This window comes from Sphingobium sp. PAMC28499 (assembly GCF_004795815.1).
Taxonomy (GTDB): domain Bacteria; phylum Pseudomonadota; class Alphaproteobacteria; order Sphingomonadales; family Sphingomonadaceae; genus Sphingobium; species Sphingobium yanoikuyae.
Genome location: NZ_CP039248.1, coordinates 2,438,334 through 2,495,226 on the forward strand (window position 1 = coordinate 2,438,334; position 56,893 = coordinate 2,495,226).

At 59.7% G+C, this 56,893-nt stretch carries 55 protein-coding genes and 1 tRNA gene (2 of these 56 only partly in view); 25 read left to right on the plus strand and 31 right to left on the minus strand.

The window, feature by feature from the left end; all coding sequences use genetic code 11:
• From trpB to E5554_RS11865, 3 genes are all read right to left on the minus strand, one after another.
• Nucleotides 1-3, minus strand: partial view of a tryptophan synthase subunit beta gene (gene trpB / locus E5554_RS11855; RefSeq protein WP_004207656.1) — the beginning only. Its footprint begins 1,239 nt before the window's first position; the window shows 3 of its 1,242 coding nt (coding positions 1-3); the start codon lies at nt 1-3; its stop codon lies off the left edge, out of view.
• A gap of 96 nt (nt 4-99) precedes the next feature.
• On the minus strand, nt 100-744 hold the full coding sequence (locus E5554_RS11860; protein ID WP_136186893.1) for a phosphoribosylanthranilate isomerase: 645 nt from the start codon (nt 742-744) through the stop codon (nt 100-102).
• 32 nt (nt 745-776) lie between these two features.
• On the minus strand, nt 777-1,652 hold the full coding sequence (locus E5554_RS11865) for a lauroyl acyltransferase (RefSeq protein WP_136186894.1): 876 nt from the start codon (nt 1,650-1,652) through the stop codon (nt 777-779).
• A 65-nt stretch (nt 1,653-1,717) separates the two neighbouring features.
• On the opposite strand from E5554_RS11865, the gene E5554_RS11870 reads away from it, so the two are divergent.
• On the plus strand, nt 1,718-2,833 hold the full coding sequence (locus tag E5554_RS11870) for a glycosyltransferase (protein WP_136188328.1): 1,116 nt from the start codon (nt 1,718-1,720) through the stop codon (nt 2,831-2,833).
• Between the two features lie 44 nt (nt 2,834-2,877).
• On the opposite strand, the gene E5554_RS11875 is transcribed toward E5554_RS11870, so the two are convergent.
• Together E5554_RS11875 and gyrA are read right to left on the minus strand one after the other, a co-directional pair.
• Nucleotides 2,878-3,225, minus strand: coding sequence for a DUF952 domain-containing protein (locus tag E5554_RS11875; protein WP_136186895.1), 348 nt, complete (start codon nt 3,223-3,225; stop codon nt 2,878-2,880).
• Complete coding sequence (gyrA, locus tag E5554_RS11880; protein ID WP_136186896.1) at nt 3,222-5,957, minus strand: DNA gyrase subunit A; 2,736 nt, start codon at nt 5,955-5,957, stop codon at nt 3,222-3,224. Before gyrA ends, E5554_RS11875 begins: the two co-directional genes overlap by 4 nt.
• Nucleotides 5,958-6,233: 276 nt before the next feature.
• Between gyrA and E5554_RS11885 the strand changes: the two genes are divergently transcribed.
• Nucleotides 6,234-7,505, plus strand: coding sequence for a hypothetical protein (locus E5554_RS11885; RefSeq protein ID WP_004207650.1), 1,272 nt, complete (start codon nt 6,234-6,236; stop codon nt 7,503-7,505).
• Nucleotides 7,506-7,611: 106 nt separating this feature from the next.
• Nucleotides 7,612-8,889, plus strand: coding sequence for a hypothetical protein (locus tag E5554_RS11890; protein WP_099231559.1), 1,278 nt, complete (start codon nt 7,612-7,614; stop codon nt 8,887-8,889).
• A 94-nt stretch (nt 8,890-8,983) separates the two neighbouring features.
• On the opposite strand, the gene E5554_RS11895 is transcribed toward E5554_RS11890, so the two are convergent.
• Nucleotides 8,984-9,457, minus strand: coding sequence for an Lrp/AsnC family transcriptional regulator (locus E5554_RS11895; protein WP_004207648.1), 474 nt, complete (start codon nt 9,455-9,457; stop codon nt 8,984-8,986).
• Nucleotides 9,458-9,657: 200 nt separating this feature from the next.
• On the opposite strand from E5554_RS11895, the gene E5554_RS11900 reads away from it, so the two are divergent.
• From E5554_RS11900 to E5554_RS11925, 6 genes are all read left to right on the plus strand, one after another.
• Entirely contained in the window at nt 9,658-11,391 is a 1,734-nt protein-coding gene (locus E5554_RS11900) for a HAMP domain-containing sensor histidine kinase (protein ID WP_122129521.1), read from the plus strand.
• Nucleotides 11,392-11,464: 73 nt separating this feature from the next.
• The gene (locus tag E5554_RS11905; RefSeq protein ID WP_136186897.1) at nt 11,465-12,505 is read left to right on the plus strand and encodes a polysaccharide deacetylase family protein; all 1,041 of its coding nucleotides are present in this window, start codon (nt 11,465-11,467) and stop codon (nt 12,503-12,505) included.
• A gap of 26 nt (nt 12,506-12,531) precedes the next feature.
• A tRNA-Ile gene (locus tag E5554_RS11910) sits at nt 12,532-12,607 on the plus strand.
• A 155-nt stretch (nt 12,608-12,762) separates the two neighbouring features.
• Nucleotides 12,763-14,121, plus strand: a complete 1,359-nt coding sequence (locus tag E5554_RS11915) for an integrase arm-type DNA-binding domain-containing protein (RefSeq protein ID WP_136186898.1) — start codon at nt 12,763-12,765, stop codon at nt 14,119-14,121.
• A 256-nt stretch (nt 14,122-14,377) separates the two neighbouring features.
• A complete protein-coding gene (locus tag E5554_RS23340; protein ID WP_247594240.1) occupies nt 14,378-14,518 on the plus strand; it encodes a hypothetical protein in 141 nt (46 codons plus the stop codon).
• 200 nt (nt 14,519-14,718) lie between these two features.
• Complete coding sequence (locus E5554_RS11925) at nt 14,719-15,015, plus strand: GNAT family N-acetyltransferase (RefSeq protein ID WP_136186900.1); 297 nt, start codon at nt 14,719-14,721, stop codon at nt 15,013-15,015.
• A gap of 203 nt (nt 15,016-15,218) precedes the next feature.
• On the opposite strand, the gene E5554_RS11930 is transcribed toward E5554_RS11925, so the two are convergent.
• The 4 genes from E5554_RS11930 to E5554_RS11945 form a co-directional block, all read right to left on the minus strand.
• A complete protein-coding gene (locus E5554_RS11930) occupies nt 15,219-16,631 on the minus strand; it encodes a dihydrolipoyl dehydrogenase (RefSeq protein WP_136186901.1) in 1,413 nt (470 codons plus the stop codon).
• Nucleotides 16,628-18,016, minus strand: a complete 1,389-nt coding sequence (locus E5554_RS11935; protein WP_136186902.1) for an NAD-dependent succinate-semialdehyde dehydrogenase — start codon at nt 18,014-18,016, stop codon at nt 16,628-16,630. Before E5554_RS11935 ends, E5554_RS11930 begins: the two co-directional genes overlap by 4 nt.
• A 39-nt stretch (nt 18,017-18,055) precedes the next feature.
• Nucleotides 18,056-18,814: a hypothetical protein gene (locus tag E5554_RS11940; RefSeq protein WP_136186903.1), complete on the minus strand. Its 759-nt coding sequence runs from the start codon at nt 18,812-18,814 to the stop codon at nt 18,056-18,058.
• Nucleotides 18,815-19,663: 849 nt separating this feature from the next.
• Nucleotides 19,664-20,200: a DUF882 domain-containing protein gene (locus tag E5554_RS11945; protein ID WP_136186904.1), complete on the minus strand. Its 537-nt coding sequence runs from the start codon at nt 20,198-20,200 to the stop codon at nt 19,664-19,666.
• Between the two features lie 91 nt (nt 20,201-20,291).
• Here E5554_RS11945 and E5554_RS11950 point away from each other — a divergent pair, with 91 nt between their 5' ends.
• Complete coding sequence (locus tag E5554_RS11950; protein WP_136186905.1) at nt 20,292-21,329, plus strand: L,D-transpeptidase family protein; 1,038 nt, start codon at nt 20,292-20,294, stop codon at nt 21,327-21,329.
• A 108-nt stretch (nt 21,330-21,437) separates the two neighbouring features.
• A complete protein-coding gene (locus tag E5554_RS11955) occupies nt 21,438-22,883 on the plus strand; it encodes a L,D-transpeptidase family protein (protein WP_247594241.1) in 1,446 nt (481 codons plus the stop codon).
• A 185-nt stretch (nt 22,884-23,068) separates the two neighbouring features.
• Here the strand turns inward: E5554_RS11955 and E5554_RS11960 are convergent, their stop codons facing one another.
• The 4 genes from E5554_RS11960 to E5554_RS11975 all read right to left on the minus strand — a co-directional run bounded on the left by E5554_RS11960 (nt 23,069) and on the right by E5554_RS11975 (nt 26,769).
• Nucleotides 23,069-23,347: a hypothetical protein gene (locus E5554_RS11960; RefSeq protein WP_136186906.1), complete on the minus strand. Its 279-nt coding sequence runs from the start codon at nt 23,345-23,347 to the stop codon at nt 23,069-23,071.
• Between the two features lie 184 nt (nt 23,348-23,531).
• Nucleotides 23,532-24,359, minus strand: coding sequence for a ThuA domain-containing protein (locus tag E5554_RS11965; RefSeq protein WP_247594242.1), 828 nt, complete (start codon nt 24,357-24,359; stop codon nt 23,532-23,534).
• A gap of 113 nt (nt 24,360-24,472) precedes the next feature.
• Nucleotides 24,473-26,149: a GMC family oxidoreductase gene (locus tag E5554_RS11970; protein WP_136186907.1), complete on the minus strand. Its 1,677-nt coding sequence runs from the start codon at nt 26,147-26,149 to the stop codon at nt 24,473-24,475.
• Between the two features lie 65 nt (nt 26,150-26,214).
• Complete coding sequence (locus E5554_RS11975; RefSeq protein ID WP_136186908.1) at nt 26,215-26,769, minus strand: gluconate 2-dehydrogenase subunit 3 family protein; 555 nt, start codon at nt 26,767-26,769, stop codon at nt 26,215-26,217.
• A 416-nt stretch (nt 26,770-27,185) separates the two neighbouring features.
• On the opposite strand from E5554_RS11975, the gene E5554_RS11980 reads away from it, so the two are divergent.
• Entirely contained in the window at nt 27,186-27,980 is a 795-nt protein-coding gene (locus E5554_RS11980) for a DUF1206 domain-containing protein (protein ID WP_168708704.1), read from the plus strand.
• A 301-nt stretch (nt 27,981-28,281) separates the two neighbouring features.
• On the opposite strand, the gene E5554_RS11985 is transcribed toward E5554_RS11980, so the two are convergent.
• The gene (locus E5554_RS11985) at nt 28,282-28,479 is read right to left on the minus strand and encodes a hypothetical protein (RefSeq protein WP_136186910.1); all 198 of its coding nucleotides are present in this window, start codon (nt 28,477-28,479) and stop codon (nt 28,282-28,284) included.
• A gap of 74 nt (nt 28,480-28,553) precedes the next feature.
• Between E5554_RS11985 and E5554_RS11990 the strand changes: the two genes are divergently transcribed.
• Nucleotides 28,554-29,708 (plus strand): acyltransferase, encoded by a 1,155-nt coding sequence (locus E5554_RS11990; protein WP_168708705.1) that lies wholly within the window; start codon nt 28,554-28,556, stop codon nt 29,706-29,708.
• 371 nt (nt 29,709-30,079) lie between these two features.
• On the opposite strand, the gene E5554_RS11995 is transcribed toward E5554_RS11990, so the two are convergent.
• Nucleotides 30,080-30,814: an SDR family oxidoreductase gene (locus tag E5554_RS11995; RefSeq protein WP_048939473.1), complete on the minus strand. Its 735-nt coding sequence runs from the start codon at nt 30,812-30,814 to the stop codon at nt 30,080-30,082.
• A gap of 83 nt (nt 30,815-30,897) precedes the next feature.
• Here E5554_RS11995 and E5554_RS12000 point away from each other — a divergent pair, with 83 nt between their 5' ends.
• The 9 genes from E5554_RS12000 (at nt 30,898) to E5554_RS12040 (ending at nt 37,196) form a co-directional block, all read left to right on the plus strand.
• Nucleotides 30,898-31,317 carry a helix-turn-helix domain-containing protein gene (locus E5554_RS12000; protein WP_346427721.1) on the plus strand — a complete coding sequence of 140 codons (420 nt, stop codon included), beginning with the start codon at nt 30,898-30,900 and terminating at the stop codon, nt 31,315-31,317.
• 55 nt (nt 31,318-31,372) lie between these two features.
• Entirely contained in the window at nt 31,373-32,149 is a 777-nt protein-coding gene (locus E5554_RS12005) for an SDR family NAD(P)-dependent oxidoreductase (protein WP_048939471.1), read from the plus strand.
• 263 nt (nt 32,150-32,412) lie between these two features.
• On the plus strand, nt 32,413-34,299 hold the full coding sequence (gene htpG, locus E5554_RS12010) for a molecular chaperone HtpG (RefSeq protein WP_048939470.1): 1,887 nt from the start codon (nt 32,413-32,415) through the stop codon (nt 34,297-34,299).
• Between the two features lie 242 nt (nt 34,300-34,541).
• On the plus strand, nt 34,542-35,018 hold the full coding sequence (locus E5554_RS23200) for an excalibur calcium-binding domain-containing protein (protein ID WP_210729732.1): 477 nt from the start codon (nt 34,542-34,544) through the stop codon (nt 35,016-35,018).
• A gap of 148 nt (nt 35,019-35,166) precedes the next feature.
• The gene (locus E5554_RS12020; RefSeq protein ID WP_136186912.1) at nt 35,167-35,655 is read left to right on the plus strand and encodes a MucR family transcriptional regulator; all 489 of its coding nucleotides are present in this window, start codon (nt 35,167-35,169) and stop codon (nt 35,653-35,655) included.
• A 57-nt stretch (nt 35,656-35,712) separates the two neighbouring features.
• The gene (locus tag E5554_RS23045; protein WP_168708706.1) at nt 35,713-35,877 is read left to right on the plus strand and encodes a hypothetical protein; all 165 of its coding nucleotides are present in this window, start codon (nt 35,713-35,715) and stop codon (nt 35,875-35,877) included.
• A gap of 281 nt (nt 35,878-36,158) precedes the next feature.
• On the plus strand, nt 36,159-36,362 hold the full coding sequence (locus E5554_RS12025; protein ID WP_136186913.1) for a hypothetical protein: 204 nt from the start codon (nt 36,159-36,161) through the stop codon (nt 36,360-36,362).
• An 80-nt stretch (nt 36,363-36,442) separates the two neighbouring features.
• A complete protein-coding gene (locus E5554_RS12030) occupies nt 36,443-36,700 on the plus strand; it encodes a hypothetical protein (protein ID WP_136186914.1) in 258 nt (85 codons plus the stop codon).
• Between the two features lie 202 nt (nt 36,701-36,902).
• Nucleotides 36,903-37,196, plus strand: coding sequence for a DUF3253 domain-containing protein (locus tag E5554_RS12040; protein ID WP_122927979.1), 294 nt, complete (start codon nt 36,903-36,905; stop codon nt 37,194-37,196).
• A gap of 7 nt (nt 37,197-37,203) precedes the next feature.
• On the opposite strand, the gene E5554_RS12045 is transcribed toward E5554_RS12040, so the two are convergent.
• The 11 genes from E5554_RS12045 to E5554_RS12095 all read right to left on the minus strand — a co-directional run bounded on the left by E5554_RS12045 (nt 37,204) and on the right by E5554_RS12095 (nt 47,461).
• A complete protein-coding gene (locus tag E5554_RS12045) occupies nt 37,204-38,352 on the minus strand; it encodes a PHB depolymerase family esterase (RefSeq protein ID WP_210729733.1) in 1,149 nt (382 codons plus the stop codon).
• Between the two features lie 188 nt (nt 38,353-38,540).
• A complete protein-coding gene (locus tag E5554_RS12050) occupies nt 38,541-40,064 on the minus strand; it encodes an IS66 family transposase (protein WP_136185812.1) in 1,524 nt (507 codons plus the stop codon).
• 31 nt (nt 40,065-40,095) lie between these two features.
• Nucleotides 40,096-40,452 carry an IS66 family insertion sequence element accessory protein TnpB gene (gene tnpB, locus E5554_RS12055; RefSeq protein WP_136185813.1) on the minus strand — a complete coding sequence of 119 codons (357 nt, stop codon included), beginning with the start codon at nt 40,450-40,452 and terminating at the stop codon, nt 40,096-40,098.
• On the minus strand, nt 40,449-40,883 hold the full coding sequence (locus tag E5554_RS12060) for a transposase (protein WP_136185814.1): 435 nt from the start codon (nt 40,881-40,883) through the stop codon (nt 40,449-40,451). The genes tnpB and E5554_RS12060 overlap by 4 nt, the downstream gene beginning before the upstream one ends.
• Nucleotides 40,884-41,188: 305 nt before the next feature.
• Nucleotides 41,189-42,049, minus strand: coding sequence for a glycosyltransferase (locus E5554_RS12065; RefSeq protein ID WP_136186916.1), 861 nt, complete (start codon nt 42,047-42,049; stop codon nt 41,189-41,191).
• Nucleotides 42,049-42,630 (minus strand): SAM-dependent methyltransferase, encoded by a 582-nt coding sequence (locus E5554_RS12070; RefSeq protein ID WP_136186917.1) that lies wholly within the window; start codon nt 42,628-42,630, stop codon nt 42,049-42,051. Before E5554_RS12070 ends, E5554_RS12065 begins: the two co-directional genes overlap by 1 nt.
• Entirely contained in the window at nt 42,627-43,292 is a 666-nt protein-coding gene (locus E5554_RS12075) for a PIG-L deacetylase family protein (protein WP_136186918.1), read from the minus strand. The genes E5554_RS12070 and E5554_RS12075 overlap by 4 nt, the downstream gene beginning before the upstream one ends.
• Nucleotides 43,289-44,395 carry an acyl-CoA dehydrogenase family protein gene (locus E5554_RS12080; RefSeq protein WP_136186919.1) on the minus strand — a complete coding sequence of 369 codons (1,107 nt, stop codon included), beginning with the start codon at nt 44,393-44,395 and terminating at the stop codon, nt 43,289-43,291. The genes E5554_RS12075 and E5554_RS12080 overlap by 4 nt, the downstream gene beginning before the upstream one ends.
• The gene (locus E5554_RS12085) at nt 44,392-45,441 is read right to left on the minus strand and encodes a glycosyltransferase (protein WP_136186920.1); all 1,050 of its coding nucleotides are present in this window, start codon (nt 45,439-45,441) and stop codon (nt 44,392-44,394) included. The genes E5554_RS12080 and E5554_RS12085 overlap by 4 nt, the downstream gene beginning before the upstream one ends.
• On the minus strand, nt 45,438-46,358 hold the full coding sequence (locus tag E5554_RS12090; RefSeq protein WP_136186921.1) for a glycosyltransferase: 921 nt from the start codon (nt 46,356-46,358) through the stop codon (nt 45,438-45,440). Before E5554_RS12090 ends, E5554_RS12085 begins: the two co-directional genes overlap by 4 nt.
• Nucleotides 46,355-47,461 carry a glycosyltransferase family 4 protein gene (locus E5554_RS12095; RefSeq protein WP_136186922.1) on the minus strand — a complete coding sequence of 369 codons (1,107 nt, stop codon included), beginning with the start codon at nt 47,459-47,461 and terminating at the stop codon, nt 46,355-46,357. Before E5554_RS12095 ends, E5554_RS12090 begins: the two co-directional genes overlap by 4 nt.
• A gap of 1,699 nt (nt 47,462-49,160) precedes the next feature.
• On the opposite strand from E5554_RS12095, the gene xth reads away from it, so the two are divergent.
• A complete protein-coding gene (xth, locus tag E5554_RS12110; protein ID WP_168708707.1) occupies nt 49,161-49,931 on the plus strand; it encodes an exodeoxyribonuclease III in 771 nt (256 codons plus the stop codon).
• A 356-nt stretch (nt 49,932-50,287) separates the two neighbouring features.
• Here the strand turns inward: xth and E5554_RS12120 are convergent, their stop codons facing one another.
• Entirely contained in the window at nt 50,288-50,839 is a 552-nt protein-coding gene (locus E5554_RS12120) for an alpha-ketoglutarate-dependent dioxygenase AlkB (protein ID WP_348769751.1), read from the minus strand.
• A gap of 17 nt (nt 50,840-50,856) precedes the next feature.
• Here E5554_RS12120 and E5554_RS12125 point away from each other — a divergent pair, with 17 nt between their 5' ends.
• Nucleotides 50,857-51,669, plus strand: a complete 813-nt coding sequence (locus E5554_RS12125) for an IS5 family transposase (protein WP_099234313.1) — start codon at nt 50,857-50,859, stop codon at nt 51,667-51,669.
• 974 nt (nt 51,670-52,643) lie between these two features.
• Entirely contained in the window at nt 52,644-54,836 is a 2,193-nt protein-coding gene (locus tag E5554_RS12135; RefSeq protein ID WP_168708708.1) for an EAL domain-containing protein, read from the plus strand.
• Nucleotides 54,837-55,108: 272 nt separating this feature from the next.
• On the opposite strand, the gene E5554_RS12140 is transcribed toward E5554_RS12135, so the two are convergent.
• From E5554_RS12140 to E5554_RS12150, 3 genes are all read right to left on the minus strand, one after another.
• Nucleotides 55,109-55,300, minus strand: a complete 192-nt coding sequence (locus E5554_RS12140) for a hypothetical protein (RefSeq protein ID WP_136186928.1) — start codon at nt 55,298-55,300, stop codon at nt 55,109-55,111.
• A gap of 1,057 nt (nt 55,301-56,357) precedes the next feature.
• Entirely contained in the window at nt 56,358-56,720 is a 363-nt protein-coding gene (locus E5554_RS12145) for a hypothetical protein (protein WP_136186929.1), read from the minus strand.
• Nucleotides 56,721-56,877: 157 nt separating this feature from the next.
• Nucleotides 56,878-56,893, minus strand: partial view of a transglutaminase family protein gene (locus E5554_RS12150; RefSeq protein WP_136186930.1) — the 3' portion only. It continues 767 nt past the right edge of the window; the window shows 16 of its 783 coding nt (coding positions 768-783); its start codon lies beyond the right edge, outside the window; it ends in the stop codon at nt 56,878-56,880.

The following is a 56,893-nucleotide window of genomic DNA, read 5'->3' on the forward strand; positions in this document are numbered from 1 at the left end:
CATGAATATCTTTCCGGGGACAAATGATGGGCGTTCGCTTGTGGTCAGGAAGCGATCAGCGCCATCGTCCTTCGATGCGCATGGCAGGGGCGTTCAGCGTCAACATGCCGACACCGCTTTGCAGAAGGCCATGATCTTGTCCACACTCTTGATGCCCGGTGCATCCTCGACGCCCGAAGAAACGTCGATCAGCGGCGTGTCGGTCAGGCGGATCGCATCGCACACATTGTCGATGCCAAGGCCACCCGAAAGCCCCCAGGGCGCGGGCATGGCGACGCCGCGCAGCAAGGTCCAGTCGAAGCGCAGGCCCATGCCGCCGGGCAGCGCCGCACCATCGGGCGTCTTCGCGTCGAACAGCAGCCGGTCGACCGTGCCGGCATAGGCCTGGGCCGCGTCGATATCGGCGCGGGTCTTGACCGAAATCGCCTTCCACACCGGCAGGCCGAAACGCTGACGGATGGCGGCGACCCGTTCCGGGCTTTCCTTGCCATGGAGCTGCAGGGTCGTGATCGCACCCGTGCCGGTCAGCCGCGCCAGTTGTTCATCATCGGCATCGACGACCACGGCGACGCGATCGACATGGGCCGGCACGGCCGCAGCGAGCGCGCGCATCTGGTCGGGCTCGACATGGCGCGGGCTTTTGGGGAAATGGACGAAGCCGACATGGCTCGCCCCGGCGCGCACGGCGGCGCCCACCGTCTCCGGCGTCGACAGGCCGCAGATCTTGATCGCGATTCGGGACATGAGCGGGCCTTTAGACCGTAAGGGAAGGGAAGTCACATCCTGGTGGGAGTAGGCATATGGCCATCGCGGGTCAGGTCCATGTCATGCAGCGCCAGCCATTCGTCGGCATGGGTGATGCAGGCCTGGCCAAGAAAGGCGTCCGCGGCCGCGATGATCGCCTCGTCATCCAGAATTGCCGGGTCGAGCGGGGCATGCCAGTGAAGGTCGAAGTGGGCGCCCGCTGTTCGTGCTAGATAGAAGGGAGTGAGACGGGCGCCGGTCTTGCGCGCCAGGCGCAGGGCAATCGACAAATTGCCCGACGGCGGCAGCGGTCGGCCGAAGCGCGGAAACCAGACCTGCTGCTCGCGCCGTTCGTCGACCAGAATATAGAGCATCGCCCGGTTCTTGGCCAAATGGCGCATGATCTCACGCGCGGCGCCGCCGCTACCCGTGATCGCTTCCCCCATATAGCTTTGTCGCGCACGCTTGAGCTGAGCGGCGACGCGCGGATCCTCCGGCGGGTCGTAGACCCCCAGCGGCGGCCGGTCGGTCGCGTCCTTGAGGTGGGCAGCCATCAGATCCCAATTGCCCATATGGGTGGTGAGGAAGATCATGGGACCGGGCATGTCGAGCACCGTCCGATAGCCCGCGGCATCGATCACCCGGACATGGCGGGGACTTACCAGTCGGTCGATATTGGCGAGTTCGGCCAACGTGCGGCCAATGTTGAACCAGCGCCTCGTCAGGATCGCCTCCCGATCGGCTTCCGGCAGATCGGGCCGCAACAGCGCCAGATTGGCGCGTGCACGGGCATCGCGGAGTTTCATGCGGGGGCGGGCAAGCCGAACGGACAACCAGCCACCAAGCCAGGATGCCAGGCTGGCAGGGAGGTGGCGGAGCAGGGTGAAGAGAAAGGGGTTGGAGAGCATGGTCCTGACCGTCATACAGGACCGGTTGAGGCGGTAAAGAGCCGCGAAGGGGGCTGGTGGTGACGATGATGCTGGCGCTGTGGCTGCTGCTCCAGGCGCTGAGCCTGATGGGCGTGGTCAATTATTGGCGTCATCTGCCGGCGGACCGGCAGGAGGAAGCGCCCGACGGCGCGGCCATGATCATGTCGGTGCGCGATGACTGGGAAGGTGGCAGCGAACTTGTCACCCGGTTGAAGGCGCAGAGTGCGTCGTTCCGACTGCTGCTCGCGACCTCCGGGGCATGCGCGGCGGCGGAGGCGCTGGCTGCCGCCGAGCCGGATTGGGTGCAGATCGTGCGCGCCGGCGTGGCGCGCGACGAGGGGCAGAAGGTCCACAAGCTGCGGGCGGCTCTCAAGGCGCTGCGCGACGCGGATCGTTACCTGATCTTCATCGATGCGGATATCGAGCCGCCCGCGCGGCTGGCCGGGCGGCTGCTCTTCCCACTGGTGCGGGGCAAGGCGGATATCGTGACAGGCTATAGGCTGCTGCTGCCGGCCGGGCTGGGCATGCCGGCGCTGGTAGGCGCGGTCGAACTGCAACTGGCGACGCTGCCGCGTGCAGCCAGTTCCACCATGCCCTGGGGCGGGGCAATGGCGATGACGCGCGCCGCCGCCGAGCGGATCGATATCGATGCGGCGCTGGCCGGGCGCCTGTCCGACGACATGGCGATCGGACTGGCTGGATGGCGCGCGAAGCTGCGGATGCGGCCGGTGCGCGACCTGCTGGTGGCGAGCCCGCTGGACGGAAGTTTGAGCGCGCTCTGGAATTTTGGCGTGCGTCAATATCGGCATATCCTCACCAACAGCCCGCGCATGTGGGCGGTGGCGACCGGCGCGGTCGCGCTGCAATCGGTGTTCTGGCTGTGGGCGCTGGGCTGGGGCGGCTGGCCAGCGATCGCGATCGGCTATGGCGCGGCCTGGGGCCGGGCGGCGGCGCGGCGGCGGATATTGGCGGCCGTGCTGGAGCCAGAGCAGGCGGCGCGGGCGCGACGATCGCTCTGGTGGGATGTGGTTGCGCCGTTCGCCGTCTGCTGGGCGCATCTGGCCGTGCAGCTACAGGCTGCCACATCCAATCGCATCATTTGGGGCGGCTGGACCTATCGCGTCGTGCGTGGCCGGGTGGTGGAGATGGGGCGGGGGTAGTTTCCTTCCTCCCCGAGGCTGGCTCGGGGAGGAAGGGGCATGGATCAGAACCCTGCCGGAAACAAATGATTGCCGGCGTCGTCGAGCCGGAGGATCACCTTGCCGGCGACGGCGTTGATCGGCAGGTCGCCATAGAGATGGGGGAAGAGCGCGCCGCCGCGCGACACTTCCCATTTGATCGCCTCGCCAAAGGGGGCGAGGTCGATCATCAGCATCACCAGCCGATCCTGTCCCGCGAAATGCTTGGCCGCCGTTTCGGCCGCCTGATCGCGCGTGGACATGTGGATATAGCCGTCCTGCAGGTCGATCGGCGCGCCCTTGAACACGCCGTCTGCCTTGAACTGGTCATATTGCTCGGCAGTCAGGATCTTGTAGGCGAACAGCTCGCTCACGCCTCACCACCCTCGCTGCCGATTTCCGGGGCGGCTTCAGGTGCGCCCTCGACGGTGCCTTCGGCCGCTGCCTCCGCATTGTCATCTTCGCCGTCCTCGATCCGGGCGGTGGAAACGACATGCTCGTCCTTGGCGACGTTGAACAGGCGCACGCCGGCAGAATTGCGGCCGATCACGCGCATCGACGACAGGCCCATGCGGATCAGCTTGGCCTGATCGGTCACGAGCATCAGATGATCCTCATGCGCGACCGGGAAGCTGCCGACGACCAGGCCGTTGCGGGCGATATTGTCGATATTGGTGATGCCCTGGCCACCGCGACCGGTGCGGCGATAATCATAGGCCGAGCTGATCTTGCCATAGCCATTGGCGCAGACGGTCAGGATGAACTGTTCCGCCTGGGCAAAGGCGGCCATGCGTTCGGCGCTGTTGATCGCCGGGGTCGCCTCATTCTCCTTCCAGGGGGCGGCGCGCAGATAGTCGTCGCGTTCCTCGGTGGTCGCGTCGAAGCCCTTGAGGATCGAGAGCGAGATGACCTCGTCGCCGTCCTTGAGCGTCATGCCGCGCACGCCGGTCGAGGTGCGGCTCTGGAATTCGCGCACGTCGGTGGCGGCGAAGCGGATCGCGCGGCCCTGGCGGGTGGCGAGCAGCACGTCATCCTCTTCGGTCAGCAGGGCGACGCCGATCAGGCGATCGTCGCTGCCTTCGTCGAAGCGCATGGCGAGCTTGCCGTTGCTGGGCACATTGGCGAAGGCGTCCATGCTGTTGCGGCGCACGGTGCCGTTCGCGGTGGCGAACATGACGTGCAGTTCCTTCCAGCTTTCCTCGTCCTCGGGCAGGGGCAGCACGGTCTGGATGGTTTCGCCCGGTGCCAGCGGCAGCAGGTTGATCATCGGCCGGCCACGGGTGGCGGGGCCACCCTCGGGCAGGCGCCAGACCTTGAGGCGATAGACCTTGCCGGCGGTCGAGAAGAACAGCACCGGCGTGTGCGTCGAGGTGACGAACAATTCGGTGACGGCGTCCTCATCCTTGGTCGCCATGCCCGAACGGCCCTTGCCGCCACGGCCCTGGGCGCGGAAGCTTTCGAGCGGGGTGCGCTTGATATAGCCCTGCACGGTGACGGTGACGACCATCTCCTCGCGCTCGATCAGATCCTCGTCATCAATGCCGTCGGCGGCAGGGGCGATGACCGACACGCGCGGCGTGGCGAATTCGCTCTCGATCGCCTCAAACTCTTCGCGCATCACGGCGTAGAGCTTCACCCGGTCGCCCAGGATGGCGAGATATTCGGCGATGGCTTCGGCCAGTTCGGCCAGTTCCTTGCCGATTTCGTCACGGCCGAGCGCGGTCAGGCGGTGGAGGCGCAGGTCGAGGATGGCGCGGACCTGCACGTCGCTGAGCTTGTAGCTCTCGCCGCTGACTTCGGTTTCGATCGCCTCGACCAGGGCGAGATAGGGCGCGATCTCGCCGATCGGCCATTCGCGCGCCAGCAGCGATTCGCGGGCGGCGGCCGGGCTGGCCGAACCGCGGATGATCTTCACCACCTCGTCGAGATTGGTGACCGCGACGACCAGGCCGAGCAAGATATGGGCGCGGTCGCGCGCCTTGTTCAGCTCGAACTTGGTGCGACGGGTGATGACCTCTTCGCGGAACTTGACGAAGGCTTCGATGATCTCGCGCAGGCCCAGCAGTTCCGGGCGGCCGCCACGGATCGCCAGCATGTTGGCGGGGAAGCTCGACTGGGCCGGGGTGTTGCGCCACAGCTGGTTGAGGACGACGTCCGGGGTGGCGTCGCGCTTCAGGTCCATGACGATGCGCACGCCTTCGCGGCTCGATTCGTCACGAATGTCGCTAATGCCCTCGATCCGCTTGTCCTTGGCGGCTTCGGCGATCTTTTCGACCAGGCCGCTCTTGCCGACCTGATAGGGGATGGAGGTAAGGACGATCGAGCGACGGTCGCCGCGGCCTTCCTCCACTTCGTGCCGGGCGCGCATCAGGATCGAGCCGCGGCCGGTATGATAGGCGTTGCGGGCGCCCGACTGGCCCAGGATCAGCGGCGCGGTCGGGAAGTCCGGGCCGGGGACGATCTGGATCAGTTCGTCGGTCGAGATTGCCGGGTTTTCGATATAGGCAAGGCAGGCGCGCAGCACTTCGCCCAGATTATGTGGCGGGATGTTGGTCGCCATGCCGACGGCGATGCCGCCGGCGCCGTTGACCAGCAGGTTCGGGAAGCGGGCGGGCAGCACCTGCGGCTCGCTTTCCGACGCGTCATAATTGGGGGTGAAGTCGACGGTGTCCTTGTCGAGATCTTCCAGCAGCGCGGTCGCGACCTTGGCCAGGCGCGCTTCGGTGTAACGCATGGCGGCTGGCGGATCGGGGTCCATCGAACCGAAGTTCCCCTGACCATCGATCAGCGGCACGCGCATCGACCAGTCCTGGGTCATGCGGGCCAGGGCGTCGTAGATCGAGCTGTCGCCATGGGGGTGATATTTACCCATGACTTCACCGACCAGACGGGCGGACTTGCGATAGGGGCGGTTGTAGACGAAGCCCGATTCCTGGGCCGAGAAGAGAATGCGGCGATGCACCGGCTTCAGGCCGTCGCGCACGTCCGGCAGGGCGCGGGAGACGATCACGGACATGGCATAGTCGAGATAGCTCGACTTCATCTCATCAACGATGCTGATGGGGCTGATGTCCGAAGGGTCGGCGAGGACGGTCTCGTCGGTCAAGGCGATTCTCTTTTTGGATGGGTGTGATGCGTTGCCACTGCACTAGCCGAGCGAAACAAATCTGTCACCCCTCGCGCGCGCCCGCGCGCCCGCATGTGCAGCCAAGGCGGTGATTGGCGGGCGCGAAGAAAAGCGGAACGAAGCGGCAGCATGACAGTTGCAAAATGCGCGGATATAGGCTTGTTCAAAGCCCGTTCACGCGCCGACCCCTAATCGGCGTTCAACCCGGATGTCGCCTGTGGTCCCCCTGTCAGGCGCGAAAAGGAGATGAGGATCATGCGTTTTGTTACCCCGCTGTCGCTCGCGCTGGCTCTGGCGCTGACCGGCGGCGCCGTTTCGGCTCCCGCCTCCGCCGCGAAGAAGGAAGAAAAGCCGGCCGGCCGCAAGCTGAACGTGTCGCCCGAAGTGCTCAAGTCGCTCCAAGCGGCCCAGAAGGCGTCCGATGCCCAGGATTTCGCCGGTGCCAAGACGGCGCTGACCGAGGCCGATGGCAAGGCGGCGTCGAACGACGACAAGTACCAGATCGGCGCGATCAAGCTGAACACCGGCATCCAGAGCAAGGATGACGCGCTGAAGATGGAAGGCCTCAACCAGATGCTCGACAGCGGCCTGACGCCGCCCGAGCAGACCGGCCAGTTCAACATGGTGGCGGCCGATGCGGCTCTCGCCCAGAAGAATTACGACGTCGCGATTTCGCGTGGCCAGGCGGCGCTGGCTGCCGGCTACAAGGCGGAACAGGTCAACCCGACCATCGCCCAGGCCTATTTCGGCAAGGCCGGCACCGGCAATGCCTCGGCCGAGCCGGCGCGTGGCTTCAACCAGCAGGGCCTCGCTGCGCTGAAGGCGGCGGCTGACGCGACCAAGGCGTCGGGCCAGCCCGTGCCGGCGCAATGGTATCAGATCGGCGTCAGCCGTGCGGCTGCCGCGCGCCTGCCGGAAGTCACCGATTGGGCCAAGTGGGCCTATGCCGCCAATCCGAGCGGTGAAAATCTGCGCACGCTGATCCGTCTGTTCCAGCAGGCGAACCCGAACATCACCAACCGCGAAAATCTGGACGTGCTGCGCCTGATGTCGGCGGCCAAGGGGCTGGTGGTCGCTGCGGACTTCACCGAACTGGCCGAAATGGCGTCGAAGACGGGCATTTATGGCGAGGTCAAGTCGACGATCGACGCCGGCCGCGCCAAGGGCGTGCTGAACGCCAGCCAGGCGGGCGACATCTATCAGGCCGCCGTGGGTCGCATTCCGGGCGACAAGTCGTCGCTGGGCGCCGCCGAAGCGGATGCCGGCAAGGCTGCCAACGGCAAGGTCGCGGCTGCGACCGGCGACGCCTATCTAGGCTATGGCGACTATGCCAAGGCGGCGGCGATGTTCGAACTGGCCAAGCAGAAGGGTGGCGTCGACGCCGACGAGATCAACACCCGCCTGGGCATTGCCAAGACCATGGGTGGCGACAATGCCGGCGCCAAGTCGGCGTTCGAGGCAGTCCAGGGCGGTGCGCGCAAGCAGATCGCCGATCTGTGGCTGACCTATCTGGGCACCAAGGCCTGAATCTAGTATAAGGCGCGCAGATCGTCGCTGGTTCGGCGGTCTGTGCGCCTATATTTTTTTGAATGACCGGCCGGGGGCCGGGATATTGCAGTGGGGGAGGCCTGTCATGGCCAAGCGGAATCCTGTTTTTCTGACTATCGGACTGCCGGTCGTGCTGGCCGGCGCCATGCTGGCGACGCCGGCTGCGGCCAAGAAGAAGATCGTGGTGGCAGGTCCGCCGATCGAGATGTCGGACGCCTTCCGCGCCGATGTGCAGGCCGCAGAAACCGCGATCAAGGCGCGTGACGCATCGACCGCCAATCTGCGCATCGCCGCGCTCAATCCGACCACCGACATGGAGGCCTATGCCGCGGCGGGCCTGCGTTTCGAGGTGGCGGTGCTGCGCCGGGACATCCAGGCTCAGCGGATCGCGCTGACCGACATGTTCAAGACCAGTTCGGTGCCCAAGGCGGACGCGCCGCGCCTGCGCTTCATCGCCGGCTATCTGTCCTACATGGTCGCGAACTATACCGATGCGGTGGCGCAGCTCGATTATGCCAAGACGCTGGGCTATTCGGGCATCGACGCCACCATGCTGCGCGCCGACATCGCGATGCGCAAGAACAAGTCCAAGGAAGCCCGCACCTATGTGCAGGAGGCGCTGGCGCAGCAGAAGGCATCGGGTCAGCCGATCCCGGCCGCCTGGTATGACCGCGCCATCTCCATGGCCTATCAGGCCAATGACTGGGATGAGGTGAGCAGCCTCTATCGCGAGCGGCTGGAAGTCTATCCGTCGACCCCCGAATGGCGTTCGGCGCTGACCAACTATCTGGCCGGCCAGGAAAGCGACCCGCAGGTCCAGCTGGACCTCTATCGCCTGCAGGCCGCCAATGGCGCGATGGCGAGCGAGCGCGATTACCAGACCTATGCCCAGCTGGCCGAGAAGACCGGCAATTTTGCCGAAGCCAAGGCGATCATCGAGGCGGGCCGTTCGGCCGGCAAGCTGACCACCAGCCAGGCGACCACGGCGCAGCTGCTGAAGGCGGTGACGCCCAAGGCGACCAAGGATATCGCCGCCATGCCCGCGCTGGCGAAGAAGGCGGCGGCGGCGAGCGATGGCAAGGCGGCGCTGAATGCGGCCGACGGCTATTTCTCGCTCGGTCAATATCCGCAGGCGGTGGAGCAGTATCGGCTGGCGCTGAGCAAGGGCGGGGTCGATCAGGGCCATGCCAATGCGCGCCTGGGCATCGCGCTGGCCCGTTCGGGCGATCTGGCCGGTGGCAAGACTACGCTGGCCCAGGTGACCAGCGGCAACTGGAGCAATGTCGCCGGCTTCTGGTCGGTGTGGGTCGATCTGCAGCATCGCAAATCGGCGCAGCAGGGCACGGCGCAGACCGCCAGCTGATCGCGGCGCGACATGACAGGAAAAAGGGCCGGTCCCCCCGTGGGGCCGGCCCTTTTCGTTGCGCTTGTGTGCCGGCTGTCGCGAGCTGGCCGGGTCAGACCGGCAGCGGGACGCCCGGCAGATTCTTCGACGTGCGGATCGTCAGCGACGTCTTGACGCTCACCACATTGGGTGCCGGTGTCAGCTTCGACGTCAGGAATTGCTGGAAGCTCTGCAGGTCGCGCGCGACCACCTTCAGGATGAAGTCGATCTCGCCGTTCAGCATATGGCATTCGCGCACTTCGGGCAGGGCGTCGACATGGTCCTGGAACGCCTTGAGATCGGCCTCGGCCTGGCTCTTGAGGCTGACCATCGCGAACACGGTGATGGTGTAGCCCAGCATCGCCGGATCGACCACGGCGTGATAGGCGGTGATGGCGCCGGCTTCCTCCAGCGCACGGACACGGCGCAGGCACGGCGGTGCCGTCAGCCCGACCTTCCGCGCCAGATCCACATTGGTCATCCTGCCATTGTCCTGCAATTCGCCCAGGATCTGCAGGTCGATGTCGTCGATATTGGGCCCCGCCATCAGATTGATTATTTCCTTACCTGTTACTGCGGGCGCATCATAATAATATTTCAGCGCAATGCAATTGTCCCACTATGCGACGCTCATATTGTGCGTCGAAATCACGCTTTCGCTTTGGGTAAGGACTGCTTATCGGTTAGGATGTAACGAACAGCGATGCGGGCATGCCGCCTGTTACCGCTTGAATATGGGGACTTTGGTTGCGCTTCAACGACATCATGCAAACCGTGCTGGCTGCCGACGATCGCAGCGGCGTGGGCGCGGTGACGCTGTGGCGGCAATGCGTCGACCTGTTGGCGCAGCATGATCGTTATGATCGTCCCCCCATGGACGCACCCGATCGCGAGGCTCTGCTCGGTCGATTGGCGCAGTTGCGGCCGCAACTGTCTGAAATGCAGCGAATCGCGACCGTTGTCGAACTGGGCGGCCGGCTGCGGTCGGCCAGCCTGATCCGCTTCTTTGCCGGTGACCGTCCGGCGATCGCCGGCGCGGCCATGGCACGCGCGCGCCTGTCCGATCCGCTGTGGGCCGCACTGCTGCCGCACCTCAGCCCCACGGCGCGCGGTGTGCTGCGCGGCCGTCGCGACATCGGCCCCGAAACGCGGCAGGGGCTCGAAGCGTTCGGCCCGACCGACCTGGTGCTGACCAGCGGCACGAGCGTCCGCGAAGCCGACATGCTGCTGACCGCGGACATGGCGCTCGCGGCCGAGCCCGTGGTCGAGCCGGAAGTTGCGCCGCAGCCGGTGGCCGAACCCGGCCCCGACCAGATCCGCAACCTGGTCGACCGCATTGCGCGCTTCACCAGCACCCGGCGTCCGCCCGAAGAGGCACCGCCGCAGGACATCATCGTCGCGCCGGTGACGCAGCCCGCGCTGCGCGCCGAACAGCCGCATTTCTTTGCGTTCGAGACGGATTCGACCGGCGTGCTGGTCTGGGTGGACCAGGGACCGCGTGCCGCGCTGGTCGGCCTGTCGCTCGGCGAAATCGCGCTGGAAGGGGCGAGCGGTCCCGATGGCCATGTCGCCGGCGCCTTCCAGCGCCGCAGCGGCTTCCAGAATGGCCGCTTCACCATCATCGGCGGAATGATGGCAGGCGAATGGCGCCTGTCGGCAACCCCCTTCTTCGATCCGCGGTCCGGTCGATTCCAGGGCTATCGCGGCCAGGCACGGCGCCCCTATCTGCACGAAGTGGCGACGACGCCGTCCGGACCGGTGACGATCGCCGGCCTGTCGGCGGATTCGCTGCGCCAGCTGGTGCATGAACTGCGCACGCCGCTGAACGCGATCCTGGGCTTTGCCGAGATTATCGAACAGGAATTGTTCGGCCCGGCCGGCGTCGAATATCGCGAGATGGCCGGCAATATCGCGGTCGATGCGCGCCATCTGCTGGCAGCGTTCGACGATCTGGATCTGGCGGCCAAAGTATCGCGCGGCGACGGCATCGGTGCGCCGCAGACGATCGATCCGGCGTTGCTGGTGATGCAGGTCGCGGCTCGTTTCCGCGACCAGGATGGCCGGGCGGTGACGCCGATCGACATCGCCGTGTCGCAGGATCTGCCGCAGATCAGCATCGATCCGGTGCAGGGCGAGCGCATGGTGCAACATCTGCTGCGCACGCTGATTTCGGTCGCGCCCGAGGGCGAGGCGGTGACCGGGGCCTGCTGGTTTCAGCCCGATGGCGCGTCGGGCAAGGTCGTGCTGGCGATCGATCGGCCCTCGACGCTGAGCGGCATGGACGAGGCGCATCTGCTCGATCCGGGCTATACGCCGGAGGGCGACTGGGCGGATGGGCCGTTGCTGGGGCTGGGCTTCTCGCTGCGTCTGATCCGCAGCCTGGCGGCCGGCTGCGGCGGCAGCCTGGATGTCGGCCCGGACCGTTTCCTGCTGCGCATCCCGGTCGACGGGATGGAAGAGGATGTCGTTGGCAATGGCTGATTTTCGGGCTGGTCGGGCGCGGGCTTGACCGGAACGAAACCCTATCGCAACCATTGCGGGATAGGGAAGGGCGATGCAATCAGCTCATCATCATGACGGCAATCTGCTTCGGGCGCCGCTGCCCGAGGACATGATTGCGCTTCCGGCCGCGTTCGGCACCCGTTTCATGCTGTTCGTCGATACCGAGGAGGAGTTCGACTGGAACGCCCCCTTCCGCCGGGAAGGCCATGGCGTGACGGCGCTGGCCGGCATGGCGCGCGGTCAGGCCTATTTTGCGGCGGCCGGGGTGAAGCCCGTCTATGTGACCGACTATCCGGTGGTGGACAGCGATGCGGCCGCCGGGATGATGGGGGCGTGGGTGGCAGCGGGCGAGGCCGATGTCGGCGCGCATCTCCACCCCTGGGTCAATCCGCCCCATGTGGAGGATGTGAACGCCGCCAATTCCTATGTTGGTTCGCTGCCCGAGGCGGTGGAGGCAGCCAAGCTGGAGGCGCTGTGCCGGCGGATCGAGGATCGCTTCGGTCAGCGGCCGATCGCCTATCGGGCGGGGCGCTATGGCGTCGGCCCCAACAGTGCGCGGCTGCTGGAGGCGGCGGGCTTTCGCCTCGATACATCGGTGCGCAGTCGGTTCGATTACAGCCATCAGCATGGCCCCGATTTCCATGGCCTGCCGCAAAATCCCTATTGGGCGGGGCCGACCCGCAGCCTGGTCGAATTACCGCTGTCGACGGCGATCACCGGCCTGTTGCGGGGCGGCGGCGAGGGGCTTTATCGCGCGACGCAGGCGATGGGGCGGCTGGCCGGCGCACTTTCGCGGGCGCGGATGCTCTCGCGCGTGCCGCTGACGCCCGAAGGCATCACCGCAGCCGAAGCGACGGCGGCGATCGATGCGCTGATCGAGGAAGGCGTGCGCGTCCTCAATTTCAGTTTCCATTCGCCCACACTGGAGCCGGGCCACACGCCCTATGTCCGTGACGAGGCCGATCGCACCGCCTTTTACGGCTGGTGGGATAGGGTGCTGAGCCATCTGGCGCGGCGCGGCGTGGCGGCGATCAGCCTGGATCAGTTGCTGGATGCCATTCCCGCGCGTGCGAAGGCTTGCCAAGCCGCCTGATGCTCCTTATCGCCGCGTTCAAGGTGGGGCCTGTAGCTCAATGGTTAGAGCTGGCCGCTCATAACGGCTAGGTTGCGGGTTCGAGTCCTGCCGGGCCCACCAACTCTCGATTTCATGATGATCATATGATATCGTAAATCTCCTTTAATCAGAGGTTTACGATCCGATCTTCATCCAGAATGTAGCAAGACGTTTCAGGGCATCTCGCGAATCTGGGGGTATCGGTGGGGGTATCGAAACCACATTTGGGGGTATCGATGACTCTGACTTTTGCCATGGCCCGCAATGCGGCCGCGACCGGGAAAAACTACAAGCTAGTCGATGAAAAGGGCCTATTCCTTTACGTTACGAAGGCTGGTGCGAAATCCTGGCGATTCAAATACCGATTCGGTGAAAAGGAAAAGCTGCTCACCTTCGGCCTGTTTCCCGAAGTCGGCCTCGCCGAGGCGCGTGACCGACAATCGCAGGCGCGTGCGATGCTACGTGATGGTCTGGATCCGGCAGTCGAACTTGAGCGCCGCCGGCTGATGGCGCTTGCTGCTGCCGATGCCACATTTCAGGCTAAGACGGAGGAATGGCTCGATGACAAGCGGCCCCTATGGTCGGCGGCCAATGCCTTCAGGGTCCGGTCGAGGCTCGAGAAGGACATTTTTCCTGTTTTTGGACATTTGCCGGTCAGCCAGTTGAGCAGTGAGCTTGTGCTGCTTGCCCTCAGGCGGATCGAACAGCGCGGCGCGATTGAAACCGCCAAGCGCGTTCGCGGTTATGTGCTTGGCGTGCTCAAGCGCGCCCGGGCGGAAGGTCTCGTCTCTACCGAGCTTGTCGTGAGCGTCGAAATCATCCGCGATGCGCTGCGGCCTTCTCCGCCCGGTATAAAGCAGCCGGCCCTTACGCGAGTGCCTCAACTGATAGAGTTCCAGCGGCGTGTCGACCTGTCTACCGGCAGCGCGCAGACCCGGCTTGCGTCGCGTCTACTGGCGCTCAGCGCCGTTCGAGTCGGGGTCTTGCGAACCGCTCGTTGGGAAGAGATTGAGGGTATCGACTGGAGCGACCCGGATCGCCCTTGTCCCGCGGCACTGTGGCGTATTCCTGCAGCCCGGATGAAACTGGCTGTGGAGGATAAGGCTAATCCGATTTTTGGCCATGACGTCCCGCTCTCCCGGCAGGCAGTCGCAACGCTTCACGCTATTCGTGCGCTAACCGGTCAGTTCGCCCTTCTCTTCCCAAGCAGCAGGACATGGCGGGAGCCGATGAGTGATGCTGCGATCAGCACCCTGTATAAGCGACTATGGGGTGGCGTTTATAAGGGACGCATGGTCCCGCATGGTTGGCGTTCTGCATTCTCGACTGTGATGAACGAGAGAGCCGCAGAACTGGAGCGTGACGGGGATCGAATGATCATTGATCTTGTCCTTGCCCATGTCCCCAAAGGCACATCGGCATCGGAGTGGGCGTATAATAGGGCCCGCTATTTCAAACCCCGCCGGGAAATGCTGCAAAGCTGGGCGGACCTGATCATGGACGGCCTGCAGCACCCCAACGCTATTATCGGGCTCGACACCAGCATAGCTGGCCCGGAACGATCTGCTTCGAACGTGTTGCAATTCCGGCGTTAACCGATCTGATCAGACGCTTTTGACAGAAGGCTTGTCGCGATTTGCTTACTCTGCCCCATTGTGCGCGAATTTTCACATTCTAGCCTAGTGCCGGAGATGAAACTCGACAATTTTGAAAGCCCAGATCGTCGTCCATGACGAGTGCGGAAAGGTCACCATCGATGATGAGCACGGAGCCTGGCGCTTCATAACGCCGACCCAGTGAGGAGGGCTGCGACTGCAGGATGAGCCTGCGTGCCCCAATCGTGACCACCACATGGTCCTTGCCGAGTTCAGCCTGGAAGCTGCGGCCACGATCGCACCGGAAGGACATCCGCTCATTCTGGGAGGCATGAGCGGTCAATGGCGCTGCAGCGATGAAGATTGCCATTGCGGCAAAGCAGGATTTGAAGAGTGACGCTGTCAAAGATCGATCCATGCACATGTCAACATTCGCATTTTCGCAGCGTTCCGAAAAATTACAGCGGCGCTGCAAAAGAGCCGAAGAGCATGGCCGGGAGACGATGCGGGAACCGCGCTAGGCCCCAGCTGTTCGATAAGCTGGCCGGTGCGTAAGACCCGCGGGCCGGTCCGATTTTTCGGCGAGAGGGCGTGTTCATGGGCGAAATTGACAAGGTTGAACATAATGAAGGCGAAAGCCGTTATGAATTGAATGTCGATAGTCAGGTCGCGATTGCAGACTATGAGCGACGTGATGGGGCTTTGCTATTCACTCACACGCAGGTGCCGGCCGCGCTAGAAGGGCAGGGTATTGGCTCCAAGCTTATTGGCGGTGCTCTACAGGATGCCCGGTCGAAAGGACTCAAGGTCGTACCCTTGTGCGCATTCGTCGCTGCTTATTTAGAGCGTCATCCTGAAGAGCAGGATTTGCTGGCGGTTGACGCCCCGGGTTGAGGGAGCGAACGCACGCCCGACCGCAACGGCGCCACCGGCTCGCACGAGCCAGATTCCCGCGCTAGCCCGTCAGTCGGTCGGGATGCCGCTGCAAAAAGCTGTTGAAGGAAACTTGGTACACCGATGGTCACGGCCACTGGTCACCGGTGTCGAGACAATTTGCGTCCCTCTGCTCCAGCGGCAGGCGATTTCCTGCTGCGCCGTCAGGCTCCTGCCGGCATTCCCGCATCCTGATCGGGCGGAAGAGCTATAGGCGTTGCGGCGCAGATTGTGCGCAGCGCCTGTTTCAATCCCTCTTCCACCGTGGGGTGATAGAAAGGCATGTTCAGCAACTGTGTGGCGGTGAGGCCACCCTGAACAGCCCAGGCCAGCATATGCGCGAGATGCTCTCCTGCAGGCGCGATCAGGTCGGCGCCTATAAGCCTGCCATCTGGCGCCGCGGCGTACAGCGTAAGAACGCCACGATTTTGTCCATCAACGCGGGCACGCCCCTGGTCAGAGAAATCCGCAGTTCCCGTGACCGCGCCGTCTTCCTCAGCCTTGCCTATCCTCGCAAGCACCGGCTCGGTGAATGTGATAGCGAAGGGGGGATTGCGATCTACCGGGATTGGCGCGGGAAACGCCGCGGCGTTGCGCCCGGCGATGGCGCCGTCGTGCGAGGCTTCGTGAAGTAGCGGCAAGTCCCCCGCTGCATCGCCTGCAAGGAAAACTGCGCTTTCCCCGCAGCGCATCGTTGCTCGATCATGCCTGGGAACCCCATTGTCATCCAGTTCGAGCTGCACGCTTTCGAGTTGGAGGCCATCAAGCTGAGGCTTTCGTCCCACAGCTACCAGCACCTTGTCGAAGAAGGCCTCACCTTCACTCGAGCCAGTCCAGCTCAGCTTTGCCCCATCCTCATCCCGGTGTGGGGTCACATCGACGCCAAGGCGCACCGTCATCTTGTCGTCAAGAATTGCACGCAATTGCGCATGGACCTTTGCGCAACGTATTTTTGCCATGCGCTCGCCCCTGTCGAACAGCGTGACCTCAACACCAAGCTGTGCAAATGCCTGGGCCAGCTCAAGTCCGATGGCGCCTGAACCGATAACTGCGAGGCGTTCTGGCAGATCATCTAGTTCGAATATGGTGTCGCTCGTAAGCGCGGCATCACCTAACACCGAGAATTGCGTCGGCAATATGGGTGCAGAGCCAGTCGCAATGACGATTGTGCGTGCTTCAACCACGCGTCCGTCATCGAGCTGGAGGCGGCCAGCTCCAATAAAACTGGCGCGAGCGCGGACGGCAACTCGCTCAGATAGGTCTTGGATAGACTCGCGCGTCAGGCGAGCAAACCTGTCACGTTCCGCACGTACGCGCCGCAGTACAGCAGGCCCATCAATCTTGATGCCTTCTACCACAATGCCAAAAAGCTTCGCACGCCTGATGCGCTCGGCTTCCCGGCTTGCGGCGATAATCAATTTGGAGGGCATGCAACCAACCTGTGCGCAGGTCGTCCCGCCAAATTCAGGGTCGATGAGCAGCGTCGAGGCTCCATTCTTGCGGGCGGCACGCTCCGCTGCAAGACCCGCTGTGCCACCGCCGATCACTGCCACGTCGCAGCAAAGCGTGGTCGTCATGCGCCGCGTCCAGCAATCTTGATCGACTTGACGTTGACAAACTCCTTGAGCCCCTCGGGCCCATGCTCGCGACCATAGCCCGACATCTTGACGCCGCCGAACGGCAGATCCGGCGAGGCAACGTCGAAACTGTTGATGAATATCATTCCGGTATCGAAATGTTTTGCGGCCAGTTCGCGCGCGCGATCTACGTCGCGGCTGAAGATACCGCCACCAAGCCCGTAGCGGCTGTCATTTGCAATTCGCATCGCATCCTCATCATCCTTGGCGCGGATAATCGAGGCCACTGGCCCGAATAGTTCATCATCATAGGCGGGCTGCCCCGGCGCAACATCGACGAGAACTGTAGCAGGATAGAACCAGCCAATACGCTCAGGCACTTCTCCGCCGACCAGAAGGCGGGCGCCCTTTTCCACGCTGTCTGCCACCTGTTGATGCAGCTTGTCGCGCTGTGCCTTGCTAACCAGTGGCCCGAGCTTTGTCGCCTCTTCCCTGGGATCCCCCATTTGGATGGCTCGGAACTTTTCGACATATGCGTCGACAAAAGCATCGTGATTTTGTTCAGTGACGATGAACCGCTTGGCGTTAACGCAGGTCTGACCATTATTGTAGATGCGGCCCGCCACGCAGGTTTCCACAGCGAGATCAATGTCGGCATCGTCGAGGACAAGGTAAGCGTCGTTGGATCCAAGTTCCAGCACGGTCTTTTTGACGAGCGCGCCAGCTTTGGCTGCAACTGACTTGCCGGCGCGATCGCTTCCGGTCAGGGTGACGGCGCGAACCAGATCATTCTCGATCACCTTGTCGGACTGGTCGTGGGAAATGATCAGGACCGTAAAAAGGCCTTTGGGAAGCCCAGCGCGCTCATACAGATCACGCAGGAACAATCCGCTGCCGGTGCAACTCTCCGCATGTTTGAGGAGCACGCCATTGCCCGCCATCAGGCTCGCAATCGAGTAACGCACCGCCTGATAGGCCGGGAAATTCCAAGGCTGAATACCGTAGACGACGCCGATCGGCGCATGGGTGACATAGGCAGTGGCTCCGTCTGCCGAACGCTCCTGGTCGGCCAGAACGTTCGGACCATTTGCCGCCGTATAGTCGCAAATGGCTGCGACCAGATCGACCTCGCTTCGGCTGTCGCCGATCAGCTTACCCACTTCCTGCGTCATCAGAGCCGAAAACTCTTCCTTTGCGTCGCGCAGGGCCTGTCCGATCGCAGCAATAATCGCGGCGCGATCTTCCAGGCTGCGCAAACGCCATTCAAGGAATGAATTGTGACAAGCGGAGATGGCACGAGCCATCTCATCATCGGACATATAGTCGTAAGTGGCGATCAACTCTTCTGTCAGTGGATTTATGGTACGGGCGGTGTTGGCGCTCATGGGGCATGTCCTTGCAATGAAGTGAGGGTCGCGCGGCGTTCAGCCGTAGCGCGTGCGATGTTGTTGGAGCGTCGACCAGATGCCTGCGAGAGCTGCAGTGACCTCAGTTCGCCAACCATCGGTCGGCAGATGGCGCACGGCCGAATGGGCAGCGCATACATAGGGAGCTCCGTACCACCTCTCTGCCAACTCTTGTGCCCACGCGATGAACGCGTCGGCAGCGCCAGGGCGGTGTTGCAATGCCTTTCCCAGCATTGGATGAAAATGCAGCCGTGACTGGGGGAATATGCGGCCGAGCGCACCCGGTGCTGCCAGGACCATCAGCGTGTCATCGACATGAACGATGCCGCTTTGGCGATGTCGTACGAGGACAGAGGCAGCATGGACGCGTTCGTCGTTTGTCACCAGATCGAGGCCGGCTGGGATGGAGAATTCGAGATCATTGAACTGAGCCTGCGTTTCAGCATCTTCAATCACAGCCTGTTCCCAAGGTAGTTCAGGCGCCTTCTCATGATGCCGGCGCGTGCCGAACAGCCGGGCATGCGGCGCGAGATCATGGGCTGCAGCGCAATGAAGCGTGTGAAATGGGTGGACGTTGATGATCGTGTCAATCGCCGCGCCGTTATCGGTCAGGCCCAGAACTTTCTCTCGATCGGATCCTGCAACGCCGTAGCTGTCGATCAGAATGAAGCTTCCGTCGCGCTTGCGCACGAGCGATGTTTGCGTGCCGATGTCGAATATCTTGGCGATCTTGAAAGAGCCACGGATGTTCCAGAAATTCTCGTGAAGCTGCTGCATCTATAATGGGATCCACGGGAGAAAAGGCGAGCGTCTGTCTCGCAATGCCGTCATAAAACGCGGCAATTATGTTGGTTCCAGTGGACGTCGATTGGAGCAGACCAAGCGACTTTAGAACGGGTTAGGCGTCTAACGGGCAACCTTGTTCAGTTGGTCGAAAGTTAAGTGCCCAGCTCACCTGTCGACGGCGCCGGGGAGAGGAAAGTGATAGTCCGTGCATCCTGCCCATGCATCCTAAAGGTTGGGAGGCAGACGCAGGCAATCGAATATGGACATGTGATCATCGCCGATGGGACATGCATGCATGCGGCTCCGCGCGCTCCAACCCACTGCTTCGCCAACAAGACTTAAGGGGGCCAAAAGAAGCTGCCCGCCTATCAGACTGGGTAGGTCACACCGTAATGTCGAAGAGATGACACAACCATCCTAGCTTCACTTCTAGTCCGAATTTATCGCATCAACCCAACGATCGCCGCAAACAGAACACCGCAAAGAATGCCAAGCGCCAATGCAGCATCAAACTCTAAGACAGATTGGGCGCGCGTAGGCGGCTCGGTGTCAGGGCGGTTCAACGTTCAAGTCTCCAATCTTTGGGTGGCGGAGGAAACGAACCCTGTTCCAGATTGGTTGCGCAAAATATTCCGAGCGGGATGGGGCTACCGTCGAGTGTACGCGAATGTCGTAGCGTCTCCCGGGCAAATGCGTCGGCAAATGACGGACGCCGCTGTACTCGCCGGGCGTCACAGAGGGGGGTAGCTGGGATGGTCGAACGGGTGTTTGAGCCTCTGTTTTCGAGAGTAACTCCATAATGATGATGAATGGGGCAAAATTGTCGTTGGGAGACTCTTTCTACCAATGACGGACCCGGCCGGTATCGACGTGAACGAAATTGCTTTCGGGATAATAGCCTACACCACCTGCGCGCAGCGAGAGAGTTGCTTTGTGGAGATTGGCGAGGCGCACATTCTTGAGCCTTATGTCGACGGCTTTGCCAAGCATATGCTGGCTCTTGGATGCGACGCCGGACGAGCTGCGGTGCAGCCTGCCATTTGTCTTTGGCGAACGGTAACCCGATATCAGTGTAAAATGGGCGCGTTTGTCTGCGCCGGTCGCTGCCTGGAGGTGGACGAGCGTGTCGAGGAGGCTCGTATCCATCCTGATCGTCTCGCCCGTCCGCCAGTCACGCATGAAGTGATTAAGCTCGGCGATGCCATCCCTGCGGAAGCGTCCGCCGGAAAAATAGCAGATATCGATATGCTCCGAATTATGCAGGTTGCGAAAGGCGAGCCGTCGTTCCGGAATGGATGCCCATGAAGCTTCAGGAAATAGCTGCGCCATACCGCAGGCTGCGGCGCCGAACAGCACCGACCGTCGATCGAATATCATAAATGTCGTTGGTCCCGAACATGTTTCAGGGAGATAAAGGCCGCTCGCAAGCGTTGCCTATGTCCCTGTCATATAAGGTGTTTCTGACGACATGAAAAGATCGGTTCCATGGCAATTTCGGATTTTGGCCTCAATTGGTCTCATTTTTGCAGCTTCAGCGCAGGCATCCGCGCTTGCCAGAGACCAAACGGACGCTCCAGCCCATTTCCCGGCAGGCATCGATCCGGTCATTTTTCAGGCCCAGGTCCAGCTTGATCGAGCGGGCTTTGCGCCGGGCATCATCGATGGAAGAAAAGGCCGCTTTTTCGTGATGGCCCTCAAAGGATTTCAGGAAGCGCGCGGGCTGGAGCAAAGCGGCGTGCTTGATGCCGCAAGCCGCAAGGCATTGGCGGGAGAGAGGGCGCCAACGCTCATTCGCATGGTCCTGAAAGCGGAAGCACTGGAGGCCTCTTTTACGCCAGACATCCCCTCAAGGATCGTCGATCAGGCGACGCTCCCATTTCTTGGCTATCGCAACCTGGTGGAGAAGCTCTCTGAGCGTTTCCATACAAGCAGCGACATCCTCATTCGGCTCAATCCGGGTCTCAAAGCCCCCAGAGCCGGGATGGAATTGCTGTTGCCCGGACTCCTACCATCTGATCGAACCTATGAGCCGGGCCTGCCGGCAAGATTGCGGGATGTTCTGGCGGATCTCAATATTAGCGCGAGCCAGCCGCGCGCAGCCAAAATCGTCGTCAGTAAATCGCAGAGCGTGCTCAGAGTCTACGACGCACAGGACCGGCTAATTGCGCAGTTCCCGGCGACGACAGGCAGCGATCACGATCCTCTGCCACTGGGGAAATGGATGATCCGGACCATCGCCTTCATGCCCACCTATCATTACAACCCCGATCTCTTCTGGGACGCAGACAGTAGTGACCAGAAGGCGCAGCTCAGTGAGGGGCCGAATAACCCTGTGGGGGTCGTTTGGATCGATCTCAACAAACCGCATTACGGCATTCACGGAACTCCCGAACCAACCCTCATCGGCCGTTCGCAAAGTCATGGCTGCATTCGCCTGAGCAATTGGGACGCTGCCCGTCTCGCCCAGATGCTGCGCGCCGATACTCCTTCTGAATTTGTTGCGTGACCGGCGTCGCCTAGTTCTTGGCGCTCGATCAGTAGCATGACAGCGCGCCTGCGCCGGAGCCGCGACCGAGGTCACGCGTTGTAGGAAAGAGATTGTGAGGAGAAATGCGTGCCTAAATCCCTTGTCGCCCTTCCGATGGTCGCCATCGCCCTGACCCTGGCGGCCTGCAGCAGCCAGTCGGGCAGCGGAAACCGGGCCGACACGGCGTCGGCGCAGCGGCAAGCGCAGTGGAACGAGGACGCAATCCATGATCTCAAGCAGGCCATTGACAGTCGCGCCGCGCATGGCCTCGACCATCTATCCTTCGGCGTTGAAGGAGAGCCAGCAACAAGCGCCGGTCAGGACGCGCTTACCCAAAGTGCCTTGCGCTATGCCAGGGCATTGGCTGGCGGCGCGAGCGATCCAAAAAAGCTCTATGAGGTCTACACGCTCGGCGCCTTCAGGCCGGATCTTCAACGCGGGCTGAAAGACGCGCTGGCATCGGGCAAGCTGCGCGGCTGGCTCGAGGGCCTTGCGCCGCAGGAGGAAGACTATCGCAATCTTTCCAGGGCCTATCTGGCGCTTGGGAAGGAGCGAAGCGGTGCCGCAAAACCCATCCCCGACGCAGGAAAGCCGATCGATCCCGGAACATCCGACAGTCGCATGCCCGCGATCGAACGGCAGCTGGTGGCGTCGGGCTATCTGGACCGGGCTGGCAATGCCGGCATTCACTACGCCGAGCCGCTAGTGCGCGCCGTCAAGCATATGCAGGTCGATTATGGCATCAAGCCCGACGGCGTGATCGGCGAAAAGGCCCTTGAAATCCTCAACCTGTCGGATCCCGATCGGGCGCGGGAAATCGCCGTTGCCATGGAGAGGATGCGGTGGCTCGACCGGGCGCCGCCCGGAACGCGGATCGACGTCAACCTCGCCGCCGCACGCCTCACTTATTGGCGCGACGGGAAGATTGCCGATACGCGCAAGGCGGTGGTGGGCGAACCTGACACCAAAACGCCCCAGCTGGGATCGCCCATCTATCGGCTGGTCGCCAATCCGACCTGGACGGTTCCTCGGTCGATCCAGAACAAGGAGATCGCAGGCAAGGGCGCTGGCTACATGAAGCGCAACAACATGGTCTGGAAGGATGGCTGGATCGTGCAGCAGCCAGGTCCGAAAAACTCGCTGGGGCTGGTCAAGTTCGACATGAAGAACGACCATGAAATTTATCTTCACGATACGCCGGCCAAGCAGTTGTTCGCCGAGGTTCAGCGCCAGCGCAGCCATGGCTGCATCCGGGTCGAGGATGCGGTGGGTTTTGCCGAGAAGATCGCCCGGGACGAAGGCATTCTGGATCAATGGAACAAGGTGCGTGCGACGGGCGAGGAAGGCTTTGTCGAACTGCCGCGGGAAATCCCGGTTCGCCTGCTTTATTCAACAATATTGTTCGACAATAAAGGGGCGCCGGTGATCCGGGCAGACCCTTATGGTTGGAATGAGCGAGTGGCAAAGGCGCTTGGCTTTGGCCAGCGTAAGGGTTCCCGCCTTCGGGCCGGCGGCGATGATGTCGGGCCCTGATGAGCGCGTGATGAGCTGGCGGGGACCTCGCTACGAGTGCGGAAGAGCCTGTGCAAGCCGTCAGAATTCAAGATCAAAAAGTCCCCACTATGTAAAGTGGGGACATATTTTAGAAAATATTATCTACGTTTCACTATGAATATCGCAAAAGATATCGTTCTGAAATTCGTAGCATGGATCTGGCACTATTTTTCGCCATTATCCCTGACGCCGACGGTCGGAACTTCGATTTGCTCCTTCTTGGTGCCGACCACGACTTCCTTGGAATCTACATCAACCTTCGGGAGTTCGCCGCCCTTGACGCTGACTTCCGGCATATCCCCTCCCTTTACGTCCGCAGACCAGAAGCCGGTCGCGAACAGGATGCCCGCGATCACTAGGGCGGCTATCACAAGAATTGCGATGGTGCGTCCCGGCCCCTTCTTTTCGATCACCACATGATCATTATACCTGTTGTCAACCATCCCGTCCTCCTAAATGTTGGTAGCATTGGGAACGAGGCCGGACAGAATCTGTTCCGATTGAGAAATATTCTTAATTGGAAACATGAAAATTTGCGACCCGTATTGGCAGACACACTCACTCGGTATGGAGTGGACTTAAGCCCACATGACGCTAGTGGTCTCAGCGCTAATCAAATTTCTCTTTTTACCGACCGAATTTTCCAGCCCAGTGGATCGCGTTCGTAAGGATGCGGCGATAATTTGGATCGTCGTAGCTTTCCGGCAAATGTCCGAGCGCCGAGTAGACGACACGCCCCTTTGTGGCAGGATTGGTCCAAATCACCGGATGCGATCCCATCATCAGCTTGGCGCCAGGATGGTAGCTCGCCTCGTCGATCCGGGCGAGTATCGTCATGCCCTGCATTTTCGGGTTCGCATCGAAGGAGTACCATTCATCGACGGGCGCCCAAGGCATGGTCACGCCAGCCATGACGGGATGCCGTGGTTGGTCGACGATGACTTGCGCGGATTGAAACTGATCCGTGCCTCCGGGATGTCCGATGAATTTGGTGCCGATGATCGTCCCGGTATACCAGGGCGCCTTGTGGCTGTTGTCTCCGGCCGCGTGCAGCGCCACCACGCCTCCGCCGCGCGCGACGAACCTCGCAAAGGCTGATCGCTGCGCTTCGGTCAGGAAATCCCCGCTCGCGCTGTTGAGAATGATGACGGAAAAATGCCGCAGTTGTTCGTCGTTGAAGATTGCCGCATTTTCGGTGGTGTAGCTGGCATGTCCCAGATTGGCGGCAATATCAGCCAGGACCATGTTTGAATGAGGTATATGCTCGATATGCCGCCAGCCATTGGTCTTGGACAGGATGAGCACCGCCTGTTTCAGGTTTTTCGGAAGGGTCGGGGCGGCAGTGTCATAAGTGGGGGCAGGCAGATGAGGGTTGGGCGCTGCCTGTGCCATGGTCAACAGCGCGATGGTCGCGAATATTCTGTACATCATCTCTCCTTTGGCGCGCTGGCCCATGACGTTGCTTGTCGCACGCCCGGAAGCGTCATCGATGGCTGGACTGGCCCCTTTGCCCACGGTGGAAGGAGCAAAATGCGGCAGGTAAAACGAATTGGCCCCAGCGTGCCGGGTCAGATCACCCCAGCCTGCATCTGCTTGACCGCGTGATCGGCGGCTCGGGCGGTCATCGCCATGAAAGTCAGCGATGGATTGACGCAGGACACAGAGGCCATTTGCGCCCCATCGGTGATGAACAAATTGGCGGCGTCATGCGCCTGATTCCATTTGTTCAGGACCGACGTGGCGGGATCATGCCCCATTCGGGCGCCGCCCATTTCATGGATCGCCTCACCGGGCACATGCTTGCCGCGACCGCCGGTCACGTTCGTAAGCCCCGCCTTGCGCAGCATCAGCATGCCCTGTTCCAGCGCATCGTCCATCATCCTGATTTCATTGTCTCGGAAACGGACGTCGAAGCGCAATAGCGGCGTGCCGAAGCGATCGGTCTTGCTGTGGTTCAGCATGACGCGATTGTCCTCGTAGGGCAGGCATTCCCCAAAGGCGCCCATGGTAAAGCGCCACGGCCCATATTCGCGCATCCCGTGCTTCATGGACAGGCCAAAGCCTTCAGGCGCGGACGCCTGACGGCCGGCGCCACCCTGGAAGCCGTAGCCGCGCTTGAAGGGCAAATCCTCCGCTTCCAGATTGCGGAAGCGCGGCACATAGACGCCGCCGGGCCGCCGGCCATATTCGACAAATTCGCTCATGCCCGGAATGTCGCCCGACACGCCGACACGGAAGATATGATCCATCACCGCGCTGCCGAGCGCACCGTTGGAATGGAAATAGCTGCGTTCGCTGCCTGCTGGACGGGAGTTGAGCAGGATGTGGAGCGAACTCATCGCTGATGCGCACAGAAAGACCATGCGGGCCTGAACGACCTCCACCTGGCCAGTATTGGCGTCGACCATCCGAACGCCGGTGACGCGCTTTCGGGTCGGGTCATATTCCAGGTTCGTGACCCAGTTGTCCGCACGCAGCGTCAGCCGACCCGTAGCGCGGGCGGCGGGCAGGGTAACGGCCTGCGTCGAGAAATAGGCGCCGAAACTGCAGCCGCGGTCGCATTGTGCCCGCTTCTGACAGCGGGTGCGATTCTGCTCGGGCTTATCTTCTGTGATGTTGCTGAGGCGGGCGTTGATCAGCTTGCGTCCGGGAAATTCGCTTTCCAGCCGTTCCTTCAGCCATTTTTCGGCGACGTTCATCGGAAAGGGCGGCATGAATTCACTGTCGGGAAGATAAGGCAGATTTTCCCGAGCACCCGAAACGCCGATATAATTTTCGACATAGCTGTACCAGGGCGCGACATCGTCATAGCGGATGGGCCAGTCGGTCCCCACGCCCTCCTTCTTGTTGGCCTCGAAATCGGCTTGGCTCCAGCGGAAGCTCCAGCGCCCCCAGGTCAGCGACTTGCCGCCGACCACTGACGGACGAACCCAGTTGAACTTGTTGGGCGCGTCATAGTCGTAGGGGTTGAGCCGGTCGTTGATGAAGAAGGGCTGGGTGGCGGGCGAGACCCAGCCGTTGAGCGCGAAATAATCGCTCTTTGCAAGCGCGGCCGGCATCCTGCCACGCGCGGGAATGTCATAGGCCGACTTACCGTCGAAGGGATAATCTTCCCCATGTTCGACCATGCGACCGCGATCGACCATAAGGACGCGCAGCCCCTTTTCCGTAAGTTCCTTTGCGGCCCAGCCACCGCTGACGCCCGAACCAATGACGATAGCGTCGAAACGATCTGTTGCTGCCATGATTTTGCCCTTCCGATGAGCGTGTCGGAAATGAATGGATCGAGGATCGAAGGCGATTGCCCGCCCTATGAGGAGAAGATCCGCTTGACCTTCGCATAGGGATAGGCCCCGTCATATTCGCCGGGGATGGGCAGATATTCGCGTTCCTGCGTGATGCCGATTTCGGACGTGTAATAGCCGGTGATGACAAGCTGGCGGAACGCCTCGAAAAAGGGAGCGCCACCTGACAGTTCGCCGTTCATCGCAAGGGTCAGCAATGCGTCCTGCTGCGCGGCCGAGGCTTTTACGGCCGGCTTTTTATAATCGGCCATGCTGCGGGCATCGGTCGCGGCCAAACCGTCAAAGATCGTGGCCCGCTCATCGGTGATCGCCCAGTCGCCCAGCATATGTTCGATATATTCGGGCACGCCTGCGGCGATTGCGCCGGGCGTATCGGATGTCGGCAGGATGCGTTCGCTCAGCGCCGTGACCAGCGCTCTTTGTGCGGGCGTGAATATGATCTCGGGTGCGCCAGTATTGATGACCGGGTTCGGCTGGTAGGCGATGGCCCGTGCAAGCGGGGCGAAGATGTTCGCGCCCAGCACGCCGACGATGGACGCGAGCGCCGCTCTGCGGTCCATTAACGCCCACCATCATGAAGGTCGCCGGCCGGGCGGGATATCTCAAGATGAGATATCGATACTGAAGCCGCAGAGGTGAAAAGCGGTAGCGCTAACATTTTAGCGCAATTCATAGACGCACAAGAGTGTCTCTTGGTCATTTTCCTCGCCCATTTATATTTTTAGTCTCGCAAAATATGCACGAAAGGACATAGTAGTCAATGGGGTCAGCCGCGATGACATATGATGTGGTTAGCGCTATCAATGTTGTCGCGGCTCGCCGGAAGATTTTCAGGGTAAGCGGTATGTGATCGATGCGGGCCTGTGCTCAGCCGCCGAAGCTCTAGGTTGATGCGAGATGACTGTTTCGAGGGAACAGGTGCAGGCGTCGGAAGGTTGGCGGTTCTTTGGAGGGCTGCATGAGATATAGTGACCGTATGACGTTGTTCGCGCGCCTCGGTTTCGCTGCACGCGGTCTTGTGTACATCATCATTGGATGGCTTGCGCTCGACGTCGCATTGCACGGTGGCGAAACAACCGACAATCAGGGTGCTTTAGGCACTTTGGCTGACGCACCGCTTGGTCATGTCCTATTGTCGTTTTGTGCGGTTGGATTTGCTGGATATGCGGTCTGGCGGCTTACAGAGGCAGTCATCGACCCTGAGCGCCGCAGTCGAACCGTGAAAGGACAGTTTGAAAGACTTGGCTATGGCTTAAGTGGTGTGTCTCATATCATGCTGGCGACCGCCGCAGGCAAAATCGCTCTTGCGCAAGCGAGCAGAGAGCATGGAAGTCCTGGAGATGAAAGCGCGCAAGGTTGGTCGGCATGGCTTCTGGAGCAACCGGGAGGTGTGTTCATGCTTATTCTGGTCGGCGTCCTCCTGCTCATCGTCGCGATTGCCCAAGCGCTCAAGGCGTATAAGGCGCGGTTTGACGATCTCAGCGGCGACGTGCCGGCTCCCGACTATGTTCGGTGGATAGGACGTATTGGATATGCAGCCCGTGCGCTGGTGTTCTCCCTCATCGGCTGGTTCATTATATCTGCGGCGTTGAACCATGACCCCGATCGCGCCGGGGGGCTTGGGGAGGCGCTGCGGCAGCTACGGGCGCAGGATGAAGGGACGCTTATTTTAAGCGTGGTCGCTTGCGGGCTGGGGCTGTTTGGGTTGTTCAGTCTGATCGAGGCGCGATATCGAAGAATGAAGGTAGTAACGCCCCAATTTCTGCGGTGACGCCGCGCAAGATGCAAAATGAGTTTGGGGATCAGCTTACAAATATCCGCCTGGTGCTGCTTTAGATGGGTCCGAAGATCTTGAGCCTTCGCGCTATAGTGGCGTCTTGAGTTGCTCGGATGGAAATGCTGTCCTCATCAGACGTCATGAACTTGGGGGGCAGGCATAGAGTGCAATATGCTATCCATGAGGCAGGCGTCCTTCGCAGTAGGACGCATTAAGCGAGGTTATGTGCGGGTCGTCGGTGCGATGATATCGTCTCATATTTATGCTGAAAATCAGCGCCATAGCAGGCGGCCTATCACCGCGCCTTTCTGCTTTCGGCGAGCTTGAGCGCGGCGAACAACATAAGGCCTGCCGCAGCCAGTCCAGCACTTCCTCGGCCAGCGATTATAATGATCGAATCTGCCGCCGGACGCGCAAATGCAGCAAGTGCGATCCCGAGAACGAACAGCAGTGCGCTGATCGCCCAGAGGCAATGAACAATCCGCTTTTCCATTCTAATTTCCTCTGTATTATGTGCATCATACACATATGCCCGTCTTTGTTCAATGATCACGAACGATGGGGATCATGGCCTACAAGAATACGCCCAACATGGTTTGCATGCACATGAAGTCCGAAATGACGCACGTATCGAGAAACCGCGGCATTGATGTCGTTCGCGTGCTTATGACATTGCTGGTCATATTTCACCATGCCGCGATTGGTTACGGAGGATCTGGTGGCTGGTTTTGGAGGGAGCAACCCAACGCTTCAAGCAGCCTGCTTGTCATGTTCAATGCAATCAATCAGTCCTACTTCATGGGCGTTTTCTTTCTGCTCGCAGGTTATTACACGCCAAAATCCTACGTGCGCAAAGGGACGGCGAAATTCTTGATGGATCGTCTGCTACGCTTGGGGTTGCCGTTGCTTACGTTCTTTTTCATCCTCTATCCATTCACGGTCGCTATTGCCCAGGCCGGGCAGGGGCGTCCACTCATCAAGTTGTGGTGGGATTTGATCATAGCCGGAAAATTCGGACCAGGGCCGCTCTGGTTTGCTATTGCCCTGCTCATATTCGCTATGTGCTATGCGATTTGGCAGACTTGCCGTCGCCGCGCGGGATGGTCTGCCGTGTCAGTGGATGCTCTGCCTGCGATGCCCGCTTTGGCGTTGATCGCCTTGGGCCTTGGCCTGCTCTCGTTCATCGTACGACTGGTCATGCCGGTCGGTAGGGAATTCCTATGGCTTCAGCTTGGCTATTTCAGCTGCTACGCTTTCTTTTACATTGCAGGTTGCGCAGCGGCACGGAGCGGGCTTCTTGAGCGTATCACATTGCGCGATGCTGCGGGCTGGCTGATTGTTTCGATTCTCGCAATCTCCACGTTGCCGCTCATGCTAATGATACGTGGGCGGTTGGGGGGATTTGAGGGAGGATGGAACATCAATGCATTCTATTACGCAATTTGGGATCCAGCGGTCGCGTTCGGGGTGATCCTGGGTTTGCTGGCTGTTGCGCAGCGATGGGGGAGGAATTCCACGCAAATTGTGTCGAGGCTCGGATCGACGGCTTTTGGCGCATTCATCCTGCATCCGCCCGTCCTGGTTGCGCTAAGCGTTCTGGCCATGCCGTGGGCAGCGGCGCCAGTGCTGAAATTCATTGTCATCGGCTGCGCAGCGTGCGTTGCCTCGTTCGCGTTATCAGCAGCTATAAAAAGTTTGCCAGGTGTCAGCAAAATTATCTGACCGATAATTTATATTGATATGTAAATACATCTCTTACTTATGATGAACCAGGTAATCAAATTAAAATAATTAAGCTTAGTAAGATCGTAAATTTGTTACAAACTTGCAATCATAATTGCTATTTACATTTGTGCGACGTGAATAGCTTTAATTGCCATTATTTATTTTGTTACATATTGGTGGGAGGGTTTTTTGAATAACTGATATGAGATTTCGTGCCGGTAAGATTTTGGAGAAGGTGCTACATGCCGCACAGCGCATGCCATCGTTCATAATGCAGGTAGACGAGCAGTCTGAGCATCATCCAATTATCAGCGACATGGCGCCAGCTTGCCCTGAAGCAAGCCGGCGCGAGACGAACGGTATGCAGCCTAGATTTGCGCCAGCCCGCCATCAGTGAATAGCTCGCTTCCGGTCATGAAGCTGCTGTCAGATGAGGCCAGGAAGGCGGCGGCCGCCGCCACTTCGGATGGATCACCAACATGACCGATCGGGGTGGTTGCCCCCATTTCGATCATTGCCTCCCTGCCGACGACCTCGGCCGCCAGCTCGGTCAGCGTTGGCCCAGGCGATAGCACATTGACGCGGATTCCCGTGCCCCGCAGATCCTGCGCCCAACTGCGCGCAAGATTGCGCACGGCAGCCTTGGAGGCGCTGTAAATACTGAAGGCCGGTGTCCCCATCACACCCGTGGTTGACCCGGTCAGAATGATCGAGCCGCCTGTGTCCATGAGCTTCAGTCCCTTTTGCACTGTGAAGATCGTGCCCTTCACGTTGACGTCGAAGGTTTCGGCATAATGGTCGGCAGTAATGTCCGTCAGCGGCACCAGCGCGCCGGTTCCTGCATTGGCAAAGAGAATGTCTAACGATCCGCGTTCTGCCTTCACCGTCTCGAACAAGCGATCGAGATCGGCAGGATCGGCAACCGAACCCGCCACTGCGCGGGCATTTGCACCTAGTTCGCTTAGGGCAGCATCGAGTTTTTCCTGTCGACGCCCGAAAATGTAGACGAACGCGCCCTCCGCAATGAAACGCCTGGCCGAAGCCAGACCAATGCCCGTACCGCCACCTGTTATGATGGCGGTCTTGCCTTGCAGTCTATTCATGGATGCCTCCAAATCTAAGGTTGCACGTAGCTGGAGGCGCATATACCTATCGGCAAGTATGCACCTTTTGGTAAGTATCGAAAATGTCTGAAGAGCCCAAATCCCTGGCTGTCTCTCCAATGCTCGGAGGGGGCTGTTCGGCCGGAACCGTCGCTCCCAATTTCACTTGCGGCCTCGACGCAACGCTCAAAGTCATTGCCGGCAAATGGAAGCCATTGATCCTCTATTTCCTGCTCCAGGGCCCCAATCGCTACGGCGCGCTCAAACGCGCGATCCGCGACGTGAGCGACAAGGTGCTGATCCAGCAGTTGAAGGAACTGGAGGCAGATGGGATCCTGCTGCGCACCGATTACAAGGAAGTGCCGCCGCGCGTGGACTATACGCTGACGCCCCTCGGCCAAAGCCTCGCTCAGGCGCTCGAGCCTTTATGCAGCTGGGGCACCGAGAATATGGTGGAAATGCAGAGGATCTTCGCCGAACGCGAAGGTTGGCAGCGTAGATAGACCCGATGCGTTTTGGCCCTCTGGGCGCTGGCCATGCGCCGAGCAAGGAGTCGATATGGCGAGAATTTTCATCACTGGCAGTTCGACCGGCCTTGGGCTGGCCGCTGCGCAGTCGTTGCTTGCCGGCGGACATGATGTCGTTCTCCACGCCCGCAATGCCGAACGGGCTGCGGCTCTGGCAGCGCAAATGCCGCAAGCTTTGGCAATAGTGACCGGCGATCTCAGCCTGCTGTCGGAAACACGAGATTTGGCCGATGCGGTGAATGCAATCGGTCGCATGGACGCAGTGATCCACAATGCCGCACTATATGGCGCGAGTGGCAGCGGTCGGACGGCGGAAGGCCACAGTGTTATGACCGCGGTCAATCTGCTGGCGCCTTATGTCCTGACCGCCTGCATCGAACGGCCCGAGCGCCTTGTCTACATGAGCAGCGGGCTTCACCGGGGCGGCAATGCCGGTCTGGATGATCTCGACTGGACCCGGCGTCGCTGGCACCCGGAACAGGCCTACGCCGATAGCAAGCTTCAAATCGTCGCGTTTGCTATGGCGATGACACGGCGATGGCCTGACGTGCTGAGTAACGCCGTCGATCCAGGCTGGGTGCGCACACGCATGGGCGGCGCGTCCGCGCCGGTCGACATCGCGACCGGACAGGCGACGCAGAGCTGGCTCGCCGCAAGCAACGATAAGGCAGCGCAGACCAGCGGCGGCTATTGGCATGCCATGCGACGCGAAGAGCCGGCAGTTCCCGCAGCCAGCGCCGATCATGGAGATTGCCTGCTCACGGCGCTGCAAGCGCTCACTGGCGTGTCGATCGGGCAAAATGGGTGATGCTCGGGCGAAGGATTTTTCAGTCCAATGCTCTGGCACTTCTACGCAAGCCGTTGGTCGGCTTGCACGAATAACCGCATTGCGCTGCGTCAAGCGACATGCGCCTTAGGCGAATGGCTGGGCTGGAGCTTGAGCTGCCCATCCAAACGAGAATCTACCATTTTCAAATGCGCGACCCATGCTTTCCTTGCCCCGCCTCTTGAACGACAAAACCGTTCGATCCATCTGTCGCCCGCAATTCTAGGATGCGAGCCAGAGAGACGATGACAATGGACACCGTTACCGCCCCTGAAACACGGGCCTTCGAGGCAGATGTTTCCAAGCTCCTGCACATGATGGTCCACTCGGTCTATTCCGACCGTGAGGTTTTCCTGCGCGAACTGATATCCAATGCCGCGGACGCTTGCGAAAAGCTGCGCTATGAGGCGATTTCCAGCCCGATACTGCTTGGGGATGATCCTCAATTGCGCATCACGCTTAGGCTGGACAAGGAAGCCGGCACTCTCGTGATCGAGGATAATGGCATCGGCATGACTGCTGCGGATATGGGTGAAACACTGGGCACTATTGCTCGGTCGGGCACCAAGGCCTTCATGGACAAGCTTGCTGCGGACAAGAATGGCGAAGGGCAGCAACTGATCGGCCAGTTTGGCGTCGGCTTTTATTCTGCATTCATGGTGGCGGGTAAGGTCGAGGTTATTTCTCGCCGGGCGGGAGAGCCTGATGCAGCCATCTGGTCCTCCGATGGGTTGGGCACTTACACGATTGCGCCGGCCGAACCTGGCGCCGCGCCTGCACGCGGAACGCGCGTCACGTTGCACCTGCTCGACGATGCCAAAGTTTACACCGAGCGCTTCACCGTGGAGCGGGTTGTCAAGGCGCAATCAGGCCATGTCCCCATTCCGATCTTTCTTAAGGAAGCCGGCAGCGAAGATGAGCCAAAGCAGGTCGCCGATGGCCTGGCGCTGTGGACCAAGGCGAAGTCCGACATCAGCGAGGAAGATTATGCTGACTTCTATCGAAGTGTCGCAGGTCAGTTCGACAAGCCGGCGCTGACGCTGCATTATCGTGCTGAAGGGCGTCATGAATATTCGGTTCTGACCTTCATCCCCGAAACCAAGCCGTTCGATCTATTCGACGCGGACCGCAAGGGCCGCATCAAGCTCTATGTGCGCCGCGTATTCATCACGGACGAAGCGGAAATATTACCGCGATACCTACGTTTCGTTCGCGGTTTGGTCGATTCCGCCGATCTGCCTCTCAACATGTCGCGCGAGATGATCCAAGACAGCCCGGTTCTGTCTGCCATCCAAAAGGGTGTGGGCAACCGCATACTTTCCGACCTGGAGAAACTTTCAGTAAGTGAACCTGAGCGATATGCCGCGATCTGGGAAAATTTCGGACCGGTCTTAAAGGAAGGCCTTTACGAAGATTTTGATCGCCGCGAAACATTGTTGGGTCTGGCTCGGTTCAAGAGTACGACTTCCGACGGCGCATGGCGTTCGCTTGAGGACTATGTCAGTGCCCTGAAAGAAAATCAGACAGCGATTTACTATGCGACCGGCCATGATCTGGATCGGATCGCGCAGTCCCCGCAGCTCGAGGGTTTCAGGGCGCGCGGCATCGAGGTTCTGCTCCTCCCCGATCAGGTCGATAGTTTCTGGACGACGATGGGCGTCGATTATGAGGGCAAGCCCTTCAAGTCCGTCACGCAGGGGGCTGCTGACCTGAGTCTTATCCCCTTGGCCGACGGGAACGCCACCGCTGCCGCGCCCAGCGATGAAGCCAATAGTTTTATCGCTTTTGCAAAGGAGGCTCTGGCAGATCAGGTGTCAGATGTGCGCATTTCGGACCGATTGACGAGCAGCGCCGTCTGCATTGTCGCCGCAGACAATGCCATGGACCTTCAACTGGAAAAGATGTTGGCTTCGGCCGGCCGTGCGCCGGAGCGAGCTAAGCCCATTCTGGAGGTCAACGCCGGTCATGCGCTCATCACGAAGCTGGGACAGGCCAATAGCGATGAAGAAGGACGAAGGGATCTGGCTTTCCTTCTGCTTGATGAGGCCCGAATTGCTGAAGGCGAAGCACCGACTGATCCGCGCGCGTTTGCCGAGCGGCTGGAGCGTTTGATGGCGAAGGCCTTGGGGTGATGTTGATGGGGAGCCTGAGGGCTCCCCTTCTTCAAGTTAAGGAGGCCGCGCAGATTCCGCTCAAGCCTGACGCTCAAAACCAGAGTCCGGATCGTTGGAGTGCGGGCCTTGCGTTTTTCAGGCCGTTTGCGGCCTATTCAATCCGTTCGCTGGCCGACCATCGGATGGCCGCTCCATGGGGTGGGGGGGGCATTCTGCCTCTGTTGAGCGGCCGACGAGGCAAATTTTGAATCATCGCGCTAATGAGCCAGCAACCGCTCCTTTACCTCCCTCGCCATCCTGTCGGAGTGAAGCGGCACCATCATTGGCACGCCAAACATCGTAGGCAAAAGGGAAGTCCCCTTTCGATCACTATCATTGGCGTGGCGATCGTGATTGGTTCTTTCGGTGGAGTGGGCAGCTCTCGGCTGCCTTCCTCCTCATCGAGCCCCCCTATTGCTGAAGAGGATTCTCGGCGACCGCAGGGCTCGGTAGCTTCTCAGTCGTACATAAGTGCTGCCGATGTGGGTGATCAGCAGTCATCGTCGCCTGCCGGCAGGACCGACCCGCAAAGGCGGTTTACCGCTTCAACTGATAGCCGATCTTCCTGGTCCTGTCGCAGATGCACCCAAGCAAGAGCGGATGGGGCTGCACCTGTTTATGCTGGTCAGCCAGGGTATGGCCCTCATCTGGATAGGGACGGTGATGGCATAGGCTGCGAGCCTTATCGGGGGCGTTAGCCAGCTTGCCAGAAGTCACAAAAAGAGAACCACAACAATCCATCTCATATTGATGATATCTTTCAGAAATTCATCGGTACTAGGGTGACATTCGGAATAGATGATCATAGATAGAGCATTCCGATAAATCTAAACGGGACGCATAGAAATGACTGAGCAGGCCGATAACAACGAGCTTATGATCACGCTCACCGCCGATATTGTTGCTGCGCATGTTAGCAATAATTCGGTATCGGTCGGTGACGTATCCAACCTTATCGCTAACGTGCATCGCGCGCTTGCGGGACTGTCTGTCCCTGCTGAGCCGACGCCGGAACCGTTGCTGCCCGCCGTTTCCATTCGTTCGTCTGTGAAGGCGGATTACATCGTCTGTCTTGAAGATGGCAGGAAGCTGAAGATGCTGAAGCGCCATCTGATGACCCATTACCAGATGACTCCAGACGATTATCGCGCCAAGTGGGGCCTTCCTTCCGATTATCCGATGACCGCACCCAATTATGCTGCCCAGCGAAAAGAGCTTGCTCACAAGATTGGCCTGGGGCGAAAGCCGGGCCAGGGCAAGAAGGCTGCAACGTCTAAGGTTGCTGCTCCCAAGGGGCGTGCCAAGAGGGCCACCGAGGTAGCTGCTGCTGAATAATAAAACCGGAGCATGCCGCTTGGGGAGCCTCCATGCTCTTCGAGCGGCAAGGCGCCGATGCGCGCGCCGCTGATTGTCGCTCGTCAGACAGGGAAGTTGGCGAAAACGGGTGGGGAAGATGCCATCGCGAAGTGGCAAACCTTTATAGCCTATCTCGATCAGGCTGTCCGTATAGCCGATAGCGGACGCATTAATGCGCCGCCTTTGCAAAATTGCAATTAAATCCGCCTTGCTGGTGGTCCTGTCAGTTTGATGCCTCGCCCGGAGTGTTCGCGATGCGATAGCGGGCTGGTAAGGCGGCTCTACAACAAGCTGCGCATTGTCGCTAACTCAGCACGCAGTTCCGGCTCTCTAAGTGCTGCCGGTCCGCTACACCCGAATATATCCGCAAAATTCCCGGCTAGTTCGCTTAGGTGGATGCTGCCCAACATAAGGATTAGACGATAACAGCGGAACCTCAACCGGTGTCGTGCGCTCCTCTGGTCTCTACAAGGGAGCAAGTTATGATCACGGGAATCATCGGTGCGCTCGTAGGATCCAAGCTGGACCAGCAGGACGGCGACAGCGGCGCGAAGGGAGCCGTCATCGGCTATTTCATGCCTCGAATTGTCGGTACGGTGGTAAAGGTCGGTCTGCTGGCCGCCGTTGGGTACGGCGTTGTGAAAGCTTTTCAAGGTGTCGCAGGAAATGGTGCAAAATACCGATAACTTGGCAACAGTGTATCGCTCAGCCATTCGTTGGCACGCGTTACCGATGCGCCGAATGTGAAATATGCAAGGTGGTGGTCATGGAACAGGATTACGCGCATGGCCGCCGAGATGGTTTACGGCTGGCACTGTCGATCCTAGCGGCAGAGGAGGCAAAATGGGCAGTTCTGCTGGGCGAGAGCCGATCGTGGCGAACCAACGTGACGCGGGAGGTGCGACACAAGACATTGCAGGTCGCACAACAGCGGCTGCGTACTGCGCTAAACCGCCTGACGCCCAAATCCGACCAAGCCCTGGATCCTGAGGTAGCATCGGCACTCGAGAAGATCGGGCTCTGATCCTGATCCTGTCATGACCCACCACAAGCTGAAGCGTCTCTTGAAAATCGGCATTGGTCGCGGACGCCGATTTATCTGGCGCAGAAGATGGACGCGGGATTGGGAGCAGGTAAAATTTGTTCCGGCGCTGCCGCAGGCAAGACGGCACTGGCAATTGCGGAGGTGACCACATTGAACCCGGCGCCCATCCTTCCCTAGGCCAATGACATCTGACATTGCCCTTGAGCGGATAGCGGATGCGCGAAGGACGATTTTGCAGTTGCTCGCCCGCCGCACAGACCAAGCGACAATCTGTCCAAGCGAGGTCGCACGAATGATTGCCGGTAAAGTGAGCGCTGATCCGGAAGGCCCCTCGTGGCGTCAAGTGATGCCGGTCATCCACGCCGCAATCGATCAGCTAGTGGCGGAGGGGGTGGTCGAGTTGAGTTGGAAAAGAAAGGTCATGGCGTCGCGCTATGGTCCCTACCGGATCGGCCGTATTCAATCTACAAGGTGAAGTCTGCTCAGCGGATGAGGCCCGCGGCACGGAGTGCATCGTGGATGACTTTTTCTACGCCTGCATTCCCTGATATATTCGGTCGTGAGAGTTCGGAGGGCAACGCGTCCAACCGGCTTCCCTTTGATACCGGCACACTCGGAGTGCCCTTAAGAGCTTCTCCATCCGATTGCGCGAAATTGGGCTCCGAGCCTGCCTTTAACAGGCCCCAGGACGATGCGATCCGGCGAGTGGATGAGATGCCCGCTTCGAGCATATGCGGCATTGCCATTCCGCAAGCATCCTGCCCAGTTGTGGAGAGTGGCGTTCCGTGGCCCATATTGGAAATGCGATAATCCTCGATAAGCGGGCGTCCGGCTGCATCGTTCCAGGAGCGCCGGCGGTGTCCGGCTATCTGCTCTGAAACATTTGGTGCCGCCTCCAGACCGTGGACCGAGCGCCACTGAGCAAGAATTGCCTCCGCATTGGAACTGTGGACCGTCGCATCGGCGCTGCCATGCCATATCGAAATGCGTGGCCAGGGTCCGTTATGGTCTGACGCGCGACGGACTCGATCACCTAGATCCTCCGCTTCGAAAGCTCCACATCCCCGCATGGCTTCAAGCGCCTGCTGGATATTCGACGCCAATCCGTACGGCAGGCCGGCGATGATCGCGCCGCCTGCAAACAGTTCCGGGTAGCTGGCAAGCATGACAGAGGCCATTGCGCCCCCTGCGGAAAGACCTGTCACGAATATGCGCGACGGGTCGACACCATGGCTATGTACCATCGCCATGATCATCTGTCGGATGGACAGCGCCTCGCCAAGATCGCGGCCATTGTCAGTGGGTGAGAACCAGTTGAAACAGAGATTAGGGTTGTTTGCGCGCTGCTGCTCTGGAAACAGCAGAATGAAACCGTGCTCATCTGCTAACTGAGACCAGCCCGCGCCGCGATCATAGCCTCCGGCAGTTTGCGTGCAGCCATGCAATACCGCGACGAGCGCAGGCTTCTCAGCAATCTGCTCTGGCACATAGATTTTCGCCTTCAATGCGCCTGGGTTTGTCCCAAAAGCATCGAGGTCTGCCAAGCGATTTGGACCATCGAATGATGTCGGGGGCGAGTGGCTGGCGCGCATGGCTGCCAGTCGGGCGATTGTAGCGGATAATTTGGACACGCAAAAAACTCCTATCCTACAACAGCAGCCGTCCACCCTCGATAATTTGCTTATGCTGCACTGCACAATATGGGGGTGGTTCGGCCAGCCCGCAAGGCGCGATGCTGTGATCTTCATGATATCGAGAGAAATATATCTGTCGGGAATTCATGGAGGCGCGTCATGCGACATAAGTGTAAGCGCTGTGCTCAGGCCACGGCGGTCCAAGGCATGAGTTCACCGACGGCATTGGCGGGATGACCTGCGGCGAGCCTGGAGAGGGTCTCGGCGAGCCAGGCATGCGGGTTGATGCCTGAGATCTTGCAGTTCTCGATCAGCGTGGCGATGACCGCCCAGTTGTCGCCGCCTTCGTCAGAGCCTGCGAAGAGGGCGTTCTTGCGATTGAGGGCCAGCGGACGGATTGATCGCTCGACGGTGTTGGAATCCAGCTCGATGAGGCCGTCGTCGAGGAACAGCGACAGCCCGGACCAGCGAGTGAGCGCGTAGCGGATGGCATCGGCGAGCTTGCTCTTGGCGCTAACCTGACGAAGTCGTGCCTCGAGGTAGATGTGCAGGTCATCCACGATGACGCGCCCCTGTTCGGCGCGCACGGTGCGGCGCTGCTCCGCCGAGGTGCCGCGAACCTCTTCCTCGATCGCGTAGAGCATTGCGATCCGGCGCAGCACCTCGGTCGCGACCGGCGAACTGTCGGCCAGTTCGTAGAACTTGCGCCGCACGTGCGCCCAGCAGAAGGCCAAGCTCACTTGCTGCCGGCGTTTGGCCAGAGCAGCGTAGCCGCCAAAGCCATCGACCTGCAGGATGCCGACGAAGTCACCGAGATGGGCTTCGGCCCGCTCACCCTTGCGGTCAGCGGCATAGACGTAGGCCATCATCGGCGGATCTTCGCCGCCCCATGGTCGATCGTCGCGAGCATAGGCCCAGAGCTGGCCCGTCTTGGTCCGACCACGCCCTGGATCGAGCACCGGCGCCGTGGTTTCATCGGCGAACAGCCGCCCGGATCGTCGCAATCGCTCGAGAATGTGATCGCGCAAGGGACGCAGATACCAGGCTGCCCGGCCGACCCAGTCCGCCAGGGTCGAGCGGTCGAGTTGGACACCTTGCCGGGCGTAGATCTGGGCCTGCCGGTATAGCGGAAGGTGATCGGCGTACTTGGCGACAAGCACCTGCGCGATCAGCGCCTCGGTGGGGATGCCGCCCTCGACGATCCGCGCCGGAGCCGGTGCCTGGACGATCGCGCCCTCGCATGACCGGCAGCCATAGCGCGGACGGCGCGTGACCAGGACGCGGAAGGTGGTGGGCACCACGTCAAGACGCTCAGCCACGTCTTCACCGATCTGGTGGAGCGCGCCGCCGCAGCAGGGGCAGGCCTTGTCCTCGACATCGACGACCTGCTCGATCCGCTCGAGATGGGCCGGCAACGAGCCGCGGTTGACCTTGCGCGGGCGATCCGCCGATGCCCGGCTCGCCTTGTCCACGGCGTGCTGGGCTTGGGCCAAGGCCATCTCGACCTCTTCCAGGGCAAGCTCGAACTGATCGGGATCGAGTTGCTCGGAACGGCGGCCAAACCGGTGCCGCTGCAGGGCCTCGATGATCGCCTTCAGGCGTTCAACCTCGGCCTGGAAAACCTTCAGAACATCAAGCTCGCGGGCCTGCTCGAGGACGAGCGCGCGGAGCGCTTCGACGTCGGTGGGGAGGTCCGCTTCCATGAGCATGGAAGGAGTGAATCAGTAGGAGGGGCCATCGTCAACCGGCAATCTGCGGGGCGATCGGGCGGCGTCCGCCATGCACACGGCGCCAGTCCAGACCCTCGAGCAAGGCGCCCAACTGCGCCGCCGTCAGGCGTATCACGCCGTCCTGGATGGCCGGCCACTTGAACCCGCTGGATTCCAGCCTCTTGGCCATCAGACACAGCCCTGTGCCATCCCACCAGACGAGCTTGATCCGATCACTGCGCTTGGCCCGGAACACGTAGATTACGCCAGAATAAGGATCACCGCCGTACTCGACACCGACCAGCGCGGCCAACGCGTCGGGTCCCTTGCGGAAATCGACCGGGCGTGTGGCCACCATGACCTTGGCACCTGCGCCGGGTCCGATCATCGGGTAACCCGGAGCGCTTCGATCACCGCGGCAATCACCCCGGCATCGGCGCCGCGGCTGATCTTCACCGCAACGCCGTCGATCTCCAGTTCCACTGCGCTCGCCTTCGAGCGCCGTCGCTTCTTTGGCCGCTGGATCGCAGGCGGGAACTCCTCCGCGGCAACGGCATCGACGACGGCGGGAACAAAAGCCGGCACGGCCGCGCCCTGGCTCTCCAACTGCTTGCGGAGCTGTCGGCGCCAGGTGAACAGCTGGGACGGGCTCATGCCATGCCGCCGCGCAACCGAGCAGACCGTCTCCTGTCCGGAAAAGCTCTCGGCCAGGATCGAAGCCTTGACCTCCGGCGGCCAATCCCGCCGCCGCCCCGCACCAGTGAACACTTCGAAGCGGGTTACCCGGCTAGTGCCACCATCATCACATGGCATCGTCATAGCACCAGCGCCCTCCATCCGATCAGGGCGCTGAGACTCGGCGCTGTACTTCAGCCCCGCAAGGTGGGGTCGCGGCCCCGCTTACACATAAGTCACAAAGCGCTTGAGATATGAGCGAGCGGGAGCCTGACACGGTCCGCGACCCCGCGACCCCGCGACCCCGCGACCCCGCGCACCAAGCACCGACTATGCAAACTCTGTCTCGTATGGTGGGGAGGTGGCTTTGGTGCCAATCCACGCCTACGCAGGGGGACCGCTAATCGCTTGTTTCAAATGTCAGCCGCCTGTTCAACGTGGTTATCCTGCTAGCTTTGATTTGATGTCCAGTTTGCCGGTTCAACCTTTGCGCCTATCATCTCGGCTCGTGTCGGTACACGAAGCTGGACAAGCTTATCTCCTTGGCGCTGCACGATGCCGAGACGCTCAAACGCTCCGAGCCAGCCCTCCATCGGCCACTGCTTCCAGCGCGTATGGAAGCGCCGTGCATTTCGCACAATATCATCGAGATGCTGCAGCGGTGGATCGTAACTGTCGTGATATTGGTGGCAGGCTATGGCCTGCCCGACAAAAAGCAGCTTTAGGCCAGTTGCCGCCGCTCTGAACCCGAAATCTGTGTCTTCAGCGCCGTAGCCGATAAATTCTTCGTCGAACCCACACAGCGCTTGGAACGTCTTGCGCCGCAGCGCGAAGGCTAGCGACCAGAACAGCCCGGCATTTGCCTCTTCTCTTACGCCTTTGTCCGGAAATGAGCGCACCGGATGGGCCCGACCGCGCTTCAGCAATTCTGTCTCGGTCCAGGAGCTGCGGGCATCATCTGGGCCAAGATAACGGATATCCGCGCATAGAAGAGCATCATGTTCGCTCAGGGTATCAGCCAGGAGCCCGATGCACTGTCGCATGGGGATGCAATCGACATCCAGAAATACGAGCTTGTCATTACTGGCCAGCGAAGCTGCTCGATTTCGGGCTGCTGCCAGCGGAAGGCCTTTGGCCTCGAATTGGTCGATATGCACGCGGAACTGAGCTGGTGGCAATGTGACCGGATCATCGCTCATATCAATGACAATCAGTTCATCGGGTTGACGATCACTCCGCTGCAAGCCCTCTACAAGCTGCGCCAGATGCAGGCTACGGTTGCGAACGATAGTGAGGACGGAAATGCCCATTATCGGCGGTTCCACAGGTCGAGTCGGTATTTGTTCTGCCGTTCGGCCAGCTCCACCTCGAAATCCGAACCTAGTTCGGTCCAAAGAGCCTCGACCGCCTCGTCGCCGCTGTGAGGGTAATCAGTCTCTTCGGTATAGTGGACAAGGATTATTCGGCCGCCGGAAACAACCTGATCGCGCAACCATTCACTTGCCCGATCCAAATCTACAAGGTCCCAATAATAGGCGACCTCGGACAGAATGATGAGGTCGTAGCCTTCGCCATCCGGTGTCTCGCGCGGGAACGCCATCTGTGCGAGCGTTACGCCAGGACGGTCGCCCACCCGTTCTCGCGCCTTCGTGAGCGCCTTAATGCTGATATCAATTGCCAGCAAGCTATCGCAAATTGGAGTCAAATGGCTGGTGAGAACACCATGTGCACAGCCGATCTCAAGCGCACGGGCATATCGGCGGTCCGCCAGGACATCATGGGTATGGGCGAATTTGGCAGCTTCATAGTGGCTGGATGCCAGATCCCACGGATCATCATTTGAGGCGAATATATCATCAAAATATTCGGCGTTGAGGCTCGTGACATTCATTGTCGATCCCTTCTCAATGTCAGTATGTCCCGGGCGGGCATGCGCAGCATTTCGCGCGGGAGCCTGAAGCCATTGCCCATTATCGGCGACATCTGGCTGCGATGCGCCAAAAGCGCGTGTCGCCTGCGTCCAACGGGCATGGCTGGCGTCGCAATCCGTCGGGCAAAGGGTGGCGGATCGCTCCACACATGAAACGCGAATAACGTAACTGGCCGCTTTGCCCGGCGCGTAGCCGCCTTCGCAAGTCGATAGGCGGCGACATGGTCGCAATGCGTCTCGCTGTAGTCGGACACAGCAATCGCATCGATCCGGCTCCGGCGGATGAAAGCCGCAAGTCGATCAGCGTCTCGGCTGAAAGCTTGGCTGTCGATAGGATGGGGGTGGGCGTCGCGCCACCCCATCCAAATCGCCGGGGCGGCGGCAGCATTTAATCTGCCAATGGCGTGCCGGGCTTCCTTGCGTCGGGTGATCGCTATGCGCGGCGTACCTTCGGGATGCGATCCCGCGCCGTTGGTTAGGAAGACGATAGCGCCTAATCGATCGCGGGCGGCGCAATGCGCTATCAGCGCGCCCGCCCCTAGCGTTTCATCATCAGGGTGGGGTGCCAATATGAGCCAACGCGCCTGCGACCAGCGGCTGCGCAAAAGAGTCTCAGCGTTCACCACAAGCGTTCGCCCTCAACCCAGATATCATGGTCGAGAAGCGCCTTGGCGGCCTCGTCGCGGGCATGATCTGGACCTGCCTGCCGAAGATAGAGAGATAGGTCGCGGACGATTTTGTCAGCACGTTGCCCGTCAAGGGCACTTTGTGTGCCGAGGATCCTCGCGGCGGCCTCCATCACAATGAACCCGGCATCCTCGACGACACCGCGTGTCATCCGAGCCACGGCTACGGCATCGTCATGACCAGATGCGAAACGATGTGCGGCTTCCGCCACCCAGAAGCCAGCGGTTCGCACGGCAACGGTGGCATCGGCGAACCGCGCGCGCTGGACAGGATCTTCGCGCGCCGCGTCGCGCATGGAGCGCCGAATTTCTGTGACGAGCGCTTCAATTCCGCCAAGCTGTGCAGCGCAAAAACGCCAGGCCCCGGCGGTAAAACGGGGATCCCGATCATAGTCACCTGGCTTGCCCAGCAGCATGTCAGGTTCAACCTTTACATCGTCCAGCACATAGCGTCCGCTCACGCTCGCGCGCATGCCCCGGACCCGCCATCCTGATAGGTCGGCGCGGACTTTCTCATTAGCGCGAACAATGACGAGCCGACGGTGCTCGCCTTCACTCGCGGCCGTTACAAGCGCGTAATCCAGCCCTCCGGCCCCGCTGGCAAATATCTTCTCGCCAAATAGTGATGGGACAGCCTCTCGCGTCAATTGCACGCCGGGAGATGGCTCGGTCGCCCAAACTCCGAACCATGCTCCGCGATCGAGGGCTTTTGCCAGCCAGTGTAACTGATCGGGCACCCCAAAGCACTCGAACAGGGACATAGCGTTAACATGACCTTCGTAGAGCCGAGCAATGCTGAGATCGCCGCGACCTATTTCGCGCAAGGCTCTCGCCATCGCGCGGCAGCGCGCGGCTTCGTCTTCGAAAGGGAGGCCCCCGCATATTTGGGGGGCAAACCAGCGATGGTGACCGCCTTCGATAAGGGCCGACATGCTCTCGCTGGGGAAGTTGGGTGCCGCGTCATAGCGCGCGCCGAACATTGCCAGTCGATCGACAATGTCGATCGTTCCGGGGACCTGACCTTGGATATCGGGGATCACGTAGCACGGCTCCTGTCTGCCACCGATGCGCCGGCAAGGTCGTCCAACCAGCGGGCGACGGGTTCCGCTCCACCTGTGTCCATCAGGCAGTCAGGCCAACATCTAGCGCGCTTGATCGCCTGATTGATCATTCCTGGCCATTTGCCGGCTGGCGGCCATTCAAAGCATGCGATCGCGCCGCCTACAGCCGCAAGCTTTCCCGCCTTCGATACCTGTTCGTCAAAGGGGCGTGGTTCCGGCACACAGATGAAAGGACGACGCGCCCTCAATACCGCGCTGACAACGCCGTCTCCCCCACCGCCGATAACGACCGCTGAAGCTGCGATCTGCGCATCGGCATCATCGACCCATCCGCGTAATTCTAGATTGTCTGGAAAGAATGCAGGCACCGTGCAGGGACCAATAATGCGAAACTTGCGCTCGGGGGTCGCGAGAGCAATTTCGGCCCATCTATTCCCGTCAGAAATGCCGCCCCCGCGCCCGAGGACAATTAGTACGATGCCATCGCACTCAATTGCCTGGCTGCACGCTGATCGGACGACGCCAGGGGCATAGAAGGTTTTTTTGCGAACCCAGCTGGGAATTTCATCATCGTCCAGGGCTTCGTGGAAGGGGGCAAGTAGAGCAGTTGCTCCGCGGAAAGCTTCAAGATGCGCAGCATCAAGTCTTCTACCGTTCAAACGGACATAGACAGTGGGCACAGATGCGAGACGGGCAAGCATCGCCACCTCGGCCGATACGTCTACTACCATCAGACGCGGGCGCGCCTGCGCGATCCAGGCTGCTATCAATGCGGTGCGCTGCCGGATCCCCTCATGGTCCAGCGGCGCATAATGGAGAGACGAAGGCCGCTCGGAACCGTCGATACCCCAGAACTCATCATCGAGACGGTCATCAGGCAGGTCGAGGCAGGGAAGGCCCTCAGTCCGTGCCGTCAGCCCGGTCCCCAGCAACGTGACGCCCCCGAGCGACCGACAAAGCGCGATAGCGCGTTGACGGTGACCGTCTCCATGATGATGGACATAATAGCCGATCGGGCGGCTCATGAGATAGCGGCCGGCTCTGGAAGCGGCATGTCACAGGGCAATGGGGGGAGGGCGCGTTCCGCATCTACAAAAGCTGCTGCGCTCATTTCGCGCCTGGCCTTAAACCGCCATCGTGCGCGCGCCTCCCAATGCGATAGAGCCGGAACGAAAGGTGTGTCCCCCCTCTGTGTGCAGCCCAGCCACCGCCGCATGTCAGCCGACATGCCGCCATCGGCGCGCCCCGCGGTACGGGATGATGCCCGCGTCCATACGGCATTGGGGTGAATTAGTTTGCCGCCCACTTCGATCGCTGCTTCGACCAGGGCACGGTCCTCGCCTGTGCGAAGGAGTGGCACGCGGCCTGCGCGGATGTAAAGATCTGACGATAGCGCGAGGCTCGCGCCCGTATGATCGCCATGCCGGGGCGGCATGTCCCAATCAACCGGATCGATCGCATCCTCGATCGCGCGCACCGTACCCCAATAGGCGTCAAAGCGACGACGCAGCGAAAATATCTCCGGTGATTGGGCGGCTTCCAACTCATCCAGCTCGATCCGGCCGCCAATGATCCGATCCAGAGTGAAATGCGCAAGGATGGCGTCCACCCAGTCTACCGGGGGCCGGCAGTCAGCATCAGTGGAAATCAGTAAGCCGCGCGGGCCCACTAATTCGGCGCCAAAATCCATCGCGGCGCGACGAGCAGACCCGACGTGGGCAAAGACGGGGGCGAACTTTCGCTGGATCATTTTGAGCGGGAAGCGTGCGTTGAAGCGCTGCGCGGCATCGAGAGCGACGGTGTATGTGGCATCGCTACTGTTATTGACGCAGATTGCGACAGCGAAGGGCGTCCGCGTTCCCTGCAAGGCTAAGGCTTCGATTAGGCGGCCGATATGCTCTGCCTCGTTGCGCGCCGGCACGCAGATACAGACCTGCGTCATGCGACATCCGCGACAGGCAGGAGCCCAATATCCGACTCGTTCGGGATCGCGACCTGCGCCATTGCAAGGCGTCGATACAAAGCCTCATACTCGTCGACCATGCGCCGCGAGCAGCAATATCGCTCGGCATATGCTCTGCAAGCGCTCCGCTCGAGCGCCGAGGCGGCAAGTGCTGCCGATGCGAGAGAGGAAACATTGTCCGGCTCGGCGAGAACGCCGCAGTCAGGCTTCAGGAGCGATGGTACGCCACCACGCGCGAATGCGGCGACAGGGGTCCCACAGGCAAGCGCTTCAGCCACGACCAGACCGTAAGGTTCTTCCCAGCGCGGCGTGCAAAGGGCGGCGACAGCACCGCCTACAAGCTTCGACAACTCGATGTGAGAAAGATGCCCGACATATTCGATATCACCTCCCAATCGGGGTGCGATGAGCTTTTCGAAATAGCCTTGGTTCGAGATCGGGCCGGCGATCTTCAAGGGCAACCCCGCTAGCCGCGAAGCGTTGATCGCATAGTCCAGCCCTTTTTCAGGAACAATCCGGCCATACCAAACGAGATAAGGCTCGCGGTTGGCGATGGGCTGATAGGGAAAGTGCCTGAGGTCGATACCATTGGGAATGACATACTCGGCATTCGCTACATGGCGCCACATCGCGGCTGTGGCTTCAGAGACCGCTACATAGGTCATCGATCCGCGATTGAGCCTGATCCCGCTCTCCAGCCAACAGAAGGGCGGTGTATGGAGGGTTGTCAAGACAGGAACCGCCAGCGTGTCGGACATGCTGACCGGAAGATAGTGCAGGGAATTGTTGTGTATGATGTCAAACGAGCGTGTCCGCAATGCGGTCATGAGGCCCAGATAAGCGTGATGTTCGCGAAAGAAGGCGACATCATTTGCCTCAGCAGTACCTGTCTCGAGAAGTGAGGTTTCCTCACAGATTGCTTCTAGTCCCAGGCTTGGGTCGGATCGCGTCGAGGCAAAAAGGGTGACATCATGGCCACGTTCCCGAAGCGACCGGGCGAGGATATGCGTATGCATTTCCAGACCGCCGGCGAATGGCTCGCCAATAGCATATTTCAAATGGGCTATGATCGCGATACGCACTCCACACTCTCCCGGCGACGATGCGCTAGGAATGCGATCGGCAGCTGTTCAACCCACATGTTTTGATAAATTTCCTCAGATTTAGCTGCAAATGACAGGAAATCGTTATAATCTGGATCAATTTATAAACTGGATCAGTATTGATAGGTGGGTGTAGCATAATTTGATTATCGCAAATATTTATATGCAAATTTCGAAATATATCTTTATTCGAATTGATATATTCGATCGTGGACCGTGTTGCGTAGAGGAAAAGAGTAATATTTGTGGAATATAGCAAAGTTTATATTTGAGTTGGGTCAGTTTTTTGAGGGCTGGCAGTTTGTATGGAACTTTGCGTCCATGCCCATCTTGATTATGAGCTGGCTGGTCCGACGGACCTGCTCTCGCAGATCGAGGCCGCTGATACTCCTGAGCAGGCGATCGAATGGAGGGATCCCATCCTTCTCCGGGCCGAGCATGTCGCTTGTCTCCCTGCGCAGGATCGCAATGAGAGGCGGATATGGTTGCGTACGCCCGGCAAGATGGTCAACGACTATCGAACCATGATAACCAGGCGGTCATTTCGCTTCAACCGGCGCACGAATTGATTATTCCATAGACCTATCTTCCCGCAGAGAAGTTGGCTCTCTCCATGCCCCCGTCAAAGTAAGCTGGAAGCAAGGGGCATGCCGACAAAGCCCGCGCCGAGCCCATGCTAAAGCTTGGGCGAGCTTTCTATGAGTATAACCAACTCTCGCGGCATCGAAGGTGAAGATATCCGTCGCGGTCGCGGCAAGGGGGGAAACGGCGAAGTCTTCTTTCTCTCACGTTATCTTTGCCGAATCGGGATCACTGGCTTCGACGGATTCCCAATTGGCGAAGCGCGAGTCAGTTTTCCCTTCTGCTATAATACTGGCCTGACTGGGCTAATTTTTATCGTTCGTTGATTGCGCCGGGGTATGAAGGCGAGGACGTGGCACAATCCTCTATGCTCAAACGTCTGGACGATCGGCTGAACACCAATCGACGCAATGCACAGTTCAGGCGGCAACTGCACCTGCAAAGCTCAAGAGAAGCATTTCGCGCGCAGCCTTGAGGCATAGCTCGAATGTCGGACCACCGATGTGGCTCTGCGAGCCATCGAGATGTCGGACGCTTATTTCCCACAGGCTGTCCGACCGGATCGCGCATCGGCGCATCTCACCGTCGACAAATGAGATTGGCTCCTGGATATGTTCGCGATGCAGCAAATATCGCTCCACGCTTATTGCGCTTTCTCGGTGCGCATTATGCCAGAGCCGGAAATTTTCGGTGTTCAGCGACAGCCATTCCAATATCCGGCAATCTGACATCCCAGTCTCCAGGAAACGCAACAATCTTAAAAGGGCGGCTGCACGGAGACGCGTTCAAGCTACCAATGTTCCGAACAAAAGTCGGAACTTAACCTGGCTCAGTATGAAAGCTGCGCGGTTCCCCCAGAAATGTTCCGGACATGATCGATTTCCTCGATTCACCCTGTGAAAGCCTGCACCGCGGAGCCTGGGCGCTCAGGGAGAGGAATATGTGCGGCGAAAAGTCGCGTATAGACGTTATGAAATTATGCTCATGCTGCCCGACTTCGCACTCGCTTCCTTGAATGAGCGCGGCTACCCGGTCGAGGTGGGGCGGATATTTGAGGGGGTCAGGCCGAGACATATCTGTTCCGCCTGCTCACGCCATGAAGATCGCAACCTACAACCTCAATGGCATCAACGGGCGGCTTGCGCTGCTTTTGCGCTGGCTCGCCCTTGCCGAGCCGGACGTGGTATGTCTGCAGGAGTTCAAGGCGTCTGATGAGCGCTTTCCCGAGCGCGCCATCCTCGACCTTGGCTATGAAGCGATTTGGCTGGGGCAGAAAAGCTGGCATGGTGTGGCGATATTGAGCCGGGTTGGCGAGATTCACGACACGCGCCGGGGGCTTCCGCGCGAACCGGAGGATGTGCAGAGCCGCTACATCGAGGCCGCAGTAGACGGTGTGCTGATCGTCGGCCTCTATCTCCCGAACGGCAACCCAAGACCCGGTGCCAAATTCGATTATAAGTTGCGCTGGTCCGACTGGCTGCATGATCATCTTTCGACGGTTGTGGCCCTTGATCCTCCGGTGGTGGTTGCTGGCCCCTTCAACGTTATGCCGACCATTTCGACGTCTATGTACCTGATCGCTGGCGCGACGATGCGCTGTTTGCCCCCCGAAGTTCGCGAGGCTTATGCGCGGCTGCTTGAGCTGGGGTGGACCGATGCGTTCCGCGATCTTCACCCTGACGAGCGCATCTACACCTTCGGGAAATATTGGCGCAATTCGTTCGAGCACAACGCAGGCCTTCGGATCGATCACGACCTTTTGAACGACGAGGCGGTGACGAGGCTGATATCGGCGGAGGTCGATCGCCGTACACGCGGGTGGGGACAGGACCAGCGACCATGCGCCGGTTATCATCAAATTGCCTGACAAGACGAAACGTAAACGAATGCGCTAATCAATCCCTTCGGGGAGGCTAGCATACCATTGTGCATAGGGGCCTGTGCGTGCGAGATGGCGGTTAAGGTCGGGCGTGCCATCGTCCCACCAGACCGGGCCACGTTCCCCGAGCGCCACCTTGGCTTGATGAACCGCTTCATGCGCGATTGTCTCGGCTATATGATCGGCCGTGCGCCTGGCCGCGCCGACGGCACGGCGGGCGTCCATCAGTTCCTTCACCAAGCGCTGACGCTCGTCAGGCTCTAGAGCAGGGTTACTCAAGCGCCAGAGCCGCCCGCGCACCGCGAAGTAGCGTCCATCCGGCGTGACGGGGTAGGGGCGACTGCTCACGCTGTGCGAACCTTTTCAGACATGCTTCGGAAGGTGATCGACCAGCGCGGCACCTCGATAGGTGCGATACTATGTTCCCAAATGTGACGCACTTCACCAGACAAATGATAGATGGAACGCCGCGGCAGCGAGACTTTGGCGCGGTCGAACCCGGCACTCGTTCGGCGGCGCAGACGCAGCACGGCTTCATTGCCAAGCGAAATGCCCACGACATGCTCGAATACTGGCCTGTCCTTATGCCAGCCAATGCCGGCGCCCGGATCATAGCGGATCAGCAGAGCCTGAGCGAGATCGTCCGCAGCAAGCCCGACAACAGAAGCGGTGCGGCTTCGCACTTCGAGAAGCCAGTCCGGCATTGGTTCGGACGGCGCGAAGCGCATATGCTCGAAATCATAGTTCCAGCCGTAGCTGTAGGTCAGGCGCTTGCCTGTCCATCGCTGGAAACGGAACGGGGTTAAGTTACAGCCATTGATCTTAGAGGCTGTGTCAGAACGCTGACGTAACGGTGGACGGCCGAGTTTCGATATGATTCCGAGGGGTTGCGACACCAACCTTGGAAGCCATCATGTGGAACCCGACCGCCCGCGCACATCATAGCCGCGCACAGCTTCGCTATGGAAGCGATCTTACCGATGCAGAATGGCATTTGATTGAGCCGTATTTGCCCGCGCCGTGCCAATGCGGACGGCGACGGCGTTGGCCGATGCGGGAGATCATCGAGGCCATTTTCTATTTGCTGCGGGCAGGTTGTCCTTGGCGGCTTTTGCCTGACAGCTTTCCGCCATGGCGCACGGTCTACCGCTGGTTCTGCACTCTGCGTGACGATGGGACATTCGAAAGTCTCAACCACCATCTTGTCCAGATCGACCGTGTCCGAACGGGGCGAGAACCGATGCCGTCAGCGGCGGCCATCGACAGCCAGAGCGTCAAGACCACTGAAGCGGGTGGTCCGCGCGGCTATGACGCAGGGAAAAAGATCATGGGCCGCAAGCGCCACGCCATGGTCGATACCGATGGTCGTGCGCTCGAACTGCTGGTTCATGGCGCTGACGTGCAGGACCGAGACGGCGCAGTGCCTTTGCTCCGGCAGTCACGCCAGCGGCACCCCTTGGTCGAGCATGCCTATGCCGACAGCGCCTACAACAGCGATCGCGTCCGGGAAGCCACATCCGTCACGATAGAGATCGTTCGGAAATTCGCCGACCAGACCGGGTTCGTCGTCCATCCCAGACGATGGGTGGTCGAACGAACCTTCTCATGGCTCAATCGAAATCGACGCTTGGCAAAGGACTTCGAGCGAACCATCAAATCCGCAACTGCACTCCTATATGCCGCTGCTGCCGTCGTCCTCATCAGGCGCATCGCTCGTTACGCATGAGATTCAAGACAGGCTCTTATCGATTAGCTCAGCTTCCTGTACTTTGGTCAGCATATCGTCACGCATCGCAAGACCAGGAACCACGGGCATGTCGAACAGATCTAGCGTCGTCTTCATCCAAGCCATCGCATGTTGGTGCAGCAGGCGGGCGGGCCCATGCTTCGGATTGCGATATAGGATCGATTATCGCCGATTACAGCAGCACAGCCATTTGCGACAGGCCATCTCAGCTCAGCAAATGCCGAGCCATCCCATCGAGGGCCGCGTTCATCTCCTCGGCCCCTGGGATTTGTTGATCAGGGCGGGCCACGTCGCAGGAGGCGACCTCGTCGCCAACGATCTCGAGCTAACCGATATATCTGCAATTGCTCTAATTTATGCCGCCGCTGCCATCGTTCTCATCAGGTGTATCGCTGGTTACGCATGAGGCTCAAGGACATTCTCTTAAAGGTGCCCGCCGAAAAACCTAATCCGCTCGTTTGGGGATGCGGAAACGTTGACTTGTGCCAAAGACCCGTTGTTCGGCGAACATGCAGCTGCCGGGCTGCAACGCGCCTAATACTTACGCTCGTCGGGGCATCGCATCTCGCTAGATCCGGCCATTCACTCTTGTTGACAAGAGCAAATTGACAAAATCGCCTTTCCCGTACTGGCCGCTTCTACTAAGCTCGCCCATATTACGTCAAGAGCCTAACAAAAACCGCAAAACCATCTTTGGGAGAATCAACTATTAAATCAAATTTTAACTAAGCGGTGAGGAAAGTGGGGGCATGTCAGTCCGAAAATTTAAACCGGGAACAATCTGACTTTTCCGCCGCTTTCGTAGAGGAGCGAGGATTGAAACGACCCTTCAGCACCCTCGTAACTTTTAGAAGGCGCCACGCGGGATGCTGTCGACTGTCATCAAATCATTTTCTAGATCGACTCCAAGTCTCGCTGGCGCTCAGTATCGAGCGTATTCGCGACAGATGCCGATGATGTATCCCATCCTGCTTTCGAGCACTTGGATCGTCGCGTACGTTCATACAGATATCGCGCCTTTGTGGCTGACCGTCGCAATTCCCTCACTTTTTACCGCTGCCTGCGTCTTTCGAATGTTTCACTGGTTGAAGGCATACGAGACGATACCATCACCTGAAGAAGCAGCCAGGGCATTCAGGGCGACAATGCTACTGGCGCCGATAATTGCTTCATCCTTTACCGTTTGGTCTTTTCTTCTTTTCTCATACGGTACGCCATACACCAAATCCTATCTAGCTTTTTATATGGCTAATACCGTAGTTGTGTGCATCTTCTGCTTGATGCATGTCCGTGAGGCAGCACTGATCGTGACCTTGATCGTCAACGGCGCATTTATTGGATTCTTCGCTTGGGCCGGGCAACCAACTTTCCTTGCCATGGCGCTTAATACTGCACTCGTCTCGATCGGCATGTTGGTCGTTTTATCGATAAACTATGATGATTTTGCAAGGAGGATAGCGGCCGAAGCCGATGCATCGGCAAAGCAAGCAGAGCAAGCCCGATTGATGCGAATGATCGATGATATGCCAGTCGCGGTCATGACCGTTGACCCGATCGATTTCAAGATTACCTATCTCAACGACGCCTCTCGCCAACTTTTGAGGCGCATTGAGCATCTTCTTCCCATCGACGCTGAAGCCATGATTGGAGCTAGCATAGACATATTTCACCTAGTCCCTGACCGACAGCGCCGGCTCCTCTCGGATCCGACGCGCTTACCGCATCGCATCCGCATAAATCTCGGAAACGAAGTACTGGACCTGAACGCTTCCGCCATACACGCCGATGATGGCAATTATCTGGGGCCGATGCTGACTTGGGCGATCGTCACCAGCGAAGTGGAAGCAGAAAAAAAGATCCGCTATCTTGCCCATCATGACGCTCTGACCGGTCTGGCGAACAGGGTCACTCTCAACGACGCGCTGCTAAAGCTCACGTCGGATGCGCTAACCCCGGGGGCGTTGCTGCTGATTGACCTGGATGGTTTCAAAGGAATCAATGACACGCTCGGGCACAAATTTGGCGACGAACTCCTTGTCGCTGTTGCCAAGCGCCTTTCTGAACCCTGTGACCGCTACTCCGCCGTCATTGCTAGGCAGGGAGGCGACGAATTCGCGATCGTGCTGACCAATGTTTCGGCTTTGCAATGCGACACAATTACAAGCGACATTCTAACGCGCCTTTCAGAGCCTTTCGTTCTCGAGCGGAAGCGCGTTGCGCAGATTGGCGCATCAATTGGTGTTGCGCTCTTCCCGGAGCATGCGAGGTCGGCGGAAGAGGTGATGGTTCGCGCCGATATGGCACTTTACGTCGCGAAGGCTGCTAGAAAAGGGGGCGTGCGCTACTTCACCGCGGAGATGCAGGACGAGTTTGTTGCAGCCAACCGCCTGGAGAATGAACTGCGCATTGCTCTTTCGTCGGGAAAAGGATTGAGCATATTCTATCAGCCGATTATCGACTTGCGGCATCGTAAAGTCGTTTCCAGAGAGGCCTTGGCACGATGGTATCACGACGAGTTGGGCTGGGTGTCCCCCGCCACGTTCATTGTGGCCGCCGAGCGCAGCGACTTAATCCTCAAACTGGGCCACCACGTGCTCCATGAAGCGTGCCGTGAGGCCATGTCATGGGATGGAGGCGAGACGGTGGCGGTTAATATTTCCGCTTCGCAGATGGGGCGGTCGGAATTGCTATCAGTCGTCCGTTCGGCCCTTGATCAGTCTGGATTGCCTCCCGAAAGGCTCGAACTCGAAATCACCGAAACAGCGCTTTTGAGAAACGAGGCAGCATCCGTCGCAGAGCTGGAGCAGATCCGGGCACTTGGCGTTCGCATTTCCCTGGATGACTTTGGCACCGGCTATTCTTCACTGGCGCATCTTCGAATCTTTCCTTTTGACAAAATCAAGATAGACGGCAGTTTCGTGCGCGACGCGCTCGACCGCGCCGATTGCGCGTCGATCGTTGCGGCTGTGATCGACCTGGGGAATAGACTGGGCGTGGCTACGGTGGCGGAAGGGGTGGAAACCTTGGCGCACTTTAATTTGATGCAGGATTTGGGGTGCCATCAGGTCCAGGGATATCTCTTGGGGCGGCCTTCCGCTTCACCATATGACGACATTCTTAACCCTGATCTCGTAACGTCATCGTAAACAATACCCAGTTTACAAGCTTTTATAAATCGGGGGACAGTTCGCCTTAAACGGGTGCTCCGGAGAATGAACTCCACACGGTCGTTGAATTGCAGCACACTGCTTTCAATACGCCGATAGCGCCCCTATCGGCGATCAATGAGAGCTGGTAGCTTTGAGGCGGTCGATGACGCTGAAGCTGGGTGGTTGGGCGGCGGGCTGGCTGAGTGCAGCTCCAGCCACGGTTAACTAATGAACCTTGGAACGCTCGCTATAAAACGGTGGCCAGATTTTTAATAAATCAAAGGTGAACCCTTAATTTGACGATCGCGGCGATCGGCCATGCGCTGGGCTATTTCAGCCTCTTTGCGCCAGCTGAGCGCTGCTGCCAGCGCGACCGCCCGGACATTTGGAAGGTCGGTCGCATCTGCTCTATCTTGATTTAGTTGAGCCTGATCCCAGCAAAAATTGACGTCTTGAATCATGGGAGCTCCTTTGGTGCGCCAGAACAACCACTCTGCGGCCTTTTCGTTCCAGAAGACTTAAACATTCATTCATCCTAACGCAGTCAATTGGGACGTAGCGAGGAATTATTATTAGGGACTGCAGGAGCTGATGGCTTGCTACTGCTTCCGTTAGTGTCAGGCATTGGGCGCTTCCGCGGCATAAGTCGCGCAATGATTTGCAGGGCGTTCCGCGCGGTGTCTCAGATGCAAAGGGCTGGCGCTCAGCATTTTCAACTATCATGTTTAGCGGGCGGGGAGCCAAAGGCAGGCTCCTTACTGGCTGCTCGTCGACATGATCTTGGCGCGTAGTCTTACGACATGTCGGGTGCGGAATGTACCGATAACCGCGCCCGCTTCATGGAGCCGAGACGTGAGGCCGGGCAGAGGTGGGGCGGGGGGCGTCACCTGTGAGGACTGAGCTTTACTTCCTCCAGCTCGGCACGCCGATCGCCCACCGCGAGGCCGCCATTGCGCCTCCCGACGCTGAGGGAGTCTCTTACCTTTATGGGTGAAATCAAACAGCTATATGACGTGAAACTGCGCCGCATGATCTTGCCTATGCTGCTTAGTGCCCAACGTTCACATTGTTGGTGTCAACGATGAGGGCGTGTAGCGCGGCTAATTCGTCGTCGGACATCGCAGCGCGAGCGCTCCGAGGGGCGCGCGCAGATAAACCTTTCCATAGCGTCCCGACGGCTGACCCGCGAGCTATTTGGCACCTACGCAGGTTGTCGGGGGGGCGGGGTACACTGGCAGAACCTCAACGTGTATAGGACACTGGCCGGCTACCTTCCATGACGCCTATTTTGTTGCGCCTTGCCAGAAGATTGCAGTGAAGGGGCGGGGAAGCGACACTAGGCCGTGCGTGTGCTGGATCACCGAAGTCGTGACCAAGAAGTCGTTGACGCGTAATCCGAACCTGATCGCGTCCTATCAAATGACGGATCCGGTAAATAGAGCGAAACTCTACGTCCGGATTCGCTGGCGCAAAAAGTCGAAGCGTTCGACGCATGATCGTTTAACAAAAATAGGGCAATCAAGAGGAGGATTTTAGGCTTTCTGCCTGCTGATTCAATTTCTTAGCTTTGGCTTTGGCTGCGTCGCGAATGGATTCCGCCTGTTGTTCCAGTTTGTCAGCTTCCGCATCCGCCTGCGCTTCAATGGCGCGTCCCTGGTCTTCTAGCGCATCAGCACGGGAATCGAGGGCTTTCGCTGCGGCCCGATCTACACGATCTGCTGCTCGACCAGCACGCTCGGCAGGGCTATCTCCCTGATAAGGGACGCCAGAAGCATTGGCTGCGGCCTCATCCTTTGCTGCCCCCGCCTTTTCCTTTGGTCCGTCGCAAGCGGCAATCGTGCAGAACGCTGCGGCTGTCATGAGCATTGTCGTCGTTTTCATGCTGCACCAACCCTTGGGAGAAACGCTCGTTCCTCAGTGTAGGAGACATTTTGTGGGATTCACGACTGCCGTTTTACGGATCCAGAAGACTGGCCCCTTAGCGCTTCATGGGCATTCTGCTTACCTAGCGAATCTGTTGGCTGGAACCCGCTGAGACTCAATCAAGATTGGGC

Coding starts and splice junctions, on each gene's coding strand:
- E5554_RS12005 (WP_048939471.1), top strand. CDS start 31,373: ATGGCGAGAATTTTCATCACTGGCAGTTCGACCGGCCTTGGGCTGGCC.
- E5554_RS12125 (WP_099234313.1), top strand. CDS start 50,857: ATGTGGAACCCGACCGCCCGCGCACATCATAGCCGCGCACAGCTTCGC.
- E5554_RS12030 (WP_136186914.1), top strand. CDS start 36,443: ATGGAACAGGATTACGCGCATGGCCGCCGAGATGGTTTACGGCTGGCA.
- E5554_RS12065 (WP_136186916.1), bottom strand. CDS start 42,049: ATGGGCATTTCCGTCCTCACTATCGTTCGCAACCGTAGCCTGCATCTG.
- E5554_RS11915 (WP_136186898.1), top strand. CDS start 12,763: ATGACTCTGACTTTTGCCATGGCCCGCAATGCGGCCGCGACCGGGAAA.
- E5554_RS11945 (WP_136186904.1), bottom strand. CDS start 20,200: ATGATATTCGATCGACGGTCGGTGCTGTTCGGCGCCGCAGCCTGCGGT.
- E5554_RS23045 (WP_168708706.1), top strand. CDS start 35,713: ATGCGCGCGCCGCTGATTGTCGCTCGTCAGACAGGGAAGTTGGCGAAA.
- E5554_RS12090 (WP_136186921.1), bottom strand. CDS start 46,358: ATGACGCAGGTCTGTATCTGCGTGCCGGCGCGCAACGAGGCAGAGCAT.
- E5554_RS11990 (WP_168708705.1), top strand. CDS start 28,554: ATGGCCTACAAGAATACGCCCAACATGGTTTGCATGCACATGAAGTCC.
- E5554_RS12135 (WP_168708708.1), top strand. CDS start 52,644: ATGATGTATCCCATCCTGCTTTCGAGCACTTGGATCGTCGCGTACGTT.
- tnpB (WP_136185813.1), bottom strand. CDS start 40,452: ATGATCGGACCCGGCGCAGGTGCCAAGGTCATGGTGGCCACACGCCCG.
- E5554_RS12000 (WP_346427721.1), top strand. CDS start 30,898: ATGTCTGAAGAGCCCAAATCCCTGGCTGTCTCTCCAATGCTCGGAGGG.
- E5554_RS12085 (WP_136186920.1), bottom strand. CDS start 45,441: ATGAGCCGCCCGATCGGCTATTATGTCCATCATCATGGAGACGGTCAC.
- E5554_RS11885 (WP_004207650.1), top strand. CDS start 6,234: ATGCGTTTTGTTACCCCGCTGTCGCTCGCGCTGGCTCTGGCGCTGACC.
- E5554_RS11930 (WP_136186901.1), bottom strand. CDS start 16,631: ATGACGACCACGCTTTGCTGCGACGTGGCAGTGATCGGCGGTGGCACA.
- E5554_RS11985 (WP_136186910.1), bottom strand. CDS start 28,479: ATGGAAAAGCGGATTGTTCATTGCCTCTGGGCGATCAGCGCACTGCTG.
- E5554_RS12060 (WP_136185814.1), bottom strand. CDS start 40,883: ATGACGATGCCATGTGATGATGGTGGCACTAGCCGGGTAACCCGCTTC.
- E5554_RS11865 (WP_136186894.1), bottom strand. CDS start 1,652: ATGCTCTCCAACCCCTTTCTCTTCACCCTGCTCCGCCACCTCCCTGCC.
- E5554_RS12050 (WP_136185812.1), bottom strand. CDS start 40,064: ATGCTCATGGAAGCGGACCTCCCCACCGACGTCGAAGCGCTCCGCGCG.
- E5554_RS11925 (WP_136186900.1), top strand. CDS start 14,719: ATGGGCGAAATTGACAAGGTTGAACATAATGAAGGCGAAAGCCGTTAT.
- E5554_RS11940 (WP_136186903.1), bottom strand. CDS start 18,814: ATGCAGCAGCTTCACGAGAATTTCTGGAACATCCGTGGCTCTTTCAAG.
- E5554_RS12020 (WP_136186912.1), top strand. CDS start 35,167: ATGACTGAGCAGGCCGATAACAACGAGCTTATGATCACGCTCACCGCC.
- E5554_RS12070 (WP_136186917.1), bottom strand. CDS start 42,630: ATGAATGTCACGAGCCTCAACGCCGAATATTTTGATGATATATTCGCC.
- E5554_RS11890 (WP_099231559.1), top strand. CDS start 7,612: ATGGCCAAGCGGAATCCTGTTTTTCTGACTATCGGACTGCCGGTCGTG.
- E5554_RS11965 (WP_247594242.1), bottom strand. CDS start 24,359: ATGGGCCAGCGCGCCAAAGGAGAGATGATGTACAGAATATTCGCGACC.
- E5554_RS11980 (WP_168708704.1), top strand. CDS start 27,186: ATGACGTTGTTCGCGCGCCTCGGTTTCGCTGCACGCGGTCTTGTGTAC.
- E5554_RS11975 (WP_136186908.1), bottom strand. CDS start 26,769: ATGGACCGCAGAGCGGCGCTCGCGTCCATCGTCGGCGTGCTGGGCGCG.
- E5554_RS12040 (WP_122927979.1), top strand. CDS start 36,903: ATGACATCTGACATTGCCCTTGAGCGGATAGCGGATGCGCGAAGGACG.
- E5554_RS23200 (WP_210729732.1), top strand. CDS start 34,542: ATGAGCCAGCAACCGCTCCTTTACCTCCCTCGCCATCCTGTCGGAGTG.
- E5554_RS11905 (WP_136186897.1), top strand. CDS start 11,465: ATGCAATCAGCTCATCATCATGACGGCAATCTGCTTCGGGCGCCGCTG.
- E5554_RS11895 (WP_004207648.1), bottom strand. CDS start 9,457: ATGGCGGGGCCCAATATCGACGACATCGACCTGCAGATCCTGGGCGAA.
- E5554_RS11970 (WP_136186907.1), bottom strand. CDS start 26,149: ATGGCAGCAACAGATCGTTTCGACGCTATCGTCATTGGTTCGGGCGTC.
- htpG (WP_048939470.1), top strand. CDS start 32,413: ATGACAATGGACACCGTTACCGCCCCTGAAACACGGGCCTTCGAGGCA.
- E5554_RS23340 (WP_247594240.1), top strand. CDS start 14,378: ATGGTCCTTGCCGAGTTCAGCCTGGAAGCTGCGGCCACGATCGCACCG.
- E5554_RS12025 (WP_136186913.1), top strand. CDS start 36,159: ATGATCACGGGAATCATCGGTGCGCTCGTAGGATCCAAGCTGGACCAG.
- E5554_RS11995 (WP_048939473.1), bottom strand. CDS start 30,814: ATGAATAGACTGCAAGGCAAGACCGCCATCATAACAGGTGGCGGTACG.
- E5554_RS11935 (WP_136186902.1), bottom strand. CDS start 18,016: ATGAGCGCCAACACCGCCCGTACCATAAATCCACTGACAGAAGAGTTG.
- E5554_RS11950 (WP_136186905.1), top strand. CDS start 20,292: ATGAAAAGATCGGTTCCATGGCAATTTCGGATTTTGGCCTCAATTGGT.
- E5554_RS12145 (WP_136186929.1), bottom strand. CDS start 56,720: ATGAAAACGACGACAATGCTCATGACAGCCGCAGCGTTCTGCACGATT.
- E5554_RS11870 (WP_136188328.1), top strand. CDS start 1,718: ATGATGCTGGCGCTGTGGCTGCTGCTCCAGGCGCTGAGCCTGATGGGC.
- E5554_RS11860 (WP_136186893.1), bottom strand. CDS start 744: ATGTCCCGAATCGCGATCAAGATCTGCGGCCTGTCGACGCCGGAGACG.
- E5554_RS12140 (WP_136186928.1), bottom strand. CDS start 55,300: ATGATTCAAGACGTCAATTTTTGCTGGGATCAGGCTCAACTAAATCAA.
- xth (WP_168708707.1), top strand. CDS start 49,161: ATGAAGATCGCAACCTACAACCTCAATGGCATCAACGGGCGGCTTGCG.
- E5554_RS11960 (WP_136186906.1), bottom strand. CDS start 23,347: ATGGTTGACAACAGGTATAATGATCATGTGGTGATCGAAAAGAAGGGG.